59 protein-coding genes (2 of these 59 running past the window's edge) are annotated in these 57671 nt (G+C 36.1%); all 59 read left to right on the plus strand.

Annotation, left to right across the window (positions count from 1 at the left end; all coding sequences use genetic code 11):
• Positions 1-556 carry the 3' portion of a flagellar assembly protein FliH gene (gene fliH, locus GHD00_RS03915; protein ID WP_163536794.1) on the plus strand. 212 nt of this gene lie to the left of the window's left edge, so only the last 556 of its 768 coding nucleotides appear in the window; the start codon falls outside the window, past its left edge; its stop codon occupies positions 554-556.
• The gene (fliI, locus tag GHD00_RS03920) at positions 534-1853 is read left to right on the plus strand and encodes a flagellar protein export ATPase FliI (RefSeq protein ID WP_163536795.1); all 1320 of its coding nucleotides are present in this window, start codon (positions 534-536) and stop codon (positions 1851-1853) included. Before fliH ends, fliI begins: the two co-directional genes overlap by 23 nt.
• Positions 1850-2299 (plus strand): flagellar export protein FliJ, encoded by a 450-nt coding sequence (gene fliJ, locus GHD00_RS03925; RefSeq protein WP_163536796.1) that lies wholly within the window; start codon positions 1850-1852, stop codon positions 2297-2299. The genes fliI and fliJ overlap by 4 nt, the downstream gene beginning before the upstream one ends.
• 1 nt (position 2300) lies before the next feature.
• On the plus strand, positions 2301-2879 hold the full coding sequence (locus tag GHD00_RS03930) for a MotE family protein (protein ID WP_163536797.1): 579 nt from the start codon (positions 2301-2303) through the stop codon (positions 2877-2879).
• 26 nt (positions 2880-2905) lie between these two features.
• Positions 2906-4141, plus strand: coding sequence for a flagellar hook-length control protein FliK (locus GHD00_RS03935; RefSeq protein ID WP_163536798.1), 1236 nt, complete (start codon positions 2906-2908; stop codon positions 4139-4141).
• A complete protein-coding gene (flgD, locus tag GHD00_RS03940) occupies positions 4128-4565 on the plus strand; it encodes a flagellar hook assembly protein FlgD (protein WP_163536799.1) in 438 nt (145 codons plus the stop codon). The genes GHD00_RS03935 and flgD overlap by 14 nt, the downstream gene beginning before the upstream one ends.
• Positions 4566-4609: 44 nt before the next feature.
• A complete protein-coding gene (gene flgG / locus GHD00_RS03945; protein ID WP_163536800.1) occupies positions 4610-5539 on the plus strand; it encodes a flagellar basal body rod protein FlgG in 930 nt (309 codons plus the stop codon).
• Positions 5540-5583: 44 nt separating this feature from the next.
• On the plus strand, positions 5584-5808 hold the full coding sequence (locus GHD00_RS03950; RefSeq protein ID WP_163536801.1) for a flagellar FlbD family protein: 225 nt from the start codon (positions 5584-5586) through the stop codon (positions 5806-5808).
• On the plus strand, positions 5798-6214 hold the full coding sequence (locus tag GHD00_RS03955; protein ID WP_163536802.1) for a flagellar basal body-associated FliL family protein: 417 nt from the start codon (positions 5798-5800) through the stop codon (positions 6212-6214). The genes GHD00_RS03950 and GHD00_RS03955 overlap by 11 nt, the downstream gene beginning before the upstream one ends.
• A 27-nt stretch (positions 6215-6241) precedes the next feature.
• A complete protein-coding gene (fliM, locus tag GHD00_RS03960) occupies positions 6242-7246 on the plus strand; it encodes a flagellar motor switch protein FliM (protein ID WP_163536803.1) in 1005 nt (334 codons plus the stop codon).
• Positions 7236-8411 (plus strand): flagellar motor switch phosphatase FliY, encoded by a 1176-nt coding sequence (gene fliY, locus GHD00_RS03965; protein ID WP_163536804.1) that lies wholly within the window; start codon positions 7236-7238, stop codon positions 8409-8411. The genes fliM and fliY overlap by 11 nt, the downstream gene beginning before the upstream one ends.
• 21 nt (positions 8412-8432) lie before the next feature.
• Entirely contained in the window at positions 8433-8795 is a 363-nt protein-coding gene (locus GHD00_RS03970; protein ID WP_163536805.1) for a response regulator, read from the plus strand.
• 10 nt (positions 8796-8805) lie between these two features.
• On the plus strand, positions 8806-9450 hold the full coding sequence (locus tag GHD00_RS03975) for a flagellar biosynthetic protein FliO (protein WP_163536806.1): 645 nt from the start codon (positions 8806-8808) through the stop codon (positions 9448-9450).
• Positions 9447-10124 (plus strand): flagellar type III secretion system pore protein FliP, encoded by a 678-nt coding sequence (fliP, locus tag GHD00_RS03980; protein ID WP_163536807.1) that lies wholly within the window; start codon positions 9447-9449, stop codon positions 10122-10124. The genes GHD00_RS03975 and fliP overlap by 4 nt, the downstream gene beginning before the upstream one ends.
• 24 nt (positions 10125-10148) lie before the next feature.
• Positions 10149-10418, plus strand: coding sequence for a flagellar biosynthesis protein FliQ (gene fliQ / locus GHD00_RS03985; protein WP_163536808.1), 270 nt, complete (start codon positions 10149-10151; stop codon positions 10416-10418).
• 3 nt (positions 10419-10421) lie between these two features.
• The gene (fliR, locus tag GHD00_RS03990; protein WP_163536809.1) at positions 10422-11192 is read left to right on the plus strand and encodes a flagellar biosynthetic protein FliR; all 771 of its coding nucleotides are present in this window, start codon (positions 10422-10424) and stop codon (positions 11190-11192) included.
• A gap of 4 nt (positions 11193-11196) precedes the next feature.
• Positions 11197-12273, plus strand: a complete 1077-nt coding sequence (flhB, locus tag GHD00_RS03995; RefSeq protein ID WP_163536810.1) for a flagellar biosynthesis protein FlhB — start codon at positions 11197-11199, stop codon at positions 12271-12273.
• A 32-nt stretch (positions 12274-12305) separates the two neighbouring features.
• Positions 12306-14339 (plus strand): flagellar biosynthesis protein FlhA, encoded by a 2034-nt coding sequence (gene flhA, locus GHD00_RS04000; protein WP_163536811.1) that lies wholly within the window; start codon positions 12306-12308, stop codon positions 14337-14339.
• Complete coding sequence (flhF, locus tag GHD00_RS04005) at positions 14336-15442, plus strand: flagellar biosynthesis GTPase FlhF (RefSeq protein WP_163536812.1); 1107 nt, start codon at positions 14336-14338, stop codon at positions 15440-15442. Before flhA ends, flhF begins: the two co-directional genes overlap by 4 nt.
• Positions 15435-16295, plus strand: a complete 861-nt coding sequence (locus GHD00_RS04010) for a MinD/ParA family protein (RefSeq protein ID WP_163536813.1) — start codon at positions 15435-15437, stop codon at positions 16293-16295. Before flhF ends, GHD00_RS04010 begins: the two co-directional genes overlap by 8 nt.
• Positions 16296-16298: 3 nt before the next feature.
• Complete coding sequence (locus GHD00_RS04015; RefSeq protein ID WP_163536814.1) at positions 16299-17342, plus strand: protein-glutamate methylesterase/protein-glutamine glutaminase; 1044 nt, start codon at positions 16299-16301, stop codon at positions 17340-17342.
• 14 nt (positions 17343-17356) lie between these two features.
• A complete protein-coding gene (locus GHD00_RS04020) occupies positions 17357-19399 on the plus strand; it encodes a chemotaxis protein CheA (protein ID WP_163536815.1) in 2043 nt (680 codons plus the stop codon).
• Between the two features lie 10 nt (positions 19400-19409).
• Positions 19410-19874, plus strand: coding sequence for a chemotaxis protein CheW (locus GHD00_RS04025; protein ID WP_163536816.1), 465 nt, complete (start codon positions 19410-19412; stop codon positions 19872-19874).
• Complete coding sequence (locus GHD00_RS04030; protein ID WP_163536817.1) at positions 19871-20506, plus strand: chemotaxis protein CheC; 636 nt, start codon at positions 19871-19873, stop codon at positions 20504-20506. The genes GHD00_RS04025 and GHD00_RS04030 overlap by 4 nt, the downstream gene beginning before the upstream one ends.
• Positions 20503-20994, plus strand: a complete 492-nt coding sequence (locus GHD00_RS04035; protein ID WP_163536818.1) for a chemotaxis protein CheD — start codon at positions 20503-20505, stop codon at positions 20992-20994. The genes GHD00_RS04030 and GHD00_RS04035 overlap by 4 nt, the downstream gene beginning before the upstream one ends.
• A gap of 51 nt (positions 20995-21045) precedes the next feature.
• Entirely contained in the window at positions 21046-21810 is a 765-nt protein-coding gene (locus tag GHD00_RS04040) for a FliA/WhiG family RNA polymerase sigma factor (RefSeq protein WP_163536819.1), read from the plus strand.
• 19 nt (positions 21811-21829) lie between these two features.
• On the plus strand, positions 21830-23197 hold the full coding sequence (locus GHD00_RS04045; RefSeq protein WP_163536820.1) for a DUF342 domain-containing protein: 1368 nt from the start codon (positions 21830-21832) through the stop codon (positions 23195-23197).
• Between the two features lie 32 nt (positions 23198-23229).
• Positions 23230-23724, plus strand: coding sequence for a DUF6115 domain-containing protein (locus tag GHD00_RS04050; protein ID WP_163536821.1), 495 nt, complete (start codon positions 23230-23232; stop codon positions 23722-23724).
• A 144-nt stretch (positions 23725-23868) separates the two neighbouring features.
• Positions 23869-24621, plus strand: a complete 753-nt coding sequence (gene rpsB, locus GHD00_RS04055) for a 30S ribosomal protein S2 (protein ID WP_163536822.1) — start codon at positions 23869-23871, stop codon at positions 24619-24621.
• A gap of 80 nt (positions 24622-24701) precedes the next feature.
• On the plus strand, positions 24702-25589 hold the full coding sequence (tsf, locus tag GHD00_RS04060; RefSeq protein WP_163536823.1) for a translation elongation factor Ts: 888 nt from the start codon (positions 24702-24704) through the stop codon (positions 25587-25589).
• Between the two features lie 140 nt (positions 25590-25729).
• Entirely contained in the window at positions 25730-26455 is a 726-nt protein-coding gene (gene pyrH / locus GHD00_RS04065) for a UMP kinase (protein ID WP_163536824.1), read from the plus strand.
• The gene (gene frr / locus GHD00_RS04070; protein ID WP_163536825.1) at positions 26455-27012 is read left to right on the plus strand and encodes a ribosome recycling factor; all 558 of its coding nucleotides are present in this window, start codon (positions 26455-26457) and stop codon (positions 27010-27012) included. Before pyrH ends, frr begins: the two co-directional genes overlap by 1 nt.
• A gap of 130 nt (positions 27013-27142) precedes the next feature.
• Entirely contained in the window at positions 27143-27913 is a 771-nt protein-coding gene (locus GHD00_RS04075; RefSeq protein WP_163536826.1) for an isoprenyl transferase, read from the plus strand.
• Between the two features lie 13 nt (positions 27914-27926).
• Complete coding sequence (locus GHD00_RS04080; RefSeq protein WP_163536827.1) at positions 27927-28709, plus strand: phosphatidate cytidylyltransferase; 783 nt, start codon at positions 27927-27929, stop codon at positions 28707-28709.
• Positions 28710-28735: 26 nt separating this feature from the next.
• On the plus strand, positions 28736-29890 hold the full coding sequence (dxr, locus tag GHD00_RS04085; protein ID WP_163536828.1) for a 1-deoxy-D-xylulose-5-phosphate reductoisomerase: 1155 nt from the start codon (positions 28736-28738) through the stop codon (positions 29888-29890).
• A gap of 32 nt (positions 29891-29922) precedes the next feature.
• Positions 29923-31179, plus strand: coding sequence for an RIP metalloprotease RseP (gene rseP, locus GHD00_RS04090; RefSeq protein WP_163536829.1), 1257 nt, complete (start codon positions 29923-29925; stop codon positions 31177-31179).
• 45 nt (positions 31180-31224) lie between these two features.
• A complete protein-coding gene (locus GHD00_RS04095; RefSeq protein WP_163536830.1) occupies positions 31225-32922 on the plus strand; it encodes a proline--tRNA ligase in 1698 nt (565 codons plus the stop codon).
• A 161-nt stretch (positions 32923-33083) separates the two neighbouring features.
• The gene (locus GHD00_RS04100; protein ID WP_163536831.1) at positions 33084-37379 is read left to right on the plus strand and encodes a PolC-type DNA polymerase III; all 4296 of its coding nucleotides are present in this window, start codon (positions 33084-33086) and stop codon (positions 37377-37379) included.
• A 293-nt stretch (positions 37380-37672) separates the two neighbouring features.
• A complete protein-coding gene (gene rimP / locus GHD00_RS04105; protein ID WP_163536832.1) occupies positions 37673-38146 on the plus strand; it encodes a ribosome maturation factor RimP in 474 nt (157 codons plus the stop codon).
• A gap of 13 nt (positions 38147-38159) precedes the next feature.
• On the plus strand, positions 38160-39308 hold the full coding sequence (gene nusA, locus GHD00_RS04110; protein ID WP_163536833.1) for a transcription termination factor NusA: 1149 nt from the start codon (positions 38160-38162) through the stop codon (positions 39306-39308).
• A gap of 14 nt (positions 39309-39322) precedes the next feature.
• Positions 39323-39592, plus strand: coding sequence for an RNase P modulator RnpM (gene rnpM / locus GHD00_RS04115; protein ID WP_163536834.1), 270 nt, complete (start codon positions 39323-39325; stop codon positions 39590-39592).
• Between the two features lies 1 nt (position 39593).
• Entirely contained in the window at positions 39594-39902 is a 309-nt protein-coding gene (locus GHD00_RS04120; RefSeq protein WP_163536835.1) for a YlxQ family RNA-binding protein, read from the plus strand.
• Between the two features lie 17 nt (positions 39903-39919).
• Positions 39920-42004, plus strand: coding sequence for a translation initiation factor IF-2 (gene infB, locus GHD00_RS04125; RefSeq protein WP_163536836.1), 2085 nt, complete (start codon positions 39920-39922; stop codon positions 42002-42004).
• Complete coding sequence (locus GHD00_RS04130) at positions 42004-42282, plus strand: DUF503 domain-containing protein (RefSeq protein ID WP_163536837.1); 279 nt, start codon at positions 42004-42006, stop codon at positions 42280-42282. Before infB ends, GHD00_RS04130 begins: the two co-directional genes overlap by 1 nt.
• Positions 42283-42340: 58 nt before the next feature.
• Positions 42341-42694 carry a 30S ribosome-binding factor RbfA gene (gene rbfA / locus GHD00_RS04135; protein WP_163536838.1) on the plus strand — a complete coding sequence of 118 codons (354 nt, stop codon included), beginning with the start codon at positions 42341-42343 and terminating at the stop codon, positions 42692-42694.
• A 59-nt stretch (positions 42695-42753) separates the two neighbouring features.
• Positions 42754-43656 carry a tRNA pseudouridine(55) synthase TruB gene (gene truB, locus GHD00_RS04140; protein WP_163536839.1) on the plus strand — a complete coding sequence of 301 codons (903 nt, stop codon included), beginning with the start codon at positions 42754-42756 and terminating at the stop codon, positions 43654-43656.
• 20 nt (positions 43657-43676) lie between these two features.
• Positions 43677-44621: a bifunctional riboflavin kinase/FAD synthetase gene (locus GHD00_RS04145; protein WP_163536840.1), complete on the plus strand. Its 945-nt coding sequence runs from the start codon at positions 43677-43679 to the stop codon at positions 44619-44621.
• Positions 44622-44747: 126 nt separating this feature from the next.
• The gene (gene rpsO / locus GHD00_RS04150) at positions 44748-45017 is read left to right on the plus strand and encodes a 30S ribosomal protein S15 (protein ID WP_163536841.1); all 270 of its coding nucleotides are present in this window, start codon (positions 44748-44750) and stop codon (positions 45015-45017) included.
• Positions 45018-45300: 283 nt separating this feature from the next.
• Positions 45301-47406, plus strand: coding sequence for a polyribonucleotide nucleotidyltransferase (pnp, locus tag GHD00_RS04155; protein ID WP_163536842.1), 2106 nt, complete (start codon positions 45301-45303; stop codon positions 47404-47406).
• 73 nt (positions 47407-47479) lie between these two features.
• Positions 47480-48694 carry a M16 family metallopeptidase gene (locus GHD00_RS04160; RefSeq protein WP_240468585.1) on the plus strand — a complete coding sequence of 405 codons (1215 nt, stop codon included), beginning with the start codon at positions 47480-47482 and terminating at the stop codon, positions 48692-48694.
• 22 nt (positions 48695-48716) lie between these two features.
• Positions 48717-48956, plus strand: a complete 240-nt coding sequence (locus GHD00_RS04165; RefSeq protein ID WP_205600701.1) for a YlmC/YmxH family sporulation protein — start codon at positions 48717-48719, stop codon at positions 48954-48956.
• A gap of 710 nt (positions 48957-49666) precedes the next feature.
• Positions 49667-50545: a dipicolinic acid synthetase subunit A gene (dpaA, locus tag GHD00_RS04170; protein ID WP_163536843.1), complete on the plus strand. Its 879-nt coding sequence runs from the start codon at positions 49667-49669 to the stop codon at positions 50543-50545.
• Between the two features lie 103 nt (positions 50546-50648).
• Positions 50649-51239, plus strand: coding sequence for a dipicolinate synthase subunit B (locus GHD00_RS04175; RefSeq protein ID WP_163536844.1), 591 nt, complete (start codon positions 50649-50651; stop codon positions 51237-51239).
• Positions 51240-51332: 93 nt separating this feature from the next.
• Positions 51333-52379: an aspartate-semialdehyde dehydrogenase gene (locus tag GHD00_RS04180; RefSeq protein ID WP_163536845.1), complete on the plus strand. Its 1047-nt coding sequence runs from the start codon at positions 51333-51335 to the stop codon at positions 52377-52379.
• A 17-nt stretch (positions 52380-52396) separates the two neighbouring features.
• The gene (gene dapG / locus GHD00_RS04185; protein WP_163536846.1) at positions 52397-53614 is read left to right on the plus strand and encodes an aspartate kinase; all 1218 of its coding nucleotides are present in this window, start codon (positions 52397-52399) and stop codon (positions 53612-53614) included.
• A gap of 76 nt (positions 53615-53690) precedes the next feature.
• Entirely contained in the window at positions 53691-54563 is an 873-nt protein-coding gene (gene dapA, locus GHD00_RS04190; protein WP_163536932.1) for a 4-hydroxy-tetrahydrodipicolinate synthase, read from the plus strand.
• A 101-nt stretch (positions 54564-54664) separates the two neighbouring features.
• Positions 54665-55384 carry a ClpP family protease gene (locus GHD00_RS04195; protein WP_163536847.1) on the plus strand — a complete coding sequence of 240 codons (720 nt, stop codon included), beginning with the start codon at positions 54665-54667 and terminating at the stop codon, positions 55382-55384.
• A complete protein-coding gene (locus GHD00_RS04200) occupies positions 55381-55632 on the plus strand; it encodes a YlzJ-like family protein (RefSeq protein WP_163536848.1) in 252 nt (83 codons plus the stop codon). Before GHD00_RS04195 ends, GHD00_RS04200 begins: the two co-directional genes overlap by 4 nt.
• Before the next feature lie 255 nt (positions 55633-55887).
• On the plus strand, positions 55888-57671 hold the 5' portion of the coding sequence (locus GHD00_RS04205; protein WP_163536849.1) for a DNA translocase FtsK. The gene runs 547 nt beyond the window's last position; only the first 1784 of its 2331 coding nucleotides appear in the window; it begins with the start codon at positions 55888-55890; its stop codon lies off the right edge, out of view.

A 57671-nucleotide genomic window follows, 5' to 3' on the forward strand; every position in this document is an offset into this window, starting at 1 on the left:
AGACAATTGGGAAAAAGAAAAAAAAGCCTACATAGAGGACGCACAATCACAAGGATATCAAGCTGGTTTTGAACAAGGGGAAAAAGATAGCTTAGAGCGCTACCAAACAATGATTCAAGAAGCTAATCAAAATATTGAATTAGCAAAGAAGGATTATGCAAACATTATATCTCAAAGTAATGAAAGCATTTTAAGAATTGCATTAACAGTTGCTGAAAAAATTATCAACCAAACGATAGAAGAAGATCAAGAAAAGTTTATACGCATTGTACAAGCCGCTATTGAACAAGTGAAAGAACACCCTGAAATCATATTATTTGTGCATAGTAATGATTATTCGCTTGTGTTAGAGCATAAAGAAGAGTTGCAATCAGTTATGTTAGATCAAACAGGATTATGGATTTATGTTGATTCCACTTTGGAAGCAGGGCAAGTGAAGGTGGAGACTTCATTTGGAACAATTGATGCTTCTATTGATAAACAATTGGAAGAATTAAAAAAGCACTTATTTCATATCGTGGAGGAGATTTCACGTGGAGACAGATCAGATCATTAAACAAATTAAACAAATCGATACGTATATACGATATGGTAAAGTGGATCGAGTGATTGGTTTATTGATTGAAGCAAAAGGTCCTGAAGCTAGAATTGGAGAGGTTTGTTATATCTATACGAAAACCACACATCAAAAAATTATGGCTGAAGTGATCGGTTTTGATAAGGAAAAAGTTTTACTAATGCCTTATTCATCTGTACACAACATTGCTTCTGGATGCTTGGTAGAGGCAACGAAAGAAGCGTTGCAAATTCGAGTAGGCCGCTCTTTAATAGGAAAAGTAGTAGATTCAACAGGTGAATTGTTAACAGGGGAAACATTACCAAAAGGATTAATTGAATACCCTACAGAACAATCTCCTCCTAATCCGTTAGAAAGACCGCGGATTACAGAACAAATCACTTCCGGTATTAAAGCAATAGACACGATGCTAACAATGGGAAAAGGACAAAGAGTAGGCATTTTTGCTGGTAGTGGTGTTGGAAAAAGTACATTAATGGGGATGATCGCTCGAAATAGCGAAGCAGATATAAATGTGATCGCTCTAATCGGAGAGCGTGGAAGAGAAGTGAAAGAATTTATAGAGAGAGATTTAGGGCCGGAGGGATTAGAACAATCGATTGTTGTTGTAGCAACATCTGATCAACCTGCTTTGATGAGAATAAAAGGAGCATATACGGCAACTGCCATCAGCGAGTATTTTAGAGATTTAGGATATCAAGTGAATTTGATGATGGATTCTGTAACTAGAGTAGCGATGGCTCAAAGAGAAATTGGTTTAGCTATCGGGGAACCTCCCACTACGAAAGGGTATACCCCGTCTGTGTTTGCGATGCTGCCAAGCTTATTAGAAAGAACCGGGACAAGTATAACAGGCTCTATAACAGCTTTTTATACAGTATTAGTAGACGGGGATGACTTTAATGAACCAATAGCTGATACAACAAGAGGTATACTAGATGGTCACTTTGTTTTAGATCGAAAGCTAGCGGAAAAAGGTCAGTTCCCAGCAATTAATGCGTTGCATTCTGTCAGCCGTGTTATGACAGATATCACCGAAACTAAATCTTTAGACATCACCAATAAGGCAAGAGAAATATTAGCACGATATGAAGAGAACGAAGAGCTTATACAAATTGGTGCATATAAAAAAGGTTCTAATCGAAAAATTGATGAAGCCATTAGGTTACAGCCTAAAATACTAGAATTTCTTAGACAAAGTAGAGATGAAAAGTTAGATAGAGATAAGGCGATGGGGACGTTAACTGAAATCATGAAAGGAAGTATGACTTCATGAATCCATCAATGAAACTCGATCGGATAAAGCTAGTAAAGGACAATGAGGCAGAAAAAATAAGAGGTGCTTATCAAGATTCGGAGCAGCAATTTGAACAAGAAGCTACTCATCTATATAAGTTATTAAAAAAGAAAGAAGAAGTAGAATCTCTTTATACAGAGTCACTATACCAAAAAACGCAGGTTCAACAATTACAAGCATACCAACAGTACTTAAATTATTTAACTCCAACTATTATGGAGAGACAAAAAAAAGTAAACCAAGCAAGACAGAATATGTATGAACTACAAGACCAGTTAACAGACCAATATATCGAAGTGAAAAAGATTGAAAAAATAATAGAAAAAAGAAAACAAAAACAGAGTGAGTTAGAAAAGGTGCAAGAACAGATGAGAATGGATGATATTTCAGTTAGAAGATATACAAATCAAAGAGGGAGGCAGTAATATGCCAAACCAATCCCTATATAAAGAAAAAAAGCCGGGCATTTGGCAATGGCTTGTCGTTATTATCGTTCCTTTTATTTTTGCTGTGATCGTTGCATTAGTTATTTTATACATCATGGGTGTTGATGTGTTAACGCAATCCAAGCAAGCACTAAATCAAGTCCCTTTTATACAGGAGAAAGTTTTAACAAGTGAAGAAGAGCGTTATGTCAATCAGTTAACAGAGCAAGAAGAAATGATAGAAGCAAAAGATAGTGAGATGGATTCCTTGCAAGCCGAAATAATTACGAAAGAAAAAACGATACAAGATCTTGAAAGTCAGGTGGAACAGCTGCAACAACAATTGATGGAGCAAGAGAATGTTGATGAAATAAATCCAGCTGATGAAACGACTCAGGAACTTGCAACTTCATTTGAGAACATGAAGCCAAGTGCCGCAGCGTCGATTATGGAAGAAATGGAAAATGGAGCAGCTATGCCGCTTTTAAGACAAATGGATGCAGAGGCACGGGGAGAAATATTAGCAGAAATGGCCCCAGATGCCGCCGCTGTCTATACCGACTTGTTTATGAATCCTTAGTCATTTCGTGAGGGGAGGTGATACTTATGATTGAATGGCCACAAATGAAAAATACAGATGCCCTCGCACAATCATTGGTTAATAAACAGGAAAATAAAGGTATTCCCATGCAATTTCTTCAAATGCTTTTGCAAACCAATCAGGAGTTAGATGATGATATTACGAAGCAAGAAGAAGTGAAAAATGATCAAAAAGATTCTGAGTTTCCATTGAAAATAACGGAGAAGGAGTTAATACTCTTACAATCACTCATTCGGGAAGGCATAAATGTGGAAGAGAAAGATCATGTTGATGAAAAATCTCTCCAATCTACCTCCACTTCTCAATCAATCGGTAAGGGAAAACTATTGGAAGATCCAAGACATGAGTTCACAGATCAAATGTTAATAGATATTTTTCAACATTTGCAAACAACAATTGAAAGAATACAACATCATACCATAAACAATAAAGATTATAAAACAATGTTGGATCTGTTGAATAATTGGTCGAGATCGAATTCTTCCAATCAGTCATCAACTAATCTCTTATCTAGATTACCAGATTCTATGCCAAAACAAGTTTTACAAAAAATGTTAGAGAATTATCACAATCGTTTGCAGATGGAAAAGCATTATCAGCATGCAGTCAAGGTAACATCGAAAGACATTGAAAAATGGATAACAACAGCATTAGAGAATTATTCAAGTTCTGAAAAAGCTAGTGCTATGTCTTTCAAGACGGAATACGCAAGCTCTCATCAGCCGAGTTTACTATCTAAAACAGAACAATTTGTGATTCATCTTCAACAGACAAATACAGAAAAAGAAGCAGTGCAGAAGCAATTAATAGATCAATTTCAAAAAATAATGCAAAAAAGTCATTTCATGAAAACAATGAATGGTTCGAACCAATTATCTGTTCGTTTACAACCTGATCATTTAGGGGAAATAATGCTAAAACTAACACAGGTAAATGGTGAAATGGTAGTGAAAATGATGGTGACATCACAGGCAGCGAAGGAAATGCTAGAAGGTAACCTTCAGCAGTTAAGGCATATGTTTTCTCCGCATCAAGTCCAAGTGGAAAAACAAGAGGTAAGTACAGCCATTTCACAAGAAGGTACGGACACTGAGGATCAACAGCAAGATTTTAATCAAAGTGATGATCAACAGCATGAACATAATCAAGATGAACAAAACTCAGCAAGCAATGAAGAAATGGATTTTATGGATATTTTAATGGAAACACAAGAAAAGGGGAGGAAATATGACATCGATTGACCCGTCTCTATATCTTACTCATCAAACAAGAACTGAGAAGTTTGATGATACCCTTGGGAAAGAGGACTTTTTAAAAATTTTAATGGCACAATTACAGAATCAAGACCCATTGAATCCTATGGAAGATAAGGAATTCATTTCACAAATGGCTACCTTTTCTTCGTTAGAGCAGATGACCAATATGTCTAGTGGCATAAATCAGTTAGTGCAACATCAATCGCTAGCTCCTGTTGTTCAATATAGTCATTTAATAGGAAAAGAAGTTTCCTATTATCAGTTAGATGAAGAAACAGGCGAAATAGTACAACCTAGAGAATTGGTTTCAAGCAAGGTGGAGGCAGTTTCACAAAACGATGGAGAAGCCATTATAGAATTAGCAAACAATCAAAGTGTTTCTTCTCAAGCTATTATAAAAGTCGAGTAGTTTAGAAAATCATACTAAAACGATAAAAGAAAGGAAGTTTTCATATGTTGAGATCCATGTATGCAGGTATTTCTGGAATGCAAAGCTTTCAAACAAAATTAGATGTGGTAGGGAATAACATTGCCAATGTGAACACCTCGGGATTTAAGAAAGGGAGAGCTACTTTCCAAGATATGCTTAGTCAACCAGTGAAAGGGGCAAGCCAGCCGACAGATCTACGAGGTGGTGTGAATCCCGCTCAAGTTGGAATTGGTGCACAATTAGGTTCTATTGATAACATCCATACACAAGGCAGCCGCCAAACGACAAATAGACCGCTAGACTTACAGCTTGAGGGTGATGGAATGTTTGTTCTAGGGCGTGGATTTGATGCCCAGAATACAGATAGCTTTAATACAAATGGTATTTCTCAAAATCAAAATGTAGAGCTTCAATATTCTAGAGCAGGAAATATGTATCTAGATGATAATGGGTATATTGTGAACGCAAATGGTCAGTATTTAATGGGGTTTAAAGCAGATGGTACAAATGATAATGTTAATCCGGACGAAACTGGGCCGATTAATATTCCGGCTGGTGCTCAAAGTTTTAGTATCCAAGGAAACGGTATTGTGAACTATATAGAAAGTGGAGAAACGAAAGTGGCAGGTCAAATCGCACTATCCAAGTTTTCCAATCCTGGAGGTTTAGAAAAAGTAGGGGCTAACATGTTTCAAGTTACGGTTAATGATGGGCAAAACTTCATTGATGGGGATAATAGTGGAGATTATAACGCAGCAAATGATACCATCTTATTTGCTCCAGAAGATGCTGGTACTGCTTCCATTGTGTCCGGAGCGTTAGAAATGTCTAATGTTGATTTGTCTGAAGAGTTTACAGAGATGATTACTGCACAAAGAGGTTTCCAAGCCAATACACGAATTATTACAACATCTGATGAGATTTTACAAGAACTTGTAAACTTAAAACGATAAAAGGAGGTAGGGGATCTAGGCACTATCTATGATCCTCCCAATCTATGATTGAATTAACGAGATTAAATCATAAAAGTTTTGTTCTTAATGCGCTTCTAATAGAACAAGTAGAAACTTTTTCGGAAACAACTATTACGCTAGCCAATCAAAAAAAGGTGACAGTAAAAGAATCCAAAGAAGAAGTAATGCAACTGGTAACAGATTATTATAAAAAAATTGGCTTGTATCAACTTCATAGAGAAATAGGTGATCAGATTCATGAATCCTAAATTAATGAAAGTTTTAGTAACTTTATTAATTATTATAACGATTGCGGGTGCTGGCATCCTATATGTTGTGTTAACAAAAGAGGATAATACAGGAAAAGCCAAGACATTAGATGAAATGGTTGAGTTTTCCTATACAACAGAGGAGATGCGGACTGATTTAAAAGATGATCATTATGTGCTCATTCAATTTCGTTTCATGATGAACAGTAAAGCTGGTAAAGAAGAAATTGAAAAGCGTGAATTCCAAGTGAAAAATGAATTTATTAAACAATCCGTCAAACTAACAGTAAACGATTTTCAAGATAACTTAGAAAAGCTAGAATCAGAGATTCAAACAGTGATGAACCAAAAAATGACGGATGGTGTCATCGATGAGGTATTAATCATTAGTAAAGTAGTGCAATAAGAACTGCTCCAAAATGGAGGGGAAAGAATGTCAGAAGAAGTTTTATCCCAACATGAGATAGATGAATTGTTATCGGCATTATCTTCAGGGGAGATGGATGCAAACCAGTTAAAAGAAGAAAAAAAAGACAAGAAAATAAGAGCATATGACTTTAAACGAGCGCTTCGATTTTCTAAAGATCAAATTCGAAGCATATCTAGAATTCATGATAATTTTGCTCGACTACTATCTACTTATTTTTCTGCTCAACTGCGTACATATGTCGATATATCTGTAGCATCTGTTGATCAAATTCCTTATGAAGAGTATATTCGTTCCATCCCTACGATGACGATTTTAAATGTATACAGTGTATCTCCACTTAACGGAAGAATGATCTTTGAATTTAATCCGAATATCGCTTACTCCATGTTAGACCGAATGCTAGGGGGTAAAGGTGATTCAGTAAATAAAGTGGATAACTTGACAGAGATTGAGACAACGCTTATGACTCAATTATTTGAAAAAGCTTTAGACAATTTGCAGGAGGCGTGGAGTTCCGTAATAGAAATTGACCCTATTTTAGAAGAATTTGAAGTGAATCCTCAATTTCTTCAACTGGTGTCTCCAAACGAAACAGTTGTAGTTGTTTCTCTTGATACAACAATTGGGGAAAGTACAGGAATGATAAACATATGTATTCCACATGTTGTGCTAGAACCTATCATCCCTAAACTATCAGCCCATTATTGGATGCAGAATAGTGAAAATAAAATAGAGCGAAAACCGGAAGAATACAACATTATCGCTAAAAATATAAAGCAGACAAGCCTGGATTTATCGGTCTTATTAGGAAAAACCGAAATTACACTGGAAGAGTTAATGTATATGGACAAGGATGATACTTTATATCTCGACCAATTGATTGATCAACCTTTATCTTTATATGTTGATCACAAACCGAAATTTTTGGTGCAGCCAGGTAAAAGAAAGCATAAGCTTGCTGTACAAGTGATAGAAGAAATAAAGGGAGGGGATCAAAATGAGGAATGATGATATGTTGTCACAGGAAGAAATTGACGCATTATTAAATGGCAGCCCGGACAGCGATGAGGATACAAATACTCCTCCTAACACAGATCGCTACATCACTTCGATCGAAGAGGATGCACTAGGTGAAATTGGTAACATATCTTTTGGCAGTTCTGCCACAACTTTATCAACATTATTAAATCAAAAAGTAGAAATTACCACTCCAAGAATTAGCGTGGTACATAAAGGAGAGCTGGAGAACGAATTTCCAGAGCCATACGTAGGGGTAGAAGTAAAATATACAGAAGGTTTTAGCGGTGCCAATCTATTTATTTTAGAATCTAAAGATGCTGCTACGATTGCTGATTTAATGTTAGGTGGAAATGGAGAATCTGCTGATACTGAACTGAATGACATACACCTCAGTGCAGTACAAGAAGCAATGAATCAAATGATGGGTACTGCCGCAACAAGTATGTCTACTATTTTTAATAAAAAGGTAGATATTTCTCCACCGTCTATCGATGTAATAGATGTTACCGAAGAGGAAACGAATAAAACATTATCCCAGGAAGAAGATGTTTTAATTAAAGTATCTTTTCAGTTAAAAGTTGGATCTTTAATTGATTCCAGAATTATGCAATTATTACCGGTATCTTTTGCTAAAGAGCTGGTCGACCAGTTGTTAAACTCATCTGATGAACCAGAAAGTACGGATGAACAAACTTCTACTCCTAGTCAAGAAGAAGAGGGAGATTCATCAGAACCAATTAGAGAAGAGGAACCAAAATCAGCGCAAGCGGTAAGTGATGATAAACAAAAGAAAAGAGAGCCGCAACAGCTAGGCAGTAATACCATTCCAAATCAAGAAGTGCAAACTGCTTCCTTTAGTGATTTTCAAGATGTATCCCTGCCGCAAGAAGAACAGCGTAATTTAGATCTTTTAATGGATATACCGCTACAAGTAACCGTTGAGCTAGGCAGGACTAAGAGAACTGTAAAAGAGATATTGGAATTAACGTCCGGTTCGATTGTTGAATTAGATAAATTGGCGGGAGAGCCTGTCGATATACTCGTAAACCAAAAATTAATTGCCCAAGGGGAAGTTGTTGTAATTGATGAAAACTTCGGTGTCAGGGTAACAGACATTTTAAGTAAAGAGGATAGGTTAAAAAGATTAAAATAATAAATGAAAGGATGAGAAGTAATGGCGAAAAAAGTATTAATTGTAGACGATGCAGCATTTATGAGAATGATGATCAAAGATATTTTAAGTAAAAATGGATTTGAAGTTGTAGGAGAAGCACAGGATGGTGCAGAGGGAGTGGAAAAATATAAAGAGTTACAACCTGACCTTGTTACGATGGATATTACAATGCCGGAAATGGACGGTATTACCGCATTGAAAGAAATTCAAGCAATAAACAGTAATGCGAAAGTGATTATGTGTTCCGCAATGGGGCAACAGGCAATGGTAATCGATGCGATTCAAGCAGGGGCAAAAGATTTTATTGTAAAACCATTTCAAGCAGATCGTGTGATGGAAGCTATCACGAAAGTGGTTGGATAATGAGGTGATCATGATCTTTCGTCAAATTCTGTTCATCACGACAATCTTGTGTCTATTTTTCTTTTATACGGGCGAAATAGATGCATCTATTTCAGTAGAAGATTATTTTCAAGAAGAAAATTTGATAGATAAACCATCAAATGCGACCGATGATCCTCCTTCATTCGCAAATGACAACAATGAAGAGAAAGGTGATACACCCAGTGTCTGGATGAGCTTTTTAAAGATGTTGTTGGCTCTAGTTATTGTAGTTGGACTTATCATCTTTATATCTAAATTTTTGCAAAAGAAAAAGGGGTTCTTACAACAGAACCAACTAATGGAGAACTATGGCGGTATTTCTGTTGGTGCAAATAAATCTGTACAGACCGTTCGGGTGGGTGAGAGATATTTAGTTATTGGAGTTGGCGACAATATTGATGTGCTAATGGAAATTACGGAGCCTGAAACCATTAATCTATTAAACAAAGAGTCAAATTCTGAAACAACTATTGATCATTTAAAAAATAAGTGGACAAAGCAATCAGATAATAACGACTCTGACAACATCTTAAGAAAAGATTTTCAGCAATTGTTTGCAAAGGAGCTAAATTCAATGAAAGACGGAAGGAAACAAATTTTAAATAAAATGAAGGAGAAAAAGAATAGATCATGACGATCTTGTTAATTGATGTGTTTTCAAGTGCAGATACAGACAGTGTGACAACATCTGTACAGTTGCTATTATTACTTACTGTTTTATCTTTAGCTCCAAGTATTTTGATTTTAATGACAAGCTTTACAAGAATTTTAATTGTCCTGTCTTTTGTGCGAACATCCTTAGCAACTCAAACAATGCCGCCAAATCAAGTGTTAATTGGTTTAGCATTGTTTATGACTTTTTTCATTATGGCTCCAACCTTTCAACAAGTAAACGAGGAAGCTTTACAGCCATTATTTAACGAAGAGATTAACTTAGATGAAGCATATGAAAATGCAGGCAGGCCAATAAAAGAGTTTATGGCTAAACATACTCGTCAAAAAGATTTAGCACTATTCATTAATTATGCAGAAATGGATGAACCTGAATCCATTTATGATATTCCTTTAACAACGCTAGTACCTGCATTTGCTATTAGTGAATTAAAAACAGCATTTCAAATGGGTTTTATGATTTTTGTTCCATTCTTAGTGATCGACATGGCTGTAGCCAGTGTTTTAATGTCTATGGGTATGATGATGTTGCCGCCTGTTATGATTTCATTACCTTTTAAGATTCTATTATTTGTTTTAGTTGATGGCTGGTATTTGATCACACATTCTTTATTAGATGGATTTTTCCCATTGTAGAAGAACGAGAAAGGAGATTATATAGTGAGCGGAGAATTTGTCATTTCATTAGCAGAACAAGGTATTTATACCATTTTACTCGTAACTGGGCCGCTCCTATTATTAGCACTGGTAGTGGGACTTTTAGTGAGTATATTTCAAGCCACCACCCAAATACAAGAACAGACACTAGCTTTTATACCAAAAATCGTAGCTGTCCTAGTTGGTATTATCGTATTTGGACCATGGATGCTTACAACAATGGTAGAATTTGCAGCAAACCTATTTCAAAATCTAAACCAGTTTGTAGGGTAGTGTATGATAGATCTATTAAATATAAATAGTTTACCTGGATTCATTCTTATACTAGTTAGAGTGATGTCTTTTTTTGTAACAGTACCAATTTTTTCATATCGAAATATTCCTACTCATTTAAAAATAGGATTAGGCTTTTTTTTAGCATGGACGATGGTTTATGCCACTCATATCCCTTCTATTATAATCGATGGTTTCTTTATTATTTTAGTATTAAAAGAAGCAGTAATAGGTTTGCTGCTCGGATTAATTGCTTACTTGATATTAGCCGCTATACAAATTGCTGGGGGCTTTATAGATTTCCAAATGGGTTTTGCTATTGCGAATGTTGTCGACCCGCAAACAGGAGCTCAAAGTCCTTTGATTGGGCAGTACTTTTACACTATTGCTATTTTATTTTTACTCACGGTAGACGGACATCATTTATTAATAAATGGTTTATTATACAGTTTTGAAATCATTGCACTCGATCAACTGATCGAATTTAACTCCATCGATTATGTATTACAAGTATTTAATCAAATGTTTGTGATTGCTTTTCAACTTTCGATCCCGATTGTTGGGTGCTTGTTTTTAGTCGATGTGGCGTTAGGAATTATAGCAAGAACTGTACCGCAACTTAATGTGTTTGTCGTTGGTTTACCGTTAAAGATTCTCGTATCTTTTGCTGTATTATTTGTTTTTGTCGTGTTCTATATCATGATTGTCAAAAAACTTTTTCAATTTACTTTAGAAGTAATAGGTAATCTTATCCAAATTTTCGGAGGTGTATAATAAAGTGCTGCGATTAGACTTACAATTTTTTGCGGGAGAAAAAACTGAAAAGGCAACTCCGAAAAAAAGACAAGATGTGAGAAAAAAAGGGCAAGTTGCGAAGAGTCAAGATGTCAATACAGCTATTTTATTATTCTTTGTCTTCATTATTTTATATGTAACCGGTGATTTGTTAAAAGAAACCATGACATCTATGTATCGCAGCTCATTTACCGAATACATTCACCATGATCTAACACAAGATTATTTGTTCCATGTTTTTATAGATGTACTTCGGCAAATAAGTTTAGCACTATTACCTATTGTATTAATGGCTATTGTGGCTGGACTGGCATCTAACTTTTTACAGATTGGATTTCTCTTCTCAACGGAGCCATTAAAGATGAAATTAAATAAAATCGACCCTATCCAAGGAATGAAGAGAATTTTTTCTGCCAGGGCGCTTGTAGAATTGGCTAAATCGATCCTGAAAATCATTTCAGTTGGTGCTATTACGTTTTCGATTATTTGGATGAATAAAGATGAAATGATTATGTTAGTTGACAAGGATTTAAATGGGGCATTAGCCTTTTTTGGTACGATGACTGTGCAGATGGGGGTTGCAGCAGCAATTGGGTTGTTAATTATATCTGTTATTGACTATACGTATCAGCGTTATGATTTCGAGAAGCAAAATAAAATGTCTAAAAACGACATTAAAGATGAACACAAAAATATAGAAGGGGATCCGCTAATCAAATCCAAAATAAAGGAAAGGCAAAAGCAAATGGCTATGCAGCGGATGATGAGTGAAGTCCCAGAAGCTGATGTAATTATCACTAACCCTACCCATTATGCGATTGCAATCTCATATGATGAGAACAAAGCTGACGCTCCATATGTTGTTGCCAAAGGTGTTGATTTTGTGGCTAGGAAGATAAAAGAAGTGGCACGGAGTCATCAAGTGATGATGGTTGAAAATCGACCTTTAGCAAGAGCATTATATGACAAAGTGGAAATAGGAGAAGTAATTGATGAAGAATTTTTCCAGGCGGTTGCTGAGATATTAGCATATGTATACAGAGTTGAGAAGAAAATTTAAAGTTATGTAAGTAGAAGGAGTTGTACATCAGAATGAAAGCTAGAGATTTTTCTGTGTTGCTAGGTGTTATATTAATTATTATTATGTTAGTCATTCCATTACCAGGATGGATCTTAAGTATTCTTATATTAACGAATATATCTCTAGCCTTAGTCGTTATTTTAGTTTCCATGAATACGACAGACGCATTACAGTTTTCTGTATTCCCGTCACTTTTGTTACTCTTAACTCTATTTCGCCTTGGTTTAAACGTATCGACAACGAGGTCCATTCTATCGGATGCACAAGCTGGTGATGTGGTGGCCACATTTGGCAGTTTCGTTATTGGCGATAATCCTCTTGTCGGTTTCGTTGTCTTTGTTATTTTAGTGATTATACAATTTTTAGTTATCACGAAAGGAAGCGAGCGTGTTTCGGAAGTGGCAGCTCGTTTTACCTTAGATGCGATGCCTGGTAAGCAAATGAGTATTGATGCAGATCTTAATGCTGGCATGATTAATGAGCAGCAAGCAAAAGAGAGAAGAGAGAAAATAGAAAATGAAGCGGATTTCTATGGTGCAATGGATGGTGCCAGTAAATTTGTTAAAGGTGATGCCATTGCAGGAATTATCATCGTTTTGATCAATATTATATTTGGTTTAATTATAGGGATGGCACAGTCTGGAATGAGCTTTAATGAAGCTATGGATACCTATATGCGATTGACTGTAGGAGATGGATTGGTTAGTCAAATACCTGCTTTACTTATTTCGACTGCAACAGGTATTGTTGTTACTCGTGTTGCAACAGATGGGAATTTGAGTGCCGATGTTAGTAAACAGTTACTCCGATACCCTACTTTGCTATATGTAGCCGGAGGTACCATATTTTTTCTAGGATTTACGCCGATTCATTTCATACTGACAACCATTATCTCTCTTGTATTAATTATTTCAGCTTACTTGTTATCACGAAGGCCGCATGAAGAAGTAGAGCCGACCGAAGAAGAAGTAGATGAATCTGAATCTGAAGAGATGAAAAAGCCAGAAAATGTTGTAGGCCTAATTAATATGGATCCAATCGAATTTGAATTCGGTTATGGCTTGATTCCATTAGCGGATACGAATCAAGGTGGGGATTTATTAGATCGAGTAGTTATGATTCGCAGGCAATTAGCCATTGAATTGGGGCTAGTCATTCCGGTAGTCCGAATAAGGGACAATATTCAGCTTGATCCTAATGAATACCGCTTGCGGATTAAAGGAACAGAGGTAGCGAAAGGAGAGCTTTTACTAGATCATTATCTAGCGATGAGCCCAGGAATAGAAGAAGATGAACTAGATGGAGTAGATACAGTTGAGCCTGCTTTTGGTTTGCCAGCTAAATGGATTACAGAAGAAACGAAAGATGATGCTGAGATGCTTGGCTATACTATTGTGGATCCACCTTCAGTGGTCTCCACTCATATTACCGAAGTAATAAAGAAACATGCCTTTCAATTATTAGGGAGACAAGAAGTGCAACAATTACTTGATCATCTAAAAGAAAGCTATCCAATATTAGTGGAAGAAGTAACTCCTGATCCGCTCTCTATAGGTGATATTCAAAAGGTGCTTTCTAAATTATTACGAGAACATATCTCGATTAAAAATCTCCCAGTTATTTTTGAGACGTTAGCGGATTTTGGGAAAATGACGACAGACACTGATTTACTTGCAGAATATGTCCGCCAATCCTTATCAGCACAGATTACGAATGAATTGATGCAAGGAAAAGATCAGTTAAGAGTGGTTACATTATCAGGGAATGTAGAGAAATTAATAGCAGAGCACATACAGCAAACAGAGCATGGTAGTTATTTAGCCTTAGATCCAGAATCACAACAAAAAGTTGTTCAATCTGTATCGGAAAATGTGGAAAATATGACATTACAAGAAGAGCAGCCTGTTGTTTTATGCTCCCCAACCATTCGAATGTATGTCAAACAATTACTTGATCGTTTTTTACCACAGGTTATTGTTCTTTCCTACAATGAAATTGAACCTACAGCAGAAGTACAAAGCATCGGGGTGGTGAATGTCGCATGAAAGTAAAAAAGTTTAAAGGAAATACGATGCCTGAAGTAATGCAGGTTGTTCGTAAAGAGCTAGGAGCAGATGCCGTTATTCTTCAATCGAGAGAAGTACAGGAAGGTGGCATTTTTGGGCTATTTAAAAAAAAGAAGATTGAAGTACATGCAGCTATAGATCCTTCCCCTATTTCAAAAACGAGTTCTATTCAGCCACACTCAAAAATGCTTGATCAAACAGACAAAAAGCCTGACTCCGGACAGGTTGACATGTTAGAAGAGATACAAGAAATGAAACATTGGTTTAAAAGACAAGTTGAGCATCATCAAAATTACCCTGATGCTTTTCAAAGTATGTTGGATAAATTAGTTGATAAACAAGTTAATCCAAAGATTACAGAAGATATTGTGGATACGATCTATCAACGGTTGTCACCTAAAGCTACGGAACAGGAAGTATGGAATGAGATGAGTTTAGAGATTAGAGATCGACTTGCAAATAATGGAGATTATGGAGGACTGTCATTTCAACACAAAGTTGTTGCTTTAGTTGGCCCTACTGGCGTTGGTAAAACGACTACCATTGCAAAATTAGCTGCTCATTACCGCTTGAAAAAGCATAAGCATGTAGCGTTTATAACAACAGATACTTATAGAATAGCAGCCATAGATCAGTTGAAAACATATGCAGAAATTTTAGATGTACCGCTTGAGGTGGCATATAATGCAGATGATTATCAAAAAGCGAAAGAAAAATTTCAAGATTATGATATTATTTTTGTCGATACAGCTGGCCGAAATTTTTTAGAACAAAAGTATGTAGAAGAGATAAGCCAAACGATTGAATTACAGAATGCAGAAGCTTATCTTGTTCTATCATTAGCAACTAAAAAAGAAGATCTAGAGTCAACCTTTAACCAATTTAAACATATTCCGTTAGATAAGGTTATATTTACGAAAAAAGATGAAACGAGTACATATGGAGCCATTTTAAACATCTGTTTACAAAATAAAATAGGTGTTGCTTATTTTACAAATGGGCAAGATGTACCAGATGATATAGAAACTGTATCAGTTGATCGGATAACTGAACTGGTAATTGGTGGTGCCAATTATGATTGATCAAGCAGCTAAATTGAGAAGTATGGTAAAACATAAGACTTATGACGAACATAAAGCGACAGCAATTGCTGTCGCAAGTGGGAAGGGTGGTGTGGGGAAGTCTAATTTTGCGTTGAACTTTTCGTTAGCCCTTAGACAAAAAGGTAAAAAAGTGCTGCTTATTGATTTAGATTCAGGAATGGGAAATATTGATATTCTTATTGGATCAACAGCTGTTCATTCATTAGTAGATTTATATGAGAATCAATTGACGATATATGATATTATAGAACTAGGTCCAAAATCCCTTCATTATATAGCAGGAGGAAATGCCCAGGACAAAATATTTCATTTAGATCAACAACGGTTAGATTATTTTTTTTATCAAATGGAGATTGTCTTTCCTGTATATGATTTTATTATTTTGGATTTAGGAGCAGGGGTGACAAAAGAATCGATTCAATATGTTCTAGCTGCTGATGAATGTATATTAGTGACAACTCCTGAACCTACAGCATTAACAGATGCATATGCCATGATAAAACATATTTTGTTGCAGCAAAAGCAAGCCATTCATCTAGTGATGAACAAAGTGAACAATCAAAAACAGGGGCGTGAGTGTATGGATAGAATGATAGGTGTAGTGAAACAATTTCTTCATCACCATGTTAATCCTTTAGCTATTATTCCAGAAGATCCTATCATTCCAAAATCAGTACTTGCGCAAACGCCTTTTTATTCAAGTAGTCCAAAAGCACTATCGTCAAAAGCGATTGATACAGCTGTTACGACATTTATTGGTGAGGTAGATCAAAATCATAAAAAAGCGAACTTTTTAAGTAAGCTGAGACGTTTTATGTTAGAGAGGGATTAGCCAATGAATAAAAAAACAGTATTAGTGGTCGACGATTCTGCATTTATGAGAAAAATGATATCAGATATCATCAATCGCTCCAACTCTTTAGAAGTCCTGGATACAGCTAGAAACGGTAAAGATGCTATGGAAAAAAGGAAAAAACTCCGTCCAGATGTTATTACATTAGATATTGAAATGCCATTAATCGATGGCATTGCAGCATTACAAGAGATAATGAAGGAGGATCCATTACCAGTTGTTATGCTGTCAAGTTTAACAAAAACAGGTGCTGATAAAACGATTGAAGCAATGACATTAGGTGCTGTTGACTTTATTACCAAGCCATCAGGCTCTATATCTTTAAATATTCGAGATATAGAAAGTGAAATTATAAAAAAGGTTGAACAGGCAGCTCAAGTGCAATTGCCTGAAACAAAGAAAAACACTAGCTGGACCCAGGTTTCGTATAGCACTAAAAAAATGAAGGGGAATAATAGTTTGGTCGCGATTGGATCTTCAACTGGCGGCCCGCGTGCCTTGCAGAACATCCTTACAAGTTTATCAAAAAATTTTTCAGCACCGATCGTTATTGTACAGCATATGCCGAAAGGATTTACAAAATCACTTGCAGAGCGATTAAATCGTCAATCTCAAATCGAAGTAAAAGAAGTAAGAAATGGGGAAATGCTGGAAAATGGTGTGGCATATATAGCAGAAGGGGGCAAACAATTTCAAGTGGTGGAAAAAGAAGGTAGGTTTGTCGCTCAAGTGGACAAAAAAGTACCAGTTAATGGCCACCAACCCTCTGTTGATACATTGTTTCATTCTATTTCTTTACTAACAAATTGTCATCCAATTGCAATCGTGTTAACGGGAATGGGGAAAGATGGAGCAACAGGGATCAAACAATTAAAGCGCCGCCACCCAAGGACATTGTGTATAGCACAATCAAAGGAAACTTGTGTGGTTTATGGGATGCCGCAAGCAGCAGAGAAAACGAGTTTAGTAGATTACATAATAGATTTGGATGAGATTAGTCAAATGTTACAGCATAAAATTCAGTAAGAGGTGAGAGTTTGATGGAAAACAACGAATACCTTGATGTATTTCTTGATGAGAGTAATGAGCATATACAAACTTTAAATGATCAGCTTCTGGTATTAGAAAAAGAGCCAAAGGATTTACAACCAGTTGATGAAATTTTTCGTTCAGCACATACGCTTAAAGGGATGGCGGCAACGATGGGGTTCCAAGACTTAGCAAACCTTACTCATCAAATGGAAAATGTTTTAGATGCAGTAAAAAATGAGCAAATTTCGATAAATTCGACAATAATTGACACGGTGTTTCAAGCAGTTGATCAATTAGATGAAATGGTCATGGATATTTCAGATGGTGGTGAAGGAACGGCAGATGTTAGCCACTTAGTTGAACAGCTTCGAGCTATTGAACAAAATCAGGAATTAGATGAAGAAAAGTCTAATAAAGAAGAAAAAACAAAAACAGATTCGCAGTCGAGCTCTATATTTCAAGAAGTAGATTCTTATGAGAAAACAGTATTAAAACAATCGGAAGAAAGCGGATATTCCAATTATGAAGTGCAAGTAACATTACAAGAAAATTGTTTATTAAAAGCAGCTCGTGTGTATATGATTTTCGAAGTTTTAGAACAAGTAGGAGAAGTGATAAAATCTGAACCTCCTGTTCAAGATTTAGAGGAAGAGAATTTTGAATTTCATTTCCAGGTATTATTGGTAACGAAAGAAAGCGCAGAGGAAGTAAAACAACGTATTTTTAAAGTATCAGAAGTGGAAAGTGTACAAGTGACTCCTTTCAATTTAGGTGATGACCAATCTAATACGGCTTCTGATGATGCAGCGATTCAAGCGGAATCGAAAGATGACAAGGAAAGAGAACCAAAAAAGAAAGACAAGCAGAACAATAATAAGCCCTCGTCGAAAAAAGGTACAGCTAATAAAACGATTCGTGTGAATATTGATAAATTAGATGGCTTGATGAATCTGTTTGAGGAAATGGTTATTGATCGAGGGCGTTTGGAGCAAATTTCAGCTGACTTGAAGAATCCTGAGCTGCAAGATACAGTCGAGAGAATGTCTAGAATTTCTGGTGATTTACAGGATATTATCTTAAATATGCGTATGGTGTCTGTAGAGCAAGTATTTAATCGTTTCCCGCGTATGGTTCGTCAGTTATCAAAAGACTTAGGGAAACAGATTAATTTAGAAATCATTGGTGCAGAAACAGAACTCGACCGTACTGTAATTGATGAAATTGGAGATCCTTTAGTTCATCTAATTCGAAATGCCTTAGATCATGGAATTGAATCACCACAAGTTAGAAAAGAAAAAGGAAAATCAGAAGAAGGACATCTATTACTGAAAGCATATCATAGTGGAAATCATGTTTTTATTGAGATTTCAGATGACGGTGCAGGCATTAATCGCGACAAAGTCATTTCAAAAGCGGTTGCTAACCAAGTGATAACTGAAGAGGAAGCAAACCATCTAACTGATAAGCAAGTATATCAATTGATTATGTCCAGTGGCTTCTCGACAGCAGATCAGATTTCCGATGTATCCGGCAGGGGAGTTGGAATGGATGTAGTTAAAAATACAATCGAGTCACTTGGCGGAACCATCACTATTGAATCAGAAGAGGGGCAAGGGTCTCTGTTCTCTATTCAACTGCCTTTAACACTGTCGATCATTTCTGCGTTGCTAGTAGAGGTGGAAAATGAAAAATACGCGATCCCGCTATCGTCTATTATAGAAACAGCGGTGATTAAAAAATCAGATATTTTGAATGCACATGATCAGCAAGTTATTGATTTTCGAGGGAAGGTTGTTCCGCTTCTCTCATTGAAAAAAGTGCTTGATGTACCGGTGAACGAGGAAAAGGACGAAGAATTTTATTCGGTTGTCATTATTCGTAAAGGGGATAAAATGGCGGGTGTTATCGTTGATACTTTTATTGGACAACAGGAAGTCGTTCTTAAATCGCTTGGTGATTATTTAGGAGGAGTATTTGCTATCTCAGGTGCAACTATTTTAGGAGATGGGCAAGTAGCACTCATTGTAGATACAAATGCATTGATAAGCTAGGAGGGATAGAATGAACCAAAAATCTATTGTGTTTCTATTAGATGAAAAAGAATATGCGGTACCGGTAGAATATGTGATTGCTATTGAACGGATGCAGCAGATAACTAGAGTACCTAAAACACCCCAATATGTACAGGGAGTCATTAATTTAAGAGGTGTTGTAACACCTATTATAGATTTAAGAGAAAGGTTTGGTCTAATAAAAGGTGAAGAGACAGATAGCACAAGGATGATCATCATTCAGTATGATAAATTTAATGTTGGATTTATTGTAGATGCTGCTTATGATGTCATGGATATTCCGAATGATGCAATCGAGCCTGCTCCTAAGGTGATTGGTACAGAAGAAATAGATTATATCAATGGTGTAGCTAAGGTAGATCAGCGATTGATTATGCTTCTGCAATTAAATAAAGTGTTATCCGATTCATCTGCTAAAAATTCAGCCGAAACGGAAGGACTTACACAAGGATGAAACGGATAGAAGATTTTTCTCTAAGTGATTTTGATGTGTTACAAGAAGTCGGCAATATAGGCGCGTCACATGCTGCAACCGCTTTGTCACAATTAATAGATAGAAAAATAAATATGAGTGTCCCTTCTGTGAATTGTGTCGATTTTAATGAATTAATGGAAATAGTCGGCGGTCATGAAAAAAACATTGTGTCTATTTCTCTCCAAGTGGAGGGTGATGTTCCTGGGAGCATGTTTTTTGTGTTAACTCCAGAAGAAGCAGTCGTATTAGCTCAACAAGTTACAGGTGATTCTTCTATTGGGGTGTACCATTTACAAGATCATCCATTAACTCAATCAGCTTTATCAGAAGTTGGTAATATTTTGTCAGGGTCCTATCTTTCTACGTTATCAGATTTCACAAAATTACAAATGCAACCGACAGTTCCTCAACTATCAATTGATATGGCTGCTGCCATTCTAATGCAAGGAATTTTAGAAATCTCTGAAGAAAGTGATTTTGCATTAGTAATTGACACGATTATAAGAGAGGAAGGAAACTGGAACGAATCCGTAACAGGTCAATTTTTCTTCATTCCTGACCCAGACTCTTTCTCAAAAATCTTTCATGCTTTAGGAGTAGCAGGATCATGACGTCAACGAAAACGATGATTAAAGTGGGAATAGCTGATGTGAAGGTTGCGCAATCCCTTAGTATATTGAAAACAGCTGGTTTAGGCTCATGTGTTGGAATTGTATTATATGATGAAGACAAGGAGTTAGCTGGGCTAGCCCATATTATGCTGCCAGATTCTAAAGCATCTAAAAATAATAAAAATGTTTTTAAATATGCAGATACAGCAATAGATTGGTTGTTAGAGGAATTGTTATCCAAAGGGAGTCGGAGAGATGCTTTAAAAGCGAAAATGGCAGGCGGAGCGCATATGTTTTCTTTTAAAAGCAATGAATTGATGAAAATAGGTGAGCGAAATATTAAATCAGTTCATAGTAAATTGTTGGATTATCAGATCCCTCTCTTATCAGAGGATGTAGGTGGAAGTAAGGGGCGAACGATTGAATTTGATATCGAAACTTCCATGTTACATATAAAAACAATAAATGGAGTGGAAAAAGTTATTTAACTTCACTATTACTTTTTTTATACAACAAAGGATAAAACGGAAGGTGGTTCGATGGCAAAAGAACAATCAGAAGAACTGTTATTATGGGAAAATTGGCGTGACCAGCGAAATGATGAAAATACGAATAAACTTGTAGACCATTACATGTATCTTGTTCAATATCATGTTCAGCGAATTGCATCGAATCTTCCTAGAAGTGTTCAAACAGAAGATATTAAAAGCCTAGCTCTTTTTGGTCTATATGATGCTATCTTAAAGTTTGATTTTAAGCGAGATTTAAAGTTTGATACTTATGCTTCTTTTCGTATTAAAGGGGCCATTATAGACGGGCTTAGAAAAGAGGATTGGCTGCCACGTTCACAGCGAGAAAAAGTAAAGAAAGTTGAACAAGTCACAGAACAGCTAGAGCAACACCTGCAACGTGAAGTGACAGTTGAGGAAATTGCCCAAAAAACTCAATTGTCTAAAGGTGAAGTGGAAGAAGTAATGAAAAATAACTTTTTTTCCAATCTGTTGTCAATAGAAGACAAAGGTCATTCCCAGGCAGGGGAAATGAATGAAGGTATAGGTTACTTAATACCAGATGAATCAGAAATTACTCCAGAAGAAAATGTTGTGAAACAAGAAGAATTTCAAGAGCTGGCTAAATATATCCAACAGTTAAAAGAGAAAGAGCAACTTGTTATTAGCTTATTTTATGAAAAGGAATTAACATTTACGGAAATTGGAAATGTTTTAAATTTAACCACTTCAAGAATTTCACAGATTCATAAGCAAGCCATATATAAAGTTAGTCGCATGTATCAGAAAAAATAAAGATAAGTGAGGCTAGACCATGGATGCTATCAAACAAATATTAAGTATGGATATCTCTGATGATTGCTTGCAGGCGTTCATTCGTTTAAAAGATCTAGATCAATTGGCAGCTATAAAGGAAGATGATATTAAATCATTGATCGATAGCTTTAATATTAGCTATGGAATCAAGCAGTGGAAAACAATGGATTGGAAGGCTGCATTAGAAAAAGATCAATCTTTTTTAGTAGCGGAAGGGAAGCCACCTGTACACGGAGATGATGGTAAGTTTATTTTACAGGTTTCTGTAGAATCTTCCATTGAAGAAGAAAAAAAAAGAAATTTTCGTGATGTGATGCAAATCCCTTCTGTCGAAGAAGGTGATGCTTTAGGACAAATAATAGCTCCAACTAATGGACATGCTGGTATCGATATTTTTCAACAGCCAATCAAACCAATAAGGGGAAAAGAAGTTCGAATGAAATCTGGGGAAAATGTTCAATTTGATCATGAAGATCAAATCTTTTATGCTTCCTGTTCAGGACAGCTTTCAATAAATAGAGAGATTATAAATGTCTTTCCATTATTTGAAGTAAATGGTGATGTTACATTAAAAACTGGAAATCTTGATTTTATTGGTTCGATTGTCATTAAAGGGAATGTTCCTACTGGTTATCAAGTTACCGCTAAAGGTGATATTACAGTTTATGGACTTGTCGAGGCTGCTCATATACAAGCTGGAGGAAGTATATTAATCAAAGAAGGTATTGCTGGAATGGATGAAGCCATTTTAAAAGCCGGCGCAAACGTAGAATCTACTTACATTAATCAAGCAGAGGTCCAAGCAGGACAAGATATAAAAGTGAGCAAATCAATTATGCATAGTAATTGTGTTGCGCAAGAAAACATTTTATGCCAAACTGGCAGTGTCATAGGTGGGACGATATCAGCTGGGCACTTAATCGAACTAGGCGATGTGGGAAATAGAGCGAACACCAAAACAGAACTAGCATTTGGAGTTAATAAAAAACTTAGTGAAAAGGTGGATTCCTTAGAACAAGAGCGTAAACAGCTTATAGAAAATGAACAAAAATTAAAAAAATTAGCGGAACAACTGTCATTGCAAAAGGATATAAACGGAGAATTGCCGCCAAAACAGCGCATCATGCTGTTAAAGCAAAGAAATATGTATAATAAGACAGTAGAACGATTAAAAATGATTGATGAAGCACTTCAACAATTACATGTTACCATTGGTCATTTATCTGGAATGAGTCTCCGTGTATCTGGAAAAGCATATGAAAATGTAGAGTTAATTTTCGGTAAGTATAAACGATTACTTACCCGAGAGTATCGATCTTTTCAAGCATATTTAGATGATAAGGAAATTGTCATTCATTCCATTTAAACGTAAAAAATGAAGAGTAAGAAGGTTATGAAATGGTTTATCTATTATTGTTATTAAGTTTTTTGATTCATATTATTACTTTTATTATCATTCGCCAATGGAAGGTGAAGCAAAATGAATGGATGGATTTAGAGAGAAAAGTAAAAAAAGAAGTAAAGAGCTTAGAAGATACTCTATCCTTATACTTAGTAGAAATAAAGGAAGAAAATCAAACTTTTGTCGAAGAGTTAAAAAAGATACCGTATGATCAACATGATGTTCCTGAAACTATCGACGAGAATGGTCATGAGATTCGAAAAAGGAACAAGAATCCTAATAAAGAAGATCATTCATTACATCATAACAAGGAAGAATATTACCCTCCAGCGCCTTCTGTGACAGATGAGATGGTGGAGCCCTCGAAACAAGCGCGCATTCTGCATTTGTTTCAAGAAGGCTATCAGGTGTCTGATATTGCGAAAAAATTAGATACTGGAAAAACAGAAATTGAGTTAATCTTAAAATTTCACAAAAAAAATGATAAATAGCTTGATTGCAATGAAGCGATGTGATATATTTATCCATGGTGTTAACTACACACGTTTGCAGAAGGTATAAGTGGTGCTGTTTCAGTCCTTATACTTGATGATGCAAATGGAGGATAAAAAACCAATTTAGGAGGAAGAATAATAATGGCAGTTATTTCAATGAAACAACTACTAGAAGCTGGTGTACATTTTGGACACCAAACACGCCGTTGGAATCCAAAGATGAAAAAATACATCTTTACAGAGCGTAACGGCATTTACATTATTGACTTGCAGAAAACAGTGAAAAAAGTGGAAGAAGCATTTAATTTTGTAAAAGAAATTGCTGAAAATGATGGAACTGTTTTATTTGTAGGTACGAAGAAACAAGCACAAGAATCTGTTCGCGATGAAGCGGTTCGTTCAGGTATGTTCTATGTAAACCAACGTTGGTTAGGTGGAACATTAACAAACTTTGAAACTATCCGTAAACGTATTAATCGTTTGAAAGATATTGAAAAAATGGAAGAAGATGGAACTTTCGAAGTACTACCTAAAAAAGAAGTAGTAGGTCTTATCAAAGAAAAAGAGAGACTTGTTAAATTCTTAGGTGGTATTAAAGAAATGAATAAGCTACCTGATGCATTATTCATTATTGATCCGCGCAAAGAGCGTATTGCAGTTGCAGAAGCACATAAATTAAATATCCCAATCGTAGGTATTGTGGATACAAACTGTGATCCAGATGAGATTGATTATGTGATCCCTGCAAACGATGATGCAATTCGTGCTGTAAAGCTTCTTACTGGTAAAATGGCTGATGCTATTTTAGAAGCAAAGCAAGGTGAAGTGACTGAAGAAGCAGCAGAAGAGCAAGCAAATGAAGTTGAAGAAGCTCAAGAAGCAGTAGAAGAGTAACAAAGGTTTGGGTGATAAGAGGGGGACCTTTTATCACCTTTTTTTAAGCAATATATGTAATATTAAAGGAGGAAATAATGATGGCAATTTCTGCAAAGCTAGTAAAAGAACTAAGAGAAAAAACTGGTGCTGGAATGATGGATTGTAAAAAAGCACTTCAAGAAACTGATGGTGATATCGAGAAAGCTGTAGACTTCCTACGTGAAAAAGGTATCTCAAAAGCAGCGAAAAAAGCTGATCGAATTGCAGCAGAAGGTTCTGCTTATGTAGAGGTAGAAGGAAACAAAGCGGTTTTACTCGAAGTGAACTGTGAAACAGATTTTGTTACCAAAAATGATCAATTCAAAGCATTGATGAAAGAATTGGCTGACCACTTACTTTCTCAAACTCCAGAAACACTAGAAGAAGCTCTTCAACAACCACTTCATGGGGATGGAGATACGGTAGAACAGTATATCACTAGCAATATTGCAAAAATCGGTGAAAAACTCTCCCTGCGTCGTTTCCAAATTTTCGAGAAGACAGACAATGATGCATTTGGTGCTTACACTCATATGGGTGGAAATATTGGTGTTATCACAGTACTTGAAGGTACTACAGATGAGCAGGTAGCTAAGGACATTGCCATGCATGTAGCAGCAGTTAACCCTCGTTATCTTTCTCGCGACTCTGTTTCTGCAGAAGATGTAGAAAAAGAGAAAGAAGTATTGAAAACACAAGCATTAAATGAAGGAAAACCAGAACATATCGTGGAGAAAATGGTAGAAGGTCGTCTTAACAAATTCTTCGAAGAAATTTGTTTATTAGAACAAAGCTTTGTGAAAGATCCAGACCAAAAAGTGAAGCAGATAGCGAAAAATCATAATGCTACTGTAAAATCCTTTGTTCGTTACGAGGTAGGGGAAGGTATCGAAAAACGTGAAGATAACTTTGCTGAAGAAGTAATGAACCAAGTGAAGCAAAAATAATAATGTTTGTTAGGAAGGGGCACATTGTGTCCCTTTTCTTTGAGAGTAGAATGGAAATATGTTAACTTATAATAAATTTATTTTCATATAGACATGGAAACGACAATTTTATTATAATATTTACATAAATGGAGGTTATTATGACTACTGCTAACTACAGAAGAATTGTCTTAAAATTAAGTGGCGAAGCATTAAGCGGAGAACAAGGTTATGGTCTTGAACCTTCTATTATCCGTTCTGTTGCAAAACAAGTAAAAGATGTCGTAGAATTAGGTGTTGAGGTTGTGGTTGTTGTTGGCGGCGGCAATATTTGGCGCGGTAAAGTTGGCAGCGAAATGGGCATGGACCGTGCTAATGCTGATTATATGGGTATGCTTGCAACCGTCATGAACTCATTAGCACTCCAGGATAGTCTAGAGAATGAGGGTATTCCTACTCGCGTTCAAACATCTATTGAGATGAGACAAGTGGCGGAACCGTACATACGACGAAAAGCGATCCGCCATCTTGAGAAAAAGCGAGTGGTGATTTTTGCTGCTGGTACAGGTAACCCTTATTTCTCTACAGACACAACAGCTGCTCTGAGAGCGGCCGAAGTAGAAGCTGATGTTATTCTTATGGCAAAGAATAATGTCGATGGGGTATATACTTCTGATCCAAAAGTTAATAAAGATGCTCAAAAATATGATTCCCTTTCCTATTTAGAAATTCTAAATGAAGGGCTAGGTGTAATGGATTCCACTGCTTCGTCATTATGTATGGATAATAACATTCCATTGCTTGTCTTCTCTATTTCAGAGGAAGGAAATATTAAAAAAGCGGTTCTAGGTGAAAACATCGGAACAATTATAAGGGGGAACCAATAATGTCAGAACAACTGATTAAGGAAACAGAAGAAAAAATGAATCAAGCTGCAAAAGCATATTCCAAAAACTTGGCAACTGTTAGAGCAGGAAGAGCTAATCCTGCATTATTAGATAGTGTGACAGTAGAGTATTATGGTGCACCAACACCATTAAACCAACTTGCTACAATTTCAGTACCTGAAGCACGATTATTAGTCATTACACCATTTGATAAATCTTCTATTTCTGATATTGAAAAGGGAATCCAAAAAGCAGACCTAGGTTTATCTCCATCAAGCGACGGTAATGTAGTCCGTATCAATATACCTCCATTAACAGAAGAAAGAAGAAAAGATTTAGTTAAATTAGTTGGAAAATATGCAGAAGAATCAAAGGTTCAAATCCGTAATATTCGTCGAGATGCTAATGACCAATTGAAAAAGGACGAAAAAAATGGTGATTTGACAGAAGATGAGTTAAAAGGCTTCCAAAATGATGTTCAAGCTGAAACAGATAAGTTTATTGCAAAAATTGATGAACTAACGAAGGGAAAAGAACAGGAAATAATGGAAGTATAAGCAAAAAAAAGGTAGAATAAAATGTAAGTATGATAGCCCTCTTGAATAAGAGGGTTTTTGCACTTTTATATCGAAGGTAATGATATACTTATAATGATACATAGGTGAAATGATTGATGGAGGATATTATATGGATTTGTTTAAACTTCCTTTTAATAAAAAGAATAGAAAGGCAGAGTCTTCCTTACAGCATAAAGACCAAGGCAGAATACCTAATCATGTTGCGATCATAATGGATGGAAATGGAAGATGGGCTCAAAAGAGAGGGTTGCCGAGAGTTGCCGGACATAAAGAAGGTATGGACAATATAAAAAAAGTTGTCAGAAAGGCTAATCAATTTGGAATTGAAGTATTAACCATATATGCATTTTCTACTGAAAATTGGAAACGGCCAACAGATGAAATTGAATATTTATTAAAATTACCGATAGACTTTCTGCAACACTACTTACCAGAGTTAATGGATCGTAATGTAAAAATTCAAACGATCGGTGAGGTAAATGCATTGCCGCAAAGGACAAAAGATGCTATTAAAAGGGCTGTAGATCAAACAACGCATAATACAGGGCTAGTCTTAAATATAGCCATTAATTATGGTAGTCGTCATGAAATGATACATTCTGTTAAACAAATATGCCAAGGAGTTATAGATGGTGCATATAGTGTAGATGATATAAATGAGGACATGTTAAATGACTATTTGTTTACAGCTGATTTGGGGGATCCAGACTTAATTATTCGAACAAGCGGGGAACTTAGATTAAGCAACTTCTTGTTATGGCAGGCTGCTTATTCTGAGTTATGGTTTACTGACATACTGTGGCCCGATTTTGACGGTGAACAGTTTGAGAAAGCGATTTACGATTTCCAAAGAAGAAAACGCCGTTATGGCGGAGTATAGGGTGTGAACAGTTTTGAAGATTAGAGTAATAACGGCAATCATTGCTATTTTATTATTTTTCCCTCTAGTATTTATTGGGGGACTGCCTTTTCAAGTAGTGATGTATGCTATTGCTACGATCGGGCTAATAGAATTACTTCATATGAGAAAAACAACAAAGTATATCATTCCTACATCATTATCCATCATTCTTATGTGGTCACTTTTATTCAAAAGCGAGCTCACTTTATTTACAACCAAGTTAGAAATGGTCATGATTTTTGTACTACTAGTACTTGCTTACACTGTATTGGTGAAAAACAAATTTACTTTTGATGATGCAGGATTCTTAATCTTATCATCTATTTATGTAGGGCTCGGTTTTTATTATTTAATCGAAACACGTTTTGTCGAAAATGGACTAGTTTATACTTTTTATGCTATTCTAGTAATACTTTCAACAGATACTGGTGCATATTTTTTCGGTAGGGCAATAGGAAAGAAAAAGCTATGGCCTAAAATAAGTCCTAATAAAACAATTGAAGGGGCAGTAGGAGGTATACTGACAGCATGTGTTGTCACTCTTATTTTCCAACATTTCTTTCCTTTTCATGACTCTCTTTGGTTACTGCTCATGGTGACAATGACAGCTTCATTGTTTGCACAGATAGGGGATTTAGTTGAATCTGCAATAAAACGGCACTATGAGGTGAAAGATTCAGGCAATGTATTGCCTGGTCACGGTGGAATTTTAGATCGCTTTGATAGTTGGTTATTTGTTTTCCCTTTATTACATTTTATTCATTTTATATCATAAATTATTAATATTGGAGCGTTTCGTCAATGAAATATATTACATTACTAGGGGCAACAGGTTCTATTGGATTACAAACTCTAGACGTTATCGGGCAACATCCTGAAGAGTTTCGTTTATTCGCCATAGCATTTGGTAGAAATATTGAAGCTGGATTAGATATTATCCATAAGCACGAACCTGAAATGGTTGTTGTAGAAAATGAAAAAATAAAGCAAGATCTATCCATAAAATTAGCGAATCAATCTATCGATATCCTTGTTGGTAAAAATGGAATGGAAGAAGTAAGCAGACACCCAAAGGTGGATATAGTAGTGAATGCTGTGATGGGGAGTATAGGGTTAAAAGCAACATTGACAGCTATTGAAAATCAAAAAAAAGTAGCGATTGCTAATAAGGAGACATTAGTAACTGCCGGCCATTTGGTAATGGAAAAAGTAAAACAGTATAATGTCTCTTTATTACCAGTTGACAGTGAACACTCTGCTATTTTTCAGTCATTAAATGGTGAGTCGGTTAATAGTATTAAGAAGATTATCTTAACAGCATCTGGGGGAAGCTTTCGCGATAAAACACGAGAACAACTAGAACATGTTACGATACGAGATGCTCTGAATCATCCTAACTGGAGTATGGGCGCCAAAATTACAATTGACTCTGCGACAATGATGAATAAAGGCTTGGAAGTAATAGAAGCTCACTGGTTATTTAATATGCCTTATGACCAAATTGACGTCATTCAACATAAAGAAAGTATCATCCATTCCATGGTAGAATTTGAAGATAGGAGTGTAATAGCACAGTTAGGTACCCCGGATATGCGTGTACCCATTCAGTATGCTTTAACCTACCCATCCCGTTTTCCATTACAGCAAACGAGAAGCTTGAATTTATTGGAAATTGGTGCTTTGCATTTTACTGAAATGGATAAGATAAGGTTCCCATGCCTGCAATTTGCTTATAATGCAGGGAAAATAGGCGGAACAATGCCAACTGTACTAAATGCAGCCAATGAGGCAGCAGTAGATCTATTTTTACATGAAAAGATTCGCTTTTTAGACATAGAGAAGGTGATTGAACAAGCTTTAGAAAGACATGATACGGTCAATAATCCTGATTTAAATACTATTGAAACCATTGATCAGCAAACAAGAGAATCTATTTATAGATCGTATCATTATTAATTGTTGCAGGATTTGGAAGGAGCGTGCTTTATTTGAACACCGTCATTGCATTTATATTAATGTTCGGTCTGTTAGTTTCTGTGCATGAATTTGGACATTTCATATTTGCTAAAAGAGCAGGTATGTTAGTAAGAGAGTTTGCTATCGGGTTTGGCCCTAAAATATTCTCTTTTAAAAAAGAGGAGACACTTTATACGATACGCTTATTGCCTATGGGGGGGTATGTTCGAGTAGCAGGGGAAGACCCAGAGATTATTGATATAAAGAGAGGTCAACACGTAGGATTAACATTCAATCATAAGGAAGAAGTCAATCAAATTATTGTAAATAATAAAGCAAAGCACCCAGACGCACTAGTTATTGAAGTAGATAATATTGACCTTGATCATGCATTAATCATTGAAGGTTATGAACCGGATGATGAGAATTGGTACTCATTTAAAGTTGCAGACAATGCAGATTTTGTGATGGATGAAAGAGCTACTCAAATTGCACCATATAATCGACAATTTTCTTCTAAAACGGTTGGACAAAGAGCGATGCAATTATTTGCTGGTCCTATGATGAATTTTATTCTCACTTTAGTTATATTTGTTATTCTTGGACTTATTCAAGGAGTACCTGTAGAAGATGTTCAAATTGGCTCCGTTTTAGAAGGAAGCCCTGCAGAAGAAGCTGGAATTCAACCAGGAGATACAGTAATAGAAATGAATGGTGAATCTATAAATGAGTGGAGTGAATTTCAAACAATTGTACAGTCCAGCCCGAATGAATTGATTGATACAGTTGTTTTACGCGATGGAGAGAATATCCCCTTACAAATCACTCCAGATCGTGTGGAAATTCAAGATGAAGAGATTGGTCAAGTGGGTGTAAGGCTAGCTTTAGAACAGTCATTTTGGAGATCCATTCCATATAGTGTTGAACAAACATATGAATGGTCTACTTTAATACTTGTAAATCTAGGTAAGCTCGTAACCGGTCAATTTTCCATCGATATGTTATCAGGCCCAGTCGGTATCTATGATGCAACAGATCAAGTTGTAAAAACAGGCTTTCTCAATTTTCTCAAATGGACAGCCGTTTTAAGTGTTAATTTAGGTATCATTAATTTACTTCCATTGCCAGCGTTAGATGGTGGCAGATTAATTTTTGTAGGTTTAGAAGCTGTACGTGGAAAGCCCATTGACCCACAAAAAGAAGGAGTTGTCCATTTCATTGGGTTTGCATTATTGATGTTATTAATGATTATCGTAACTTGGAACGACATTCAAAGACTTTTTATGTGATAAATAGATTAGAGATCAAATTAAAAGCTTGAGGTGAAAAATAGTATGAGACATAGTCAAACATTAATTCCAACATTAAAAGAAGTACCAAATGACGCTGAAATCAAAAGCCATCAATTGCTAGTACGCGGCGGTTATATTCGCCAAACGGCATCAGGTGTATATAGTTTCCTGCCTCTTGGGCAAAAAGTGTTAAAGAATGTTGAGAAAATTGTTCGTGAAGAAATGGAAAAAGCAGGGGCAGTGGAAATGCTTATGCCTGCACTACAACCATCTGACTTATGGAAAGAGACAGGTAGATGGTACAACTTTGGTTCTGAGTTGATGCGTTTGAATGATCGACATGAACGTGAATTTGCTTTAGGAGCTACGCATGAAGAAGTGATTACTAGCCTTATTCGTGATGAAGTAAAAAGTTATAAAAGACTTCCATTAAGCCTTTATCAAATCCAAACGAAATTTAGAGATGAGAAACGCCCTCGTTTTGGCTTATTGCGTGGTCGAGAGTTTGTTATGAAAGATGCTTATACATTTCATGATTCTAATGAAAGTTTGGATGAAGCATATGACAAAATGTTTCAGGCGTATTCCAATATCTTTAAACGCTGTGGCTTGAATTTTAGAGCAGTTATTGCGGACTCCGGAGCAATGGGTGGTAAAGATACACATGAATTCATGGTATTATCAGACATTGGGGAGGACATTATTGCTTATTCAGATAGTTCTGATTTTGCTGCAAATATAGAAATGGCACCAGTATTGGATAACTATCAACAAAGTGAAGAACACATGCAAGCTAAAGAATTAGTGGACACGCCAAATTATAAATCCATGGAAGAAGTATCCCAATTTCTTAGTTTGCCATTAGAGAAAGGAATTAAATCACTATTGTTTAAGATAGATGACCAATATGTATTGGTGTTAGCTCGTGGTGACCACGAAATAAATGATATAAAGTTGAAAAATATCTATAATGCTACCAACATTGAATTAGCTTCGGAGGAAGAAACAAAAGAAATTCTAGGAGCCGATGTAGGATCCATTGGACCAATTGATGTCAAAAATGTGGATGTTATAGCAGATTACGCTTTGAAATATATGCGTAACGCATACTGTGGGGCTAATCAAGATGACAAACATTTTGTAAATGTAAACCCAGATAAAGACTTCCATGTTTCAGACTATCATGATGTACGTTTTATACAAGAAGGAGATATTTCTCCAGATGGAAATGGTACCATTCAATTTGCGAAAGGTATTGAAGTAGGTCATGTCTTTAAGCTAGGACAGTTTTATGCCGAAAAATTAGGAGCTTCCTATTTGGATGAGCAAGGTAAACAACAAACAATGACAATGGGTTGTTATGGTATTGGTATTTCCAGAACGTTAGCAGCCATTGTGGAGCAGTATCATGATGATAATGGGATTACGTGGCCTGCTTCTATTACACCATACCAAGCTCATATTGTAACGATAAACATCAAAAATGAGGAGCAGAATTCTGTATCAGAACAGCTTTACAAACAGTTGCAAGGCCAAGGTATTTCTGTCCTGTATGATGATCGAAAAGAGCGTCCAGGTGTGAAATTTGCTGACAGTGATCTGATTGGCTTGCCAGTAAGGTTAACAGTTGGGAAACGCGCAAATGAAGGCTATGTAGAGTGTAAAATCAGAGCTACTGGAGAACAATTTGATATTCATGTGTCTGAAGTAAATGAAAAAATAGCATCTATCTTAAAATAAAAAAATTCCCTTGCCACAATGGTGGTTAAGGGAATTAATAAATTCTAGAACATTCTTCGGGTATAGACACAATTCATGTAAGAAAGATTCCATGTTCTATTCAGGATATGCCCTAATATTTGACATAAAACTAAAAAAAGAAAGAAGCGAAGGGGATAAAAATGGATGTCTCTAGTCAAAAAAAGTTTCAATTATTAACAGAACAAATTGGTATTCCAAATGATATGAAAAATAAATATTTTCAGAATGGAAGGATAGAAAAGTTAGAAGTATATAGGTCAAGTAAGGTATGGCAATTTTATTTTAAGCTAGAGAATATCCTGCCTGCTGATGTGTATCAATTATTTATCCTAAAATTAACCGAATCGTTTGCTAACATTGCCAAAGTAAAATGGGAAATAGCTGTTAAACATCAACAAATGTCAGAGGAAGAATGGTATAAATATTGGCAAATTTTTGTTTCAGAACTGATACATGAATCACCTAGATACCTTTCATTCGAAAATAAACAACCATCAATTAACGATAATAACATTATGTTAACTGTGTCGAATGAAATAGAAAAACAGTCCCTTCATAAAGAGATGCAACAACGATTCGATCTTTTTTGCTCTAGAATTGGTGCTCTAAAAAAATCCATTCAGATGCAAGTAGTTGACCAGCAAGATGAAATAGAGAGATTTCAGCAAGAGAAAGCAATGGAAGATAAAAAGAGGGTAGAAGAAGCGTTCAAGCAACAGGAACAAAGAGCAGAAGAGAAGAAGCAAGAACAAACTTCTAATGGGCCAGTAGCAATCGGTTATCCAATTAAAGATGAACCAGTAAAAATGGAGGATATTCTTGAAGAAGAACGTAATGTTGTTTTTGAAGGCTATTTATTTGATGCAGAAATACGTGAATTAAGATCAGGAAGACATTTATTGATGTTGAAAGTAACCGATTATTCCGATTCATTTCAAATCAAGATGTTTTCTAAAGGGGATCAAGATGTAGAGAAATTTAAGCAGCTAAAAGCAGGACAATGGGTAAAAGCTAAAGGTACTGTGCAAACCGATAACTTTACCAATGAACTCACGATGATGGCAAAAGACATTCAAGAAGTACCATCATCAGTTTCTAGAGTAGATGAAGGAATAGATGGAGAAAAGCGAATTGAATTGCATGCACACACGTTGATGAGCCAAATGGATTCCGTTGTATCGGCTTCCCAATTAATTAAGCAAGCTAGTGATTGGGGACATGAAGCCATTGCTATAACTGATCACGCTGTTGCTCAATCCTATCCGGAAGCTTATGCCGCTGGACAAAAGCATGGAGTGAAAGTCGTTTACGGGGTTGAAGCGAATATTGTAGATGATGGGGTTCCCATAGCTTATAATGAGCAAGATCGAAATTTAATGGAAGATACCTATGTAGTATTCGACGTGGAAACGACTGGCTTATCTGCAGTTTATGATACCATTATCGAGTTAGCTGCAGTTAAAATAAAAAATGGAGAAATTATTGACCGATTTGAATCCTTTGCCAATCCGCATCACCCACTATCAGAAACTACGATTAACTTAACAGGTATTACGGATGATATGGTTAAAGATGCACCAGAGGTAGAAGAGGTATTAAAAGATTTCCATGGTTGGATCGAAAATGATATATTAGTGGCCCATAACGCTGATTTTGATATGGGTTTCTTGAACACTGGCTTCAAGCGTATTGGCTTGGATGAAGCAGCCAACCCAGTCATAGATACATTAGAATTAGCCCGACTTTTATTCCCGGAAATGAAAAACCATCGTTTAAATACATTGTGTAAAAAGATGGACATTGAATTAACACAGCATCACAGAGCGATTTATGATGCAGAAGCTACGGGTTACTTGCTTTGGAAACTAGTCAAATTATCCAATGAAAAAGGTATTATAAATCATCAACAGTTTAATCAACATATGGGAGAAGGGAACGCCTATCAACGTTCTAGACCTTTTCATGCCACCTTATTGGCAATAGATAATGAAGGGCTTAAAAATATTTATAAACTTGTTTCTTCAGCGCATATTGATTACTTTTATCGTGTACCTAGAATTCCAAGATCGAAACTTTCCAGTTACCGTAAAGGAATTTTAGTGGGTACTGCTTGCGACCAAGGCGAAGTCTTTGAAACGATGATGCAGAAATCGAGAGAACAAGCGGAAAAAGTAGCAAAATTCTATGACTATATAGAAGTACAACCTCCAAGTAATTTTGAGCACCTTATCGAAAAAGAGCTCGTGCAAACAGAAGCACAGCTTTATGATATTATACGTAATATTGTAGAGATGGCAGATACACTTGGAAAACCGTGTGTAGCAACAGGAAATGTCCATCATTTAGAGCCAAATGACCGTTTATATCGAAAAATATTAATTGCTTCCCAGAGCGGGAATCCGTTAAACCGTCAAACATTACCTAATGTGTATTTTCGAACAACCAATGAGATGGTGGAAGCATTCTCTTTTTTAGGTGAAGAAAAAGCAACAGAGATTGTGATTCAAAATCCAAAATTGCTGGTGGATAAGATAGATGAAATAAAACCTGTAAAAGAAGATTTATATACACCTAACATTGAAGGAGCGGAAGAAGAGATAAGGGAATTAAGTTATTCTTTTGCAAGAAATGTGTATGGTGATCCGATACCAGAATTAGTAGAAAAAAGAATAGAAAAAGAATTAAAAAGTATTATCGGACATGGCTTTGCGGTTATTTATTTGATCTCACAAAAACTAGTAAAAAAATCGTTAGATGATGGATACCTAGTTGGTTCAAGAGGATCCGTAGGTTCTTCTCTCATTGCTACGTTTACAGAAATAACCGAGGTAAACCCGCTTCCACCTCATTATGTTTGCCCGGAGTGTAAGTATAGTGAATTTTTTGATGACGGTTCTGTTGGAAGTGGTTTTGATCTTCCAGACAAAAACTGTCCAAAATGTCAGGCGGAATTAAATAAGGATGGACAAGATATCCCGTTCGAGACATTCTTAGGATTTAAAGGGGATAAGGTTCCAGATATTGACTTGAACTTCTCTGGTGAATATCAACCTCGTGCTCATAATTACACAAAAGTATTGTTTGGGGAAGATAATGTTTATCGAGCTGGCACCATCGGAACAGTGGCTGAAAAAACGGCGTATGGTTATGTGAAAGGATATGCTAGCGATCATGAGATTAATTTAAAAAGCGCTGAAGTAGATAGACTTGTTAAAGGCTGTACAGGTGCCAAAAGAACAACTGGACAACACCCAGGCGGAATTATCGTTGTACCTGATGATAAGGAAATTTATGATTTTACACCTATTCAATATCCAGCAGATGACCGAAACTCAGAATGGCGAACAACTCACTTTGATTTCCATTCGATCCATGACAACTTATTAAAACTAGATATATTAGGTCATGATGATCCTACAATGATTCGAATGTTACAAGATCTAAGTGGTATTGATCCTACCACAATTCCGACACATGACGCAGAGGTGATGAAGATATTCTCTGGTCCTGAAGTATTAGGAGTAACACCTGAACAGATTTTATGTAAGACTGGTACTTTAGGAGTTCCGGAATTTGGAACACGTTTTGTGCGACAGATGTTAGAAGATACTAAGCCGAAAACATTCGCTGAACTCGTTATTATTTCAGGTTTAAGTCATGGATCAGATGTTTGGTTAGGAAATGCTCAAGAATTAATTAATGATGGTGTATGTGGATTACCTGATGTTATTGGATGCCGTGATGACATTATGGTATACCTCATGCACAAGGGACTAGAATCATCTTTAGCCTTTAAAATCATGGAGTTTGTTCGTAAAGGTAGAGGGTTAGAAGATGAGTGGATCGAAGAAATGAAAAAGCATGGCGTGCCTGATTGGTATATTGATTCTTGTAAGAAAATCAAGTACATGTTCCCGAAAGCCCATGCAGCTGCATATGTATTGATGGCGATTCGAATTGCCTATTTTAAAGTACACTATCCCTTATATTTTTATGCAGCGTATTTTACCGTAAGAGCTGATGATTTTGAATTAGAGACGATGATTAAAGGATCTGATGCGATTCGAAAACGAATTAAAGACATATTAGATAAAGGAAATGATGCGTCACCAAAAGAAAAAAGTTTATTAACCGTGTTAGAGTTAGCATTAGAAATGAATGAACGTGGTTATGATTTTCAAAAGGTAGACTTGTACCGTTCTTCTGCCACTGAGTTTTTAGTTGATGGGAAATCTCTAATACCGCCATTTAATGCGGTTGATGGACTTGGTACAAATGCAGCGATTAACATTGAAAAAGCACGTGAAGACGGGGAATTCCTTTCTAAAGAAGATTTAAGAGAGCGTAGCAAAATATCTAAAACGGTTCTCGAATATTTAGATCAACAAGGGTGTTTAGAGGGAATGGCGGAAAAAAATCAATTGTCACTCTTCTAAAATGTTGTTTATAGATTAAATTCCTTGCATTTTCCCTTTATTCATGCTATATTTTATACAGATTTCGTATGAAGCGTTCAGAAAGAGTGGGGATCTCCCCACTCTTTCTTCGTAGCTATTGATTTTGGGAGCTATACGTTTATTGGCTAATCCCTTGCCATCGTTGGCAAGGGATTTATCATTCAACATATATGGAAAATACCTATTAATACATAGAGTGTATGGATCTTTTAAAAAGGGTAACATAATCAATAAATAGTATATCATTGCAGGTGAAGGAGGGTCATATAGTTATGAGTAAACGAATTGCAGACCAAACAGAAGAACTTGTATTACCTATTTTAGAAGAATTATCATTAGAACTTGTAGATATTACGTTTGAAAAAGAAGGTCAAAATTGGTTTCTTCGTGTATACATCGATAAAGAAAATGGTGTTGATATTGAAGAATGCGGACAGGTTTCTGAAAAGCTAAGTGATAAGCTAGATGAAGTAGATCCGATACAAGCAGCTTATTTTCTTGAAGTATCATCTCCAGGCGTGGAGCGTCCTTTAAAGAAGGAAAAAGATTTTCAAGAACATATCGGAAAAACTGTTTATGTGAAGCTATATCAACCAATTGACGGTGAAAAAGAATTTTCTGGTGAGTTAGTTGATTTTACAGATGGTTATGTAAAGATTTCTTATAGGGTAAAGACAAAGAAAAAAGAGGTTGAAGTTCCTTTTGATAAAATTGCGAAAGCCCATTTAGCTGTTACTTTTGATTAAAGGGGGAGAAATTGTGAATAAAGAATTGTTTGAAGCGATGAATTATTTAGAAAAAGAAAAAGGGATCGACAAGGACATATTAATGGAAGCTCTAGAGGCTGCATTAATTTCAGCATATAAAAAGAACTTTAAATCTGCGACGAATGTGAGAGTAGATTTAAATGAAGACGCTGGAACCATGGGTGTCTTTGCACAAAAAGAAATTGTAGAAGAAGTAGAGGATCATAATCAGCAAATTTCCTTAGAAGAAGCTCAAGAAATTAGCCCTGTATATGACATTGGCGATGTAGTGGAAATAGAAGTGACACCGAAAGATTTTGGTCGTATAGCTGCACAAGCTGCTAAACAAGTTGTGACACAACGGGTACGTGAAGCAGAACGAGGCATTATCTATAATGAATATATAGATCGTGAAGATGATATTATGAATGGAACTATTCAACGTATGGATGGAAGGTTTATTTATGTCCATTTGGGCAAGGTAGAAGCCAAACTACCTGAATCGGAGTGTATGCCAACAGAAACATACCGTGTGCACGATCGTATCAAAGTTTATGTTACAAAAGTAGAAAACACGAACAAAGGACCAAACATTTTTGTATCGAGATCTCACCCTGGTTTGCTAAAGAGATTATTTGAAATGGAAGTGCCGGAAATTTATGATGGTACCGTAGAAGTCATGTCCGTTGCACGTGAAGCCGGTGACCGTTCTAAAATTTCGGTATACGCTCGTGATCCTGAAATTGATCCTGTCGGTTCATGTGTTGGGCAAAAAGGTCAGCGTGTCCAAACAATAGTTGATGAACTAAAAGGAGAAAAGATAGATATCGTAGAATGGTCAGAAGATCCGGTTGTCTACGTATCAAATGCTTTAAGTCCTTCTAAAGTGATTCGAGTAATTGTCGATGAAGAGGAAAAAGCAACAACGGTTATTGTTCCGGATTATCAATTGTCCTTGGCTATTGGAAAAAGAGGGCAAAATGCTAGATTAGCAGCAAAACTAACAGGATGGAAAATAGATATTAAAAGTGAGTCTGAAGCGAAAGAGGAAGGGCTTATTACAGAAGAAGAGATTAATGACAGCCTAGAAGCATTAGAATATGAGGACTCTTTGGAATATGAAGAATCTTACGAAGACATGGATGAAGATTTGTTTAAGTAAGGGGGATGACTCATATGCCAAAAAAAAAGAAAATACCAATGAGAAAGTGTGTTGTCACGCAAGAAATGATGCCAAAGAAGTCCCTTATCAGAGTGGTGAAGACAAAAGAAGGAGAAGTTTTTGTCGATCCCACTGGTAAGAAAAACGGACGAGGCGCTTACGTTTCTGATTCTATGGATGTGATAGACAAAGCTGAACAATCAAAAGCACTGGATAAACATTTAGAGATTCATATACCATCTGATATTTATGATGAGTTAAGAACATACGTAGAAGGGAAATAACGTGGAAAATAATCAATCATATTTAAACATATTAGGTATTGCTAATCGAGCAGGCAAATGTACTTTTGGCGAATCACTCATAATTAAAGAAATTCAAGCAAAGCGTTCAAAATTAGTTTTAATAGCAAGTGATATTGGTGATCAAACAAAAAAGAAATTAACAGATAAATGTCATTATTACCAAATTCCTTATTTTTTTGTAGATGACCGTGACACGTTATCTCATGCAGTGGGGAAATCAGGTAGGGTTGCAGTTTCCATTAATGAAACAGGTTTTGCAAAGAAATTGAAATCACTACTTGATCAATAACAATCGGGGGTGAACGTATGAAAAAAATACGAGTATATGAATACGCAAAAGAAATAAATAAACCAAGTAAAGAAGTTATTACAAAACTGAAAGAACTAGATCAACCGGTATCGAACCATATGTCTACCATTACGGAAGATATGAAAGCAAAGCTGGATAAAAGCTTTCAGCCAAAAAAGGAAGAGTCTAAGCCAAAAACGAACGATTCCTCTCCTCAGAAAAAAGAAGCGAAAAATAACAAAAAAGAGAAAAATTCTAAGAATAAACCGAACAACAAAAACAAATCAAATAATAAAAATAAGAAAAATAAAGAAAATCATAGTAAACCACCTAAAAAAGAAGAGTCAACTAAGCCAAATAAGATTACTTACTCTGGATCTATTACAGTTGGGGAGCTAGCGGATAAACTAGGCAAAGAGACCAATGAAATTATTAAAAAGCTAATGTTCTTAGGCGTCATGGCTACGAAAAATCAAGATTTAGATAAAGATGCATTAGAGCTCATTTGTGGTGAATATGGTGTGGAAGTAGAAGAAGAAATAGAAGTAGATAAAGCTGATTTAACTTCTTATATTGAAAAAGATGATCCGGAAGATTTAATAGAACGCCCTTCTGTTGTTACTATAATGGGACATGTTGACCACGGGAAAACTACTTTATTAGATTCCATTCGTCATACCAAAGTAACAGAAGGCGAAGCTGGTGGTATTACTCAACATATTGGGGCATACCAAGTAGAAGAAAATGATAAAAAGATCACTTTCTTGGATACCCCGGGTCACGCTGCATTTACGAGCATGCGTTCTCGAGGAGCACAAGTTACGGATATTGCAATCCTTGTTGTAGCAGCAGATGATGGGGTAATGCCTCAAACAGTCGAAGCAATTAATCATGCTAAGGCTGCAGAGGTACCAATTATTGTGGCGGTTAATAAGATGGATAAAGAAGGTGCTAACCCCGATCGTGTTATGCAGGAATTAACCGAGCATGAATTAATCGCAGAAGATTGGGGTGGAGACACGATTTTCGTACAACTGTCTGCCGTTAAAGGGGAAGGTATAGATGATCTTCTTGAAATGATTTTACTTGTTTCAGAAGTCGAGGAATTAAAAGCGAATCCTAATCGACTAGCAAATGGTACAGTGATTGAAGCGCAGTTAGATAAAGGTCGTGGATCTGTTGCATCATTATTAGTACAAAATGGTACACTAAATGTAGGTGATCCGATTGTAGTCGGGAACGCCTTTGGTCGCGTAAGAGCGATGGTTAATGACTTGGGGAAACGAATTAAATCGGCTGGACCATCTACACCTGTAGAGATCACTGGTTTAAATGATGTACCTTCAGCAGGTGATCGTTTTGTTGTATTTAAGGATGAAAAACAAGCTCGTCAAATTGGTGAAATGAGACAGCAGCAGCAATTGGAAGAAAAACGTGGTGAGCAAGCACGTGTTAGCTTAGATGACTTGTTTGAACAAATTAAACAAGGTGATATAAAAGATATTAATGTGATTTTAAAAGCAGATGTTCAAGGTTCTGTGGAAGCTTTAGCAGCATCTTTAAGAAAAATTGATGTAGAAGGTGTGAAAGTAAATATTATCCACACAGGTGTTGGGGCAATCAAAGAATCAGACATTATTTTAGCTTCAGCTTCCAATGCAGTTGTAATTGGGTTTAATGTGAGGCCTGACGCTAATGCGAAGAAAGCTGCTGAGTCAGAAAATGTTGATATTCGCCTGCACCGTGTTATCTATAAAGCAATTGAAGAAGTAGAAGCGGCCATGAAAGGTATGTTAGACCCAGAATATCAAGAAAAAGTAATCGGTCAAGTAGAAGTACGTGAGATTTTCAAAGTATCAAAAATTGGAACGATCGCTGGTTCTTACGTGACAGATGGAAAAGTTACAAGAGATTCTGGTATACGATTGATCCGTGATGGTGTTGTGATTTATGAAGGAGAAATTGATACCTTAAAACGTTTTAAAGATGATGTGAAAGAAGTAGCACAAAATTATGAATGCGGGATAACAATCAAAAATTACAACGACATCAAAGAGGGTGACATCATCGAAGCCTATATTATGGAGGAAATTGAAATTTAATGATTATTTGTGCAGAAGTTGAATTGTTTCTCTATAATTGCCAATCGTTAAAAGATAAAAGGTCCGTACTTTTGCGAATGAAAAATCGGTTAAGAAAAGAGTTAAATATTTCGATCGCTGAAACAGATCACCAAAACCTCTGGCAACGGGCTACCATTTCAATCGTAACTGTATCAGAATCAAAAGAAATAGCTGAAAAAGTAATTCAACAAGCACTAACTAAAATCGATTCTTTTACAGAATTGGAAATAACAACTACTGTAGTAGAAGAAAGGTAACCTTGAAGATATAAGTGCCCATTTGCTTTAGAGGGTACTTCATAAGAGAGGTGATGACATGAGTGAATTGCGAGCAAATAGAGTTGCTGAACAAATGAAAAAAGAATTAGGAGACATTATATCAAGAAAAATTAAGGATCCAAGAGTGGGATTTGTAACGATTACAGATGTTGAGGTGTCTGGTGATCTTCAGCAAGCAAAAGTATTTATTTCTGTACTAGGTGAAGAGGAAAAAAGACAAGAAACGTTAATCGGTCTTGCTAAAGCAAAAGGTTTTATTCGATCCGAAATTGGTAAGAGAATTCGACTAAGAAAAATTCCAGAGCTTTATTTTGACTTCGATGAAACCATTGAACGAGGAAATAGAATTGAGCACATTCTGAGAGAATTAAATGAATCAAAAGATAATTAATAAGAAAACCCTTGTGTTTTAGCAAGGGTTTTCGATCTGTTATGTAGTGGAGGTAAGACATGAACGGGATATTACCTATTTGGAAGCCTAGAGGAATGACCTCACATGATTGTGTAATAAAGGTAAGGAAAAGTTTGAAAACAAAAAAGGTTGGCCATACAGGAACTTTAGATCCGGAAGTAGAAGGGGTATTGCCAATTTGTGTTGGCGAAGCAACGAAATTGGTCCCTTTCTTAACAGATACAAATAAGGGATATCAAGCAACATTAAAACTTGGTCAATCTACCATTACAGAAGACCAAACAGGTGAAATTCTTGATCAGACGAATGTTTTACACGCAATCGATCCCCTAAAGGTGAAAGAAGTAATGCAAGAATTTATAGGGAAAATACAACAAAGAGTTCCTTTATATTCTGCTGTTAAAGTAAATGGCAGAAAACTTTATGATTATGCTAGAGCCGGTGAAGATGTAGAACGGCCAATACGACAAGTTTATATTCATGAACTGCAGTTTGATTATAGTAAATATCTCCCAGATGATAAACAACAGGAAATTCAGTTTTACGTGATTTGTTCAAAGGGTACATATATTCGAACGCTTTGTGTTGACATAGGTAAAAGGCTAGGTTATCCAGCACATATGTCTCATCTTATACGATCACAAAGTGGCCCGTTTCAAGAACATGATACTATTTCTATAGAAAAGTTGGAGAATATACAAGATGATTCCAGCATCCATCGTTATTTAAGACCATTAACAGAAGGTGTTTCACATCTTGATAAATTGGTTGTTGATACAGAGATGGCTCATAAAGTGAAGAATGGACAAAAATTTCCCCTGCCAGAGCAAATCATGAAAACCGATTATTTTCGATTGGAACATAACGGTATATTGCTGGCTATTTATCAAGTACATGAAAATAAAAAAGAGATAAAGCCAGTTCGTGTTTTCAAAATTTAAAGGGAAAGAAGGGTGATCCGATGGAGGTCATTTCAATAAGCTATCCTCATTCTCATAATAGAGATAGTCTGCCAAGTACTGTTGCTTCCATTGGCTTTTTTGATGGTATCCATAAAGGACATCAAAAAGTGATTGAAGAAGCAGTTAACGTTGCTGCGAGGTCGGGGAAAGAATCAGCTGTTATTACATTTGATCCTCATCCATCAGTAGTATTAAGGAAGGTGAGTTCATCTGTTCAATATATAACCCCGATACAAGAAAAGAAAACTCTTATCGAAAACCTTGGAGTGGATCGATTATATATTATTGAATTTAATAAATCCTTATCATTACTTTCACCGGAAGATTTTATTGAGCATTTTATTTATGAATTACATGTTGATCATCTTATTGCCGGCTTTGACTTTAGTTTCGGTTATAAAGGGACCGGTAACATGGATAATATCGAAAAATTTGCACGTCACCCATTAACTACAACAAAAATAGAAAAATTTGATCACGATGGGGAAAAAATCAGTTCGACAAGTATACGTAAAGCATTAATAGAAGGTAATATATTAAAAGTGGAAAACCTATTAGGGCGTCCATTAACCATGAAGGCAAAAGTGATTCAGGGAGATAAAAGAGGTAGAACTATTGGTTATCCAACTGCTAATCTGCAATGGGAGGAACCTTATCTTTTACCCAAGATCGGTGTTTATGCAGTAGAAGTGAAAGTAGGCTCTGAGAAATATCAGGGAATGGCGAATTTAGGATATAATCCAACCTTTACAGAAGGACAACAAGAAGCCAAAATGGAAGTACATCTTTTTGATGTGAACAAGGATTTATATGGAAAAACGCTTCAAGTTATATGGAGACAATATATCAGAGAAGAAGTAAAGTTTTCGGGAGTAGAAGAACTAGTGGCACAATTACAGCAGGATGAAAAAGATATTCGGCAATTCTTTTCAAAAAATGCATAATATCTCTTGCATTTTATCATAAAAACATGTATTCTATATTTTGGAACCATCCGCTTGGCTATTCGAGAACTCCGGCGATAGCTAGGGGAATGGGGCTTAATAATGAAAAAATTGGAGGTGAATAGGATGGCTATCACACAAGAACGTAAAAGTCAGATTATTACTGAATTTAGAACTCATGAAAGTGACACTGGTTCACCAGAAGTTCAAATTGCTGTCCTTACAGAGGAAATCAATAACCTGAACAATCATTTACGTACTCATAAGAAAGATCACCATTCTCGTCGTGGTCTGTTAAAAATGGTAGGGAAAAGACGTAATTTGTTAAACTACCTACGTGATAAAGACGTTTCGCGTTACCGTACTTTAATTCAAAAATTAGGCTTGCGTCGATAAGCTTTTTTTACGCTTGTTTACGCATGCAGTCAAAGTGAGTCGCACCTTGTTACTTACTTTTAGAAAAAAGCGGGAGTTATCCCGCTTTTTCTGTATGCAAAAAAAGTCTGCACAAAGTATTATATTTGTTTGAAAATTAGAAAATACTATTACTATAATATACATGGATTATATGCTGTGATTTATGAAAGTTTCGTTACATACTAAATGACAGCATGATAAAATAAGTGTTAGTATTAGAAAAAGCAAGAGAATTGCTTTTTTGAGAGGAGTACTTAAACGAATGGAAGATGTAAAAAAAGTATTTACAACTGAAATTGCTGGTCAAACATTTAATGTGGAAATTGGTGAATTGGCTAAGCAAGCAAACGGTGCTTGTATGGTGCAATATGGTGATACATCCGTATTAGCAACAGCTACAGCATCTAATGAGCCAAAAGACTTACCATTTTTCCCGCTAACTGTTAATTACGAAGAGCGTTTATACGCAGTCGGGAAAATTCCTGGAGGCTTTATTAAAAGAGAAGGAAAACCTAGTGAAAAGGCTGTATTAACTTCTCGACTTATTGATAGACCGATTCGCCCACTATTTCCAGACGGTTTTAGAAATGAAGTGCAAGTAATTAGTACGGTAATGAGTGTTGATCAAAACCATCCATCTGAAATAGCAGCTTTAATTGGTTCATCTATTGCATTGAGTGTTTCCGATATTCCTTTTGGCGGTCCTATCGCTGGAGTGATTATCGGGAGAGTTGATGGTGAGTTTGTGATTAACCCAACACTAGAACAGCAGGAGAAAAGCGATATCGACTTAACTGTTGCTGGTACAAAAGATGCTATAAATATGGTAGAAGCAGGCGCGAATGAAGTACCAGAAGAAATTATGCTAGAAGCTATTATGTTTGGTCACAAAGAAATCAAACGTTTGGTGGCATTTCAGGAACAAATCATCGCTGAAGTTTCAAAAGAAAAAATGGATGTAGAATTGTTTGAATTAGACCAAACGATAGCAAACGAAGTAGAACAAAGAGCAAAACAAGAAATAGTTCAAGCCATTCAAGTTCAAGAAAAACATGCTCGTGAAGAAGCCATTGAGAAAGTGAAGAAACAAGTCCTACTAGAATATGAAGAAAAAGAAGTTGAAGAAGATGTGTTTAAACATGTTGAGACAGTACTAGATCAGTTTGTAAAAGAAGAAGTTCGACGCTTAATTACGAAAGAAAAAGTTCGTCCGGACGGGAGAAAAATTGATGAAATTCGTCCGTTATCCTCTCGTATTGGCGTTTTACCTCGAACACACGGATCTGGGTTATTTACACGTGGACAAACGCAAGCATTGAGTGTTTGTACATTAGGTCCATTAGGAGATGTTCAAATACTAGATGGATTAGATGCAGAGGAGTCTAAACGATTTATGCATCATTATAATTTCCCTTCCTTTAGTGTTGGCGAAACCGGACCAATTCGTGGCCCTGGACGCCGTGAAATTGGACATGGTGCTCTTGGAGAACGAGCATTAGAAGTTGTTATCCCAGATGAGAAAGAGTTTCCTTATACAGTTCGCCTCGTTTCAGAAGTGTTAGAATCAAACGGTTCAACGTCGCAAGCTAGTATCTGTGCAAGTACGCTAGCAATGATGGACGCAGGTGTACCTATTAAAGCACCGGTAGCAGGGATTGCTATGGGGCTTGTGAAATCTGGTGATGATTATACCATTCTTACAGATATCCAAGGCATGGAGGATTTCTTAGGAGATATGGACTTTAAAGTTGCGGGTACGGAAAAAGGGGTAACGGCACTTCAAATGGATATTAAGATTGAAGGGTTATCCAAAGAAATATTAGAAGAAGCTTTACAACAAGCGAAAAAAGGCCGTATGCACATCTTATCACACATGCAAGAAACCATTAAAGAACCAAAGCATCAATTATCTGATTACGCGCCAAAAATTCTAACAATGGAAATTAATCCTGATAAGATTCGAGATGTGATTGGGCCAAGCGGTAAACAAATAAATCAGATTATTGAAGAGACTGGTGTTAAAATCGATATCGAACAAGATGGACATGTATTTATTTCCTCTACTAATAGTGACATGAACCAGAAAGCCAAACAATTAATTGAAGATATTGTTAGAGAAGTAGAGGCAGGCCAAATGTACTTAGGTAAAGTAAAACGAATTGAGAAATTTGGTGCATTTGTAGAACTATTTAAAGGTAAAGAAGGACTTGTTCATATTTCTGAACTTGCAGAAGAACGCATAGGAAAGGTAGAAGATGTTGTTTCTGTTGGTGATCAAATTATGGTCAAAGTAAAAGAAATTGATCGCCAGGGAAGAATAAACCTTTCGCGTAAAGCAGCACTAGCAGATGAAAAAAAGAATAACTAAATGGAGAAGAAGCTGGAAGTCCAGTTTCTTTTTTCATATCTAACAGGAATCATTGTTTGTAGGGGGAAACAAAGTGTTACATCGTAAACAAAGCAAAAATGGATTACGTATGGTATTAGAGGAGATGACATCTGTTCGATCCGTAACAATCGGTATATGGATTGAAGCCGGGTCAAGATATGAGTCTCCACAATTAAATGGTATATCCCACTTAATTGAGCATATGTTATTTAAAGGAACAGAAAATCGCAATGCTCAAGAAATTGCAGAGGCATTTGATGCTATAGGTGGAGAAGTAAATGCATTCACCTCAAAAGAATATACTTGTGTATATGCAAAAGTATTAGATACACATAAGGAAATGGCTATTCAAGTATTAGCGGACATGCTTCACGGATCTTTATTTGATCCACATGAATTAGAACGAGAGAAAAAAGTGGTATTAGAGGAAATTAATATGACAGAAGACATGCCTGATGATATTATCCATGATCTATTAAGTGAAGCAGTATATGTTGATCATCCACTTGCTTATCCTATTTTAGGAAGTAAAGAAAATGTATCTAGTTTTACAAGAGAAGATCTGCTAGCATATAAAAAACGCTATTACACGCCTGAAAACATGGTTGTATCAGTAGCTGGTAATGCAGACAAATCTTTTTTAGACAAAGTAGAAGGATATATTGACATTAATACCAATAAAGGAGCCTTACCTCAGCTGCAAACTCCGAACTTTCATGTTAATCAGATACGAAAAACAAAACAAGTAGAGCAAGCGCATGTCTGTCTAGGATATGAAGGTATTCCGGTTACTCATCGTGACATGTATCATCTATTAGTTCTGAATAATGTGCTAGGCGGAAGTATGAGTTCACGGCTTTTTCAAGAAGTAAGAGAAAAACTTGGGATGGCATACGCTATCTTTTCTTATCATCAAGCGTTTATGGATTCAGGATTATTGACCATTTATGCAGGTACTGCTCATCAACAGTTAGACCTTGTTTGTGAAAAAATGGATCAAATTATTCAGAAACTACATTCGGAAGGTATTCACGAAAAGGAATTGGAAAATGGCAGAGAACAGCTTAAAGGGATATTAATGTTAAGCTTGGAAAGTACAAATAGCAAAATGAGTCGAAACGCACGAAATGAGTTATTATTAAATCGCCATCCATCCCTTGATGAGACCATGAATGAAATTGATCAAGTTAACCAAAAGAAAATGAATGAGTTAATCGATCGATTTAGGCAAGGCAAGTCTGCGTCAGCTATTATTACATCTAAATAAACATATGCTGGGAGGTATTCTGATGCGTTTCCATGACCTTAGTAGTAAGGAATTAATTGATTTGACCACAGGTTCAAGATTAGGAGTTCTTGGTCAAACAGATATAGAAATTGACGAAAAAACAGGCAATATTTTATCTTTTACGATTCCTCAATACGGATTTTTAGGCCTGCGCAAGACAGATGCTTACTCAAGGATTGATTGGAAAGAGATAAAAAAGATTGGAGACGACATGATTATTGTAGAAACTGAGAAGCTATAAAGAAAAAGAGTATAAATGTCCCTCGAAACGAAGCATAACAAGCTTCGTTTTTATTTTACTGCAAGAGTACTTTTCATAGCATTCTTGTATTGTTTACTACACAGTAGAACAAAACTGCGACATAAGCCTTAAAAAAGCTCTGAATACCGCTCCAGAAATATACTTCGCTTTCCGGGGGCACGGCTTCAGATTCCTCGGTATTTTTCTTCCGCTGGTGAGTAGTAAGAATATGTTTTTTTTCTCACTTAAAACGAGCACTAATCCAAGCTGCGAAAAAATGCGAGACTCCTGTGGGAAAGGAACAGTCTGAAGACCCCGCAGGAAGCGTCCTTTGCTTCCGAGGAGGCTGAAGCGTTCCCCACGGAAAGCGAGTGTTTTTCCGCAGCGTCGATTAAGCACTCTTCTTTAAACGAGGGGGAGGAAAATATTTATAAGTTACTGCGCAGTTTATGGATATTGTGCAATGAGATTTATTCTAAAAGGCAATTACCTTTTAGAAAAAGCCTCATAAGCAATGTGTGAGGGCTTAAATTATTAAAAATTTGAGGACTTGGCGACTAGCCAAGTTCTTCTAATTTTGGTGATTATAGCTGACGTGATGATTGGGGGAACCTTTTCTTCACTTATGTATGTTAAATACATATAATGTAGTAAAGATGGACCAAATTCGGTTGATCAAGTAAATAGATAATGAGTGGTGAGGTGACATCATGCAAAAAGAAAAAAGGGTCGCCATTATTGGTGGGGACGCTCGATATTTGCCCTTAATTCATACATTAAATAAGACAAATGAAATAAATTTAGAGTTAATAGGGTTTGATCAAGTTGAACAGAGTTATACAGGTGTAAAGCAATCAACATTGGAAGAATTGAAACCTGAACAATTAGATGCTGTTATTTTACCTATTACTGGAATTGATGACAAAGGTTATGCAGAAGCTGTTTTTTCTAAACAGGAGCTGCAATTAACGAAGGACTGGTTTAAGCGTTTGCCAAGCCACTGTCTAGTATTTACTGGAATTGCAAATCAAACATTATTAGATTCAGTTAAAATAAAGGGAAATAAGTTGATTAAGCTCATGGAACGAAATGATGTAGCTATTTATAACTCTATACCTACAGCAGAAGGTGCCATTATGTTAGCGATTCAGCATACCGATATTACAATCCATCAATCAGAAGTTTTTGTATATGGATTTGGAAGAGTAGGGAAAACAACGGCAAGTGCATTTAAGGGATTAGGGGCTAAGGTAACGGTTGTTTCTAAGGATGAAACAGATATAGCAAGAGCCTTTGAGCAAGGTTATACAGTTTGTCATTTATCAGAAAGTATAAAACTGATTGAGAACTGTCATGTATTAGTCAACACGATTCCAGCAAAGGTGATTAACAAACCGATACTGGAAAAAATGAAAAGTGATGCCATTGTGATTGATTTAGCATCAAAGCCGGGTGGTACCGACTTTGATTTTGCCAAGGCAAGAGGAATCCATGCTATTCATGCATTAGGTTTGCCAGGATTGGTAGCACCAAAGACAGCAGGTGAAATATTAGCGTTTCAAATCCAAAAATTTATTTTCTCTTCATAGACGAGTAACAATCATCTGGGCTAGGCATATAATGGGCATTAGATTGATGGTGAGATAATGTTTAGCCTTTCATATAATTATTCGTACATGAGGAGGACGCAAAATGGATTTATCCGGTAAGAAAATAGGATTTGGATTAACTGGGTCCCACTGTACCTATGAAGCTGTTTTTCCGCAGATAGAAAAGCTCATCCATTTAGGAGCAGAAGTAGTTCCAGTAGTTTCGTACACGTTTAAAACGACAGATAGTAAATTTGGGAAAGCAAAAGACCATATGGAACGAGTTCGAAAGCTTACTGGCAGAGAACCTATTTCGACAATTGTAGATGCTGAGCCTCTTGGGCCAAAAGAGCCATTAGATTGTATGGTATTAGCTCCTTTAACTGGAAATTCAATGAGCAGGCTTGCAAATGCTATAACCGATTCTGCCGTTTTAATGGCAACTAAAGCAACCATGAGGAATGGCAATCCAGTTGTTATAGGAGTATCGACAAATGATGCACTAGGTTTGAATGGTGTTAATTTAATGCGTTTAATGGCAACAAAGCTAATCTATTTTGTTCCATATGGTCAAGATGATCCATATAAAAAGCCTAATTCACTTGTTTCGGATATGACATTAATCCCTGAAACTGTAGATAAAGCATTAGAATTTCAACAAATTCAGCCAGTTATTATTGCAAGAAATTCGTAAATATGATGAAATAATTAAAGTATTTACTGTATTATGTTAAACTATTAGAGATGACTAAAATATTTATTGTAGTAAATGGAAGGAGTAAAAATTATGACAACAGTGAAAGAATACAACGTAGCAGTAGTAGGTGCTACAGGTGCAGTAGGCGAAAAAATGTTAGAAACGCTTGATAGTAAAAACTTTCCAATCAAAGAATTACATCTATTGTCTTCTAAAAGATCAGCAGGAAAAGAACTAACGTTTAAAGGTGAAACATATGTAGTAAAAGAAGCTACTCCTGAAAGTTTTGAAGGAATTGATATAGCACTATTTTCTGCTGGTGGTTCTGTTTCGAAAAAATTAGCACCTGAAGCGGTGAAAAAAGGAGCAGTTGTTGTTGACAATACAAGTGCATACCGAATGGATCCGGAAGTGCCTCTAGTTGTACCGGAAGTAAATGAATCAGATATTAAAGAACATAATGGTATTATTGCTAATCCAAACTGTTCAACAATCCAAATGGCAGCAGCGTTAAAACCAATTCAAAACCAGTTTGGTCTATCCAAAGTGATTGTATCCACTTATCAAGCTGTTTCTGGAGCTGGAGCAAGTGCAGTTGATGAACTTCAATCGCAGTCAAAGGCCTTTTTAGAAGGTGAAGAGCTTAAACCTGAAATCCTGCCAGTAAGTGGCGAGGAAAAGCATTATCCGATTGCTTTTAATGCATTACCGCAAATCGACGTGTTCCAAGATAATGGCTATTCATTTGAAGAAATGAAAATGATTAATGAGACCAAAAAAATCTTACATGATGGTGAATTAAGTGTAGCTGCAACATGTGTTCGATTACCGTTCTTTACATCACATGCGGAAAGTGTTTATGTTGAAATAGATCAAGATAACATTAGCGTAGACCAACTTCAATCAGCTATTAGTGAATTTGATGGTATTGTCTTAGAGGATGATCCCGCAAATCAAGTATATCCAACACCATTATCTGCAGCTGGTAAAGCTGATGTATTTGTAGGTAGAGTACGTAAAGACTTAGACAATGATAAAGGATTCCATTTATGGGTAGTGTCTGATAACTTATTAAAAGGAGCTGCGTGGAATTCTGTGCAAATCGCAGAATCTTTAATTAAAAATAACTGGCTCTAAAAAATAGAGGTGGAACCATGGATATTTTGGTTCAAAAATTTGGTGGTACATCTGTTAGAGATGAAGATTCACGTCAGTATGCAATTAAGCATGTAAAAGATGCGATTCAAAATAATTATAAAGTTGTTGTGGTTGTTTCAGCTATGGGAAGGTTTCCAGATCCTTATGCAACTGATTCTTTATTAGGATTAGTAGGTGATCAAAGAACAAAGCTTCTTGATAAAGAGCAAGATTTATTACTTTCCTGCGGAGAAACTATTTCATCTGTTGTTTTTTCTAATGAATTAAAACAGGAAGGGATATCTTCTATAGCGATAACTGGCGCTGAGGCTGGAATTATTACGACCGACCATTTTACAAAAGCACAAATTAAACGAATACAAGTACAGCATATTCAAGCATTATTGCAAGAAAAACAGGTAGTAGTAGTAGCAGGTTTTCAAGGAAAAACGGAACAAAATGAAGTGACAACTATTGGCAGGGGTGGCAGTGATACCTCTGCCACAGCCTTAGGAGTGGCCTTGCAGGCGGATTATGTGGACATTTTTACAGATGTAAATGGGATTATGACAGCAGATCCTCGAATGGTTACGTCCGCAAGGAAAATAGAAAAAGTATCTTATACGGATATTTGTAACTTAGCATATCAAGGAGCGAAAGTGATCCATCCTCGAGCAGTTGAAATTGCGATGCAAGCAAACATTCCTATTCGAGTTCGTTCTACTAGAATGAACGATGATGGAACTTTAATTACCTCCATTAATACTTCTAGTGGTCAAGATCATATATATGATCAATTTGTAACGGGTATTGCTTATGTCACAGATTTAACTCAAATAAAAATTGAAGAAGAAAAAGAGCCGCAAGAACTTCATGTGAAAGTTTTTCGTGCAATGGCGGAAGCTGGCATTTCCGTTGATTTCATTAACATTTCTCCAAACGGTGTGATATATACGATTTTTAATAAATTTGAAGAATTAGCATTGGAAGTTTTAGAGAGGTTACAATTAAAACCAACGCTTATACGAAATTGCGCTAAAATTTCCCTAGTTGGAGCAGGTATGTCAGGTCTTCCTGGGGTTACCTCTAAAATTGTTCATACGTTAACGAACAATAATATACCGATATTACAATCGGCTGATAGCCATAGAACCATATGGGTATTAATCAATAATAAAAATTTAAAGAACGCTATTAATGAACTTCATCTAGCTTTTCAGCTAGAAAAAGTATAGAGTTGTTTTCACTCACTTAGGAGATAAATGTATGTGTAACGTTTAGGTGTTGGAATGGAAAGGAGATGGTGCCAATATGGACTTCGGAAGACTATTGACAGCAATGGTCACACCATTCAATAGCAATAATCAATTAGACTTAGATCAAACAACCGAATTGGTGGAATATTTACTGAAAAATGGCACGGACGGTCTTATTGTAGCTGGCACGACTGGTGAGTCACCGACATTAAGTCATCAGGAAAAGCTTAGCCTTTTTGAACATGTTGTTAAAGTTGTCAACGGTCGGGTGCCCATTATAGCTGGGACCGGTGGAAATAATACGGAGGCATCCATTCAACTAACTAAAGAAGCTGAAAAATTGGGAGTAGATGCAAGCTTATTAGTGACTCCTTATTATAATAAGCCTAACCAGGAAGGCTTATATCAACATTTCTCATCTATTGCTAAGCAAACAAGTTTACCAATCATGTTATATAATATTCCTTCACGAACAGTAGTTAGGCTGAATGTAGAGACAACAGTTGCTTTATCACAATTACCGAATGTGGTATCTGTAAAAGATTCTACTGGTGATTTAGATGCTATTGCATCTCTTTTAGAGCAAGTAGATGACCATTTTACGGTATATAGTGGCGATGACAGCTTAACTCTTCCGATTCAATCTATAGGAGGTTCTGGAGTTGTTTCCGTATCTTCTCATATAATTGGAAGTGAAATGAAGGAAATGTTGAACTTATTTGAAAATGGAAATATTAAAGAAGCAGCAAAGCTACATCGTCGTTTGTTACCAATAATGAAAGCATTATTTATGGCACCGTCACCCTCACCTGTTAAATCTGCTTTAAAATATAAAGGAATTGATACGGGATCTGTCCGTTTACCATTAGTACCTTTGTCTCCATTTGAAGAACAAAATCTTTTCCGTGTAATGGAAGATTATCAGTAAGTGGCTATATCATATAGCCACTTTTTTCATTTTGCTTTGCATGAAATCAGTCTCCTGGTTCATACTAGGAAGAGATTATTAGGAAAGGGGACCTGAATTTCATGGATAAACACCGGAATGATACGAAGGAAAAAGACTCTCAGCCGTCCTCCTTAGTAGAAAAAATTCAACAGTTAGGTCAGTCCAACATTCCAAACAATCCAGATTCCAATATTCATGTATTATCTATTATTGGACAAGTAGAAGGGCATGTTCAATTACCACCGCAAAATAAAACAACGAAATATGAACATCTTATTCCACAAATCGTTGCAATAGAACAAAATCCAAAAATTGAGGGTTTAGTTGTCATATTAAATACAGTCGGTGGTGATGTTGAGGCAGGATTAGCTTTATCTGAAATGATTGCTTCATTGTCCAAACCTACTGTTTCTGTAGTTCTTGGAGGAGGTCATTCCATAGGAGTGCCTATTGCTGTTTCAACAGATTATTCCTTTATTGCACCTTCAGCTACTATGACGATACATCCTATTCGGCTAACAGGTTTAGTTATTGGTGTACCGCAAACATTTGAATACATTGATAAAATGCAAGAACGTGTTCTTAACTTTGTAACAGAACATTCCAATATTGAAGAAGAAAAACTGAAAGAATTAATGTTCGAAAAAGGAAATTTAACTAGGGACATTGGTACAAATGTAGTTGGAGAAGATGCTGTCAAGTATGGGTTAATTAATGAGGTTGGTGGTATTAGCGGGGCAATGGCCAGATTAAATAAATTTATCGAACAATCTAAAGGAACGGAGGATTTTGTTCAATGATTTTATATACACCCCTCAGTTACGAAGATATTCATCAGCCAAGTACAGATGAATATCAAAAGTATCAATTAATTTCCTTGCAGCAAAAACAATGTATAGTGGAAAAAGTTTCTGGAGACAAAGCGAGAATTGTGCAATTGCTTTCGACCAATCCTAATGACTTTCTGAATCAACAATTGTCTCCTGGGAGTGTTATTTCTATAAGCGATGAACAGAATGACCAAAATTTGTCTGGAGAATATTCATAAATCGTATTTGACTATGGTATAATGAAGTTAATGCCTTGAAAATGAAATGAACCCTTGCCTTAAAATTCAGGCAAGGGTTGATTTAACTTTTTATCATGGTGAACAATCGTACGTAAGACCCCAAGACTTAGATAAATGAAAAAAGGATAAGTGAGGGATAACGAACGATAGCACCCTGGTAAGTTTCGTTAACCATCAGTGGGGGATAAAGAACCTCACTAATATCTATGAAGCTATTAAACTAGGAGTGAGAAAATGGCTCGTAAAAAGAAATCCAAAAAGAAAAAACAGACTTTGAAAAAAAATATAAAAATCGAGTTATACGGCATACTATTTGTGTTTTTAGCTATATTCGGAAGCGGCGCATCCATGATTAATGAAGGTGCTGTGTCCTCCTTACTTGAATATGCTTTTCGATTTTTTCTAGGATTTTGGTTTTTTATTGTTTCTTTAATCCTTCTATATGTAGGTATTTATTTAATGATAAAGAGAAATTGGCCAAACCTTTTGTCTAGACGTTGGGTAAGTGCTTACCTAATTGTAAGTGGTATATTACTCCTTACACATTATGATATTTTTACATCCATGTATGGAACGTCTAATAATTATCCATCTATTGTCAGGGAAACTTTGAATTTTTATACTGATTTTGTAAAAGGAGAACGTGATGCTAGTTTTCTAGGTGGTGGAATGGTTGGTGCTATATTATATGCGATTTCCTTTTATTTATTCTCCCATATTGGTGCACAAATTGTCGCTTTTTTCATCATAGGAATTGGATTGATGACGTTAATGAATATATCTATTGGTGATATTTTATCCAATTTATGGACTAAAGTGAAAAAAAGATTTTTTGCTCGTTATAAACAATGGAAAGAAAATAAACAGATCAAAAAACAGACAAAGCAAGAAGAAGAAGCGCTATCGGAAGAGAAAGAAGTTACGATTGAATTAAACAATGGAGCCGAAGCAGATTATCCTTCGATTGCTTATGCATCAAATGAAATGGAGTACACGGAGGAGGCGAAAAGTGAATCGCCTCCGGAACATAAAGAGACGCCAAAGGTAGACACAGAAGAAGATACATATGGTGAATCGGATCAAGAATCCAGTGAATCATTACCTACTACGGTTTATGAAAATATAGACTATCAACTCCCAAGAATGGATATGTTAGAAGTACCAAAAATGCAAGGTAAACAACAAGAAAAGTCTTATATACAACGTGTTGTGCGTAAATTAGAAAAAACATTCCAAAGTTTTGGAGTCAAAGCGCGTGTGACAAAAGTTCATGTTGGGCCGTCTGTTACAAAATATGAAGTTTATCCTGAAGCTGGTGTGAAAGTAAGTAAAATTGTTAATTTACACGATGATTTAGCGTTAGCTTTAGCTGCTAAGGATATTCGAATTGAAGCACCAATTCCAGGAAAATCAGCAGTTGGGATAGAAGTACCTAATGAAGAAACTGCTATGGTTACGTTGCGGGAAGTTTTAGAATCAAAACAATCAAATCCTGGGAATAAATTATCTTTCGCTCTGGGGAAAGATATATCAGGCGACCCTGTTATTGCAGAGTTAAATAAAATGCCTCACTTACTTGTTGCAGGTGCAACAGGTAGTGGTAAAAGTGTTTGTATTAACGGTATTATTACAAGTATTTTAATGCGAGCAAAGCCACATGAAGTTAAAATGATGATGATTGATCCGAAAAAAGTAGAACTTAATGTATATAATGGGATTCCTCATCTATTAACACCAGTAGTTACAGATCCAAAAAAAGCGGCGAGGGCACTAAAAAAAGTTGTAGCAGAGATGGAAAGAAGATACGATTTATTTTCCGAAACAGGAACAAGAAATATTGAAGGATATAATGATTTTATCGTGAAACATAACCAGGATGAAGAAGACGAGCAGCCCCAATTACCTTACGTTGTAGTGATTGTAGATGAACTCGCAGATTTAATGATGGTAGCTTCTAATGAGGTGGAAGATGCGATTACACGACTAGCACAAATGGCTCGAGCTGCAGGTATTCATTT

The sequence above is a fragment of the Gracilibacillus sp. YIM 98692 genome (genome assembly GCF_010993965.1).
In the GTDB taxonomy this organism is placed as follows: Bacteria; Bacillota; Bacilli; order Bacillales; family Amphibacillaceae; genus Gracilibacillus.

Bases quoted from the DNA above. Each gene is read 5' to 3' on its own strand.
- fliJ (WP_163536796.1), top strand. From the start codon at position 1,850: ATGAATCCATCAATGAAACTCGATCGGATAAAGCTAGTAAAGGACAAT.
- GHD00_RS03930 (WP_163536797.1), top strand. From the start codon at position 2,301: ATGCCAAACCAATCCCTATATAAAGAAAAAAAGCCGGGCATTTGGCAA.
- GHD00_RS03935 (WP_163536798.1), top strand. From the start codon at position 2,906: ATGATTGAATGGCCACAAATGAAAAATACAGATGCCCTCGCACAATCA.
- flgD (WP_163536799.1), top strand. From the start codon at position 4,128: ATGACATCGATTGACCCGTCTCTATATCTTACTCATCAAACAAGAACT.
- flgG (WP_163536800.1), top strand. From the start codon at position 4,610: ATGTTGAGATCCATGTATGCAGGTATTTCTGGAATGCAAAGCTTTCAA.
- GHD00_RS03950 (WP_163536801.1), top strand. From the start codon at position 5,584: ATGATTGAATTAACGAGATTAAATCATAAAAGTTTTGTTCTTAATGCG.
- GHD00_RS03955 (WP_163536802.1), top strand. From the start codon at position 5,798: ATGAATCCTAAATTAATGAAAGTTTTAGTAACTTTATTAATTATTATA.
- fliM (WP_163536803.1), top strand. From the start codon at position 6,242: ATGTCAGAAGAAGTTTTATCCCAACATGAGATAGATGAATTGTTATCG.
- fliY (WP_163536804.1), top strand. From the start codon at position 7,236: ATGAGGAATGATGATATGTTGTCACAGGAAGAAATTGACGCATTATTA.
- GHD00_RS03970 (WP_163536805.1), top strand. From the start codon at position 8,433: ATGGCGAAAAAAGTATTAATTGTAGACGATGCAGCATTTATGAGAATG.
- GHD00_RS03975 (WP_163536806.1), top strand. From the start codon at position 8,806: ATGATCTTTCGTCAAATTCTGTTCATCACGACAATCTTGTGTCTATTT.
- fliP (WP_163536807.1), top strand. From the start codon at position 9,447: ATGACGATCTTGTTAATTGATGTGTTTTCAAGTGCAGATACAGACAGT.
- fliR (WP_163536809.1), top strand. From the start codon at position 10,422: ATGATAGATCTATTAAATATAAATAGTTTACCTGGATTCATTCTTATA.
- flhA (WP_163536811.1), top strand. From the start codon at position 12,306: ATGAAAGCTAGAGATTTTTCTGTGTTGCTAGGTGTTATATTAATTATT.
- flhF (WP_163536812.1), top strand. From the start codon at position 14,336: ATGAAAGTAAAAAAGTTTAAAGGAAATACGATGCCTGAAGTAATGCAG.
- GHD00_RS04010 (WP_163536813.1), top strand. From the start codon at position 15,435: ATGATTGATCAAGCAGCTAAATTGAGAAGTATGGTAAAACATAAGACT.
- GHD00_RS04015 (WP_163536814.1), top strand. From the start codon at position 16,299: ATGAATAAAAAAACAGTATTAGTGGTCGACGATTCTGCATTTATGAGA.
- GHD00_RS04020 (WP_163536815.1), top strand. From the start codon at position 17,357: ATGGAAAACAACGAATACCTTGATGTATTTCTTGATGAGAGTAATGAG.
- GHD00_RS04025 (WP_163536816.1), top strand. From the start codon at position 19,410: ATGAACCAAAAATCTATTGTGTTTCTATTAGATGAAAAAGAATATGCG.
- GHD00_RS04030 (WP_163536817.1), top strand. From the start codon at position 19,871: ATGAAACGGATAGAAGATTTTTCTCTAAGTGATTTTGATGTGTTACAA.
- GHD00_RS04035 (WP_163536818.1), top strand. From the start codon at position 20,503: ATGACGTCAACGAAAACGATGATTAAAGTGGGAATAGCTGATGTGAAG.
- GHD00_RS04040 (WP_163536819.1), top strand. From the start codon at position 21,046: ATGGCAAAAGAACAATCAGAAGAACTGTTATTATGGGAAAATTGGCGT.
- GHD00_RS04045 (WP_163536820.1), top strand. From the start codon at position 21,830: ATGGATGCTATCAAACAAATATTAAGTATGGATATCTCTGATGATTGC.
- GHD00_RS04050 (WP_163536821.1), top strand. From the start codon at position 23,230: ATGGTTTATCTATTATTGTTATTAAGTTTTTTGATTCATATTATTACT.
- rpsB (WP_163536822.1), top strand. From the start codon at position 23,869: ATGGCAGTTATTTCAATGAAACAACTACTAGAAGCTGGTGTACATTTT.
- tsf (WP_163536823.1), top strand. From the start codon at position 24,702: ATGGCAATTTCTGCAAAGCTAGTAAAAGAACTAAGAGAAAAAACTGGT.
- pyrH (WP_163536824.1), top strand. From the start codon at position 25,730: ATGACTACTGCTAACTACAGAAGAATTGTCTTAAAATTAAGTGGCGAA.
- frr (WP_163536825.1), top strand. From the start codon at position 26,455: ATGTCAGAACAACTGATTAAGGAAACAGAAGAAAAAATGAATCAAGCT.
- GHD00_RS04075 (WP_163536826.1), top strand. From the start codon at position 27,143: ATGGATTTGTTTAAACTTCCTTTTAATAAAAAGAATAGAAAGGCAGAG.
- dxr (WP_163536828.1), top strand. From the start codon at position 28,736: ATGAAATATATTACATTACTAGGGGCAACAGGTTCTATTGGATTACAA.
- GHD00_RS04095 (WP_163536830.1), top strand. From the start codon at position 31,225: ATGAGACATAGTCAAACATTAATTCCAACATTAAAAGAAGTACCAAAT.
- GHD00_RS04100 (WP_163536831.1), top strand. From the start codon at position 33,084: ATGGATGTCTCTAGTCAAAAAAAGTTTCAATTATTAACAGAACAAATT.
- rimP (WP_163536832.1), top strand. From the start codon at position 37,673: ATGAGTAAACGAATTGCAGACCAAACAGAAGAACTTGTATTACCTATT.
- rnpM (WP_163536834.1), top strand. From the start codon at position 39,323: ATGCCAAAAAAAAAGAAAATACCAATGAGAAAGTGTGTTGTCACGCAA.
- infB (WP_163536836.1), top strand. From the start codon at position 39,920: ATGAAAAAAATACGAGTATATGAATACGCAAAAGAAATAAATAAACCA.
- GHD00_RS04130 (WP_163536837.1), top strand. From the start codon at position 42,004: ATGATTATTTGTGCAGAAGTTGAATTGTTTCTCTATAATTGCCAATCG.
- rbfA (WP_163536838.1), top strand. From the start codon at position 42,341: ATGAGTGAATTGCGAGCAAATAGAGTTGCTGAACAAATGAAAAAAGAA.
- truB (WP_163536839.1), top strand. From the start codon at position 42,754: ATGAACGGGATATTACCTATTTGGAAGCCTAGAGGAATGACCTCACAT.
- GHD00_RS04145 (WP_163536840.1), top strand. From the start codon at position 43,677: ATGGAGGTCATTTCAATAAGCTATCCTCATTCTCATAATAGAGATAGT.
- rpsO (WP_163536841.1), top strand. From the start codon at position 44,748: ATGGCTATCACACAAGAACGTAAAAGTCAGATTATTACTGAATTTAGA.
- pnp (WP_163536842.1), top strand. From the start codon at position 45,301: ATGGAAGATGTAAAAAAAGTATTTACAACTGAAATTGCTGGTCAAACA.
- GHD00_RS04165 (WP_205600701.1), top strand. From the start codon at position 48,717: ATGCGTTTCCATGACCTTAGTAGTAAGGAATTAATTGATTTGACCACA.
- dpaA (WP_163536843.1), top strand. From the start codon at position 49,667: ATGCAAAAAGAAAAAAGGGTCGCCATTATTGGTGGGGACGCTCGATAT.
- GHD00_RS04175 (WP_163536844.1), top strand. From the start codon at position 50,649: ATGGATTTATCCGGTAAGAAAATAGGATTTGGATTAACTGGGTCCCAC.
- GHD00_RS04180 (WP_163536845.1), top strand. From the start codon at position 51,333: ATGACAACAGTGAAAGAATACAACGTAGCAGTAGTAGGTGCTACAGGT.
- dapG (WP_163536846.1), top strand. From the start codon at position 52,397: ATGGATATTTTGGTTCAAAAATTTGGTGGTACATCTGTTAGAGATGAA.
- dapA (WP_163536932.1), top strand. From the start codon at position 53,691: ATGGACTTCGGAAGACTATTGACAGCAATGGTCACACCATTCAATAGC.
- GHD00_RS04195 (WP_163536847.1), top strand. From the start codon at position 54,665: ATGGATAAACACCGGAATGATACGAAGGAAAAAGACTCTCAGCCGTCC.
- GHD00_RS04200 (WP_163536848.1), top strand. From the start codon at position 55,381: ATGATTTTATATACACCCCTCAGTTACGAAGATATTCATCAGCCAAGT.